The 57671-nt window shown below is 46.5% G+C and carries 51 protein-coding genes and 2 pseudogenes (1 of these 53 running past the window's edge); 20 read left to right on the top strand and 33 right to left on the bottom strand.

The features are described from left to right. The 4 genes from AC3A14_RS06640 to AC3A14_RS06625 all read right to left on the bottom strand — a co-directional run. Positions 1-209, bottom strand: partial view of a (2Fe-2S) ferredoxin domain-containing protein gene (locus AC3A14_RS06640; RefSeq protein WP_318732249.1) — the 5' end (the start) only. It extends 661 nt beyond the left edge of the window; the window shows 209 of its 870 coding nt (coding positions 1-209); the start codon lies at positions 207-209; its stop codon lies beyond the left edge, outside the window. Positions 210-222: 13 nt separating this feature from the next. Further along, complete coding sequence (locus tag AC3A14_RS06635) at positions 223-810, bottom strand: hypothetical protein (protein WP_318732250.1); 588 nt, start codon at positions 808-810, stop codon at positions 223-225. A 107-nt stretch (positions 811-917) separates the two neighbouring features. Further along, complete coding sequence (locus AC3A14_RS06630; RefSeq protein ID WP_318732251.1) at positions 918-1517, bottom strand: DUF1997 domain-containing protein; 600 nt, start codon at positions 1515-1517, stop codon at positions 918-920. 256 nt (positions 1518-1773) lie between these two features. Beyond that, positions 1774-4020, bottom strand: a complete 2247-nt coding sequence (locus tag AC3A14_RS06625) for a transglycosylase domain-containing protein (RefSeq protein WP_318732253.1) — start codon at positions 4018-4020, stop codon at positions 1774-1776. A 171-nt stretch (positions 4021-4191) separates the two neighbouring features. On the opposite strand from AC3A14_RS06625, the gene AC3A14_RS06620 reads away from it, so the two are divergent. After that, positions 4192-4623, top strand: a complete 432-nt coding sequence (locus AC3A14_RS06620) for a phosphate-starvation-inducible PsiE family protein (RefSeq protein WP_271937437.1) — start codon at positions 4192-4194, stop codon at positions 4621-4623. Between the two features lie 43 nt (positions 4624-4666). Here AC3A14_RS06620 and bicA read toward each other — a convergent pair whose 3' ends face one another. The 7 genes and pseudogenes from bicA to AC3A14_RS06585 all read right to left on the bottom strand — a co-directional run bounded on the left by bicA (position 4667) and on the right by AC3A14_RS06585 (position 10934). Continuing rightward, positions 4667-6358: a bicarbonate transporter BicA gene (bicA, locus tag AC3A14_RS06615; RefSeq protein ID WP_318732254.1), complete on the bottom strand. Its 1692-nt coding sequence runs from the start codon at positions 6356-6358 to the stop codon at positions 4667-4669. Between the two features lie 81 nt (positions 6359-6439). Beyond that, positions 6440-6916, bottom strand: a complete 477-nt coding sequence (gene lspA, locus AC3A14_RS06610; RefSeq protein ID WP_318732255.1) for a signal peptidase II — start codon at positions 6914-6916, stop codon at positions 6440-6442. Positions 6917-6941: 25 nt separating this feature from the next. Next, entirely contained in the window at positions 6942-7526 is a 585-nt protein-coding gene (locus AC3A14_RS06605) for a biotin transporter BioY (RefSeq protein WP_318732256.1), read from the bottom strand. 11 nt (positions 7527-7537) lie between these two features. Next, positions 7538-8530 (bottom strand): annotated as a pseudogene (gene bioB / locus AC3A14_RS06600) (biotin synthase BioB); the annotation flags it as partial. Between the two features lie 170 nt (positions 8531-8700). Next, positions 8701-9222, bottom strand: a complete 522-nt coding sequence (locus AC3A14_RS06595; RefSeq protein ID WP_318732259.1) for a hypothetical protein — start codon at positions 9220-9222, stop codon at positions 8701-8703. A 282-nt stretch (positions 9223-9504) separates the two neighbouring features. Beyond that, positions 9505-10371 (bottom strand): carbohydrate ABC transporter permease, encoded by an 867-nt coding sequence (locus AC3A14_RS06590; RefSeq protein WP_318732260.1) that lies wholly within the window; start codon positions 10369-10371, stop codon positions 9505-9507. A 2-nt stretch (positions 10372-10373) separates the two neighbouring features. Next, positions 10374-10934 carry a type III secretion system chaperone family protein gene (locus tag AC3A14_RS06585; protein WP_318732261.1) on the bottom strand — a complete coding sequence of 187 codons (561 nt, stop codon included), beginning with the start codon at positions 10932-10934 and terminating at the stop codon, positions 10374-10376. 71 nt (positions 10935-11005) lie between these two features. Between AC3A14_RS06585 and AC3A14_RS06580 the strand changes: the two genes are divergently transcribed. Then, complete coding sequence (locus tag AC3A14_RS06580; RefSeq protein WP_413039067.1) at positions 11006-11392, top strand: metal-sensing transcriptional repressor; 387 nt, start codon at positions 11006-11008, stop codon at positions 11390-11392. 87 nt (positions 11393-11479) lie between these two features. Here AC3A14_RS06580 and aroQ read toward each other — a convergent pair whose 3' ends face one another. The 3 genes from aroQ to AC3A14_RS06565 all read right to left on the bottom strand — a co-directional run bounded on the left by aroQ (position 11480) and on the right by AC3A14_RS06565 (position 13499). Beyond that, complete coding sequence (gene aroQ / locus AC3A14_RS06575) at positions 11480-11941, bottom strand: type II 3-dehydroquinate dehydratase (protein ID WP_318700968.1); 462 nt, start codon at positions 11939-11941, stop codon at positions 11480-11482. 29 nt (positions 11942-11970) lie between these two features. Continuing rightward, positions 11971-12108: a hypothetical protein gene (locus AC3A14_RS06570; RefSeq protein ID WP_271936943.1), complete on the bottom strand. Its 138-nt coding sequence runs from the start codon at positions 12106-12108 to the stop codon at positions 11971-11973. A 137-nt stretch (positions 12109-12245) separates the two neighbouring features. Beyond that, the gene (locus AC3A14_RS06565) at positions 12246-13499 is read right to left on the bottom strand and encodes a competence/damage-inducible protein A (protein WP_318732262.1); all 1254 of its coding nucleotides are present in this window, start codon (positions 13497-13499) and stop codon (positions 12246-12248) included. Between the two features lie 188 nt (positions 13500-13687). Between AC3A14_RS06565 and AC3A14_RS06560 the strand changes: the two are divergent. Continuing rightward, positions 13688-13903, top strand: a pseudogene (locus tag AC3A14_RS06560) (IS630 family transposase); the annotation flags it as partial. Positions 13904-14059: 156 nt separating this feature from the next. Then, positions 14060-14440, top strand: coding sequence for a hypothetical protein (locus AC3A14_RS06555; protein WP_318732263.1), 381 nt, complete (start codon positions 14060-14062; stop codon positions 14438-14440). 64 nt (positions 14441-14504) lie between these two features. Here AC3A14_RS06555 and AC3A14_RS06550 read toward each other — a convergent pair whose 3' ends face one another. From AC3A14_RS06550 to AC3A14_RS06535, 4 genes are all read right to left on the bottom strand, one after another. Next, on the bottom strand, positions 14505-15701 hold the full coding sequence (locus AC3A14_RS06550) for an argininosuccinate synthase (protein ID WP_318732264.1): 1197 nt from the start codon (positions 15699-15701) through the stop codon (positions 14505-14507). A gap of 292 nt (positions 15702-15993) precedes the next feature. Then, positions 15994-17715 carry an ABC transporter ATP-binding protein/permease gene (locus AC3A14_RS06545; protein WP_318732265.1) on the bottom strand — a complete coding sequence of 574 codons (1722 nt, stop codon included), beginning with the start codon at positions 17713-17715 and terminating at the stop codon, positions 15994-15996. Between the two features lie 115 nt (positions 17716-17830). Further along, positions 17831-20989, bottom strand: coding sequence for a COG1470 family protein (locus AC3A14_RS06540; RefSeq protein WP_318732266.1), 3159 nt, complete (start codon positions 20987-20989; stop codon positions 17831-17833). Between the two features lie 91 nt (positions 20990-21080). Further along, entirely contained in the window at positions 21081-23336 is a 2256-nt protein-coding gene (locus AC3A14_RS06535) for a hypothetical protein (protein WP_318732268.1), read from the bottom strand. Positions 23337-23544: 208 nt separating this feature from the next. Between AC3A14_RS06535 and AC3A14_RS06530 the strand changes: the two genes are divergently transcribed. Further along, a complete protein-coding gene (locus tag AC3A14_RS06530) occupies positions 23545-26730 on the top strand; it encodes a beta-propeller domain-containing protein (RefSeq protein WP_318732270.1) in 3186 nt (1061 codons plus the stop codon). A gap of 393 nt (positions 26731-27123) precedes the next feature. Here the strand turns inward: AC3A14_RS06530 and AC3A14_RS06525 are convergent, their stop codons facing one another. The 4 genes from AC3A14_RS06525 to AC3A14_RS06510 form a co-directional block, all read right to left on the bottom strand. Next, complete coding sequence (locus tag AC3A14_RS06525) at positions 27124-27330, bottom strand: glycogen debranching protein (RefSeq protein ID WP_271938173.1); 207 nt, start codon at positions 27328-27330, stop codon at positions 27124-27126. 85 nt (positions 27331-27415) lie between these two features. Then, entirely contained in the window at positions 27416-27913 is a 498-nt protein-coding gene (locus tag AC3A14_RS06520; RefSeq protein WP_318732271.1) for a GNAT family N-acetyltransferase, read from the bottom strand. Between the two features lie 133 nt (positions 27914-28046). Further along, positions 28047-28529, bottom strand: a complete 483-nt coding sequence (locus AC3A14_RS06515) for a GNAT family N-acetyltransferase (RefSeq protein WP_318732272.1) — start codon at positions 28527-28529, stop codon at positions 28047-28049. Positions 28530-28554: 25 nt separating this feature from the next. Next, a complete protein-coding gene (locus tag AC3A14_RS06510; protein ID WP_318732273.1) occupies positions 28555-29676 on the bottom strand; it encodes an RNA polymerase sigma factor, RpoD/SigA family in 1122 nt (373 codons plus the stop codon). A gap of 365 nt (positions 29677-30041) precedes the next feature. Between AC3A14_RS06510 and priA the strand changes: the two genes are divergently transcribed. Beyond that, a complete protein-coding gene (gene priA, locus AC3A14_RS06505) occupies positions 30042-32597 on the top strand; it encodes a primosomal protein N' (protein ID WP_318732274.1) in 2556 nt (851 codons plus the stop codon). 700 nt (positions 32598-33297) lie between these two features. Here the strand turns inward: priA and AC3A14_RS06500 are convergent. Continuing rightward, complete coding sequence (locus tag AC3A14_RS06500) at positions 33298-33510, bottom strand: hypothetical protein (RefSeq protein ID WP_318701139.1); 213 nt, start codon at positions 33508-33510, stop codon at positions 33298-33300. 3 nt (positions 33511-33513) lie between these two features. Continuing rightward, entirely contained in the window at positions 33514-34437 is a 924-nt protein-coding gene (locus AC3A14_RS06495) for an alpha/beta fold hydrolase (protein WP_487778943.1), read from the bottom strand. Between the two features lie 247 nt (positions 34438-34684). On the opposite strand from AC3A14_RS06495, the gene AC3A14_RS06490 reads away from it, so the two are divergent. Both AC3A14_RS06490 and AC3A14_RS06485 read left to right on the top strand, forming a co-directional pair. After that, positions 34685-36658 carry a PP2C family protein-serine/threonine phosphatase gene (locus tag AC3A14_RS06490; RefSeq protein ID WP_318733346.1) on the top strand — a complete coding sequence of 658 codons (1974 nt, stop codon included), beginning with the start codon at positions 34685-34687 and terminating at the stop codon, positions 36656-36658. A 156-nt stretch (positions 36659-36814) separates the two neighbouring features. Continuing rightward, positions 36815-38557, top strand: a complete 1743-nt coding sequence (locus AC3A14_RS06485) for a CHAT domain-containing protein (protein ID WP_318701144.1) — start codon at positions 36815-36817, stop codon at positions 38555-38557. Between the two features lie 103 nt (positions 38558-38660). Here the strand turns inward: AC3A14_RS06485 and obgE are convergent, their stop codons facing one another. Beyond that, positions 38661-39671: a GTPase ObgE gene (gene obgE / locus AC3A14_RS06480; protein ID WP_318701146.1), complete on the bottom strand. Its 1011-nt coding sequence runs from the start codon at positions 39669-39671 to the stop codon at positions 38661-38663. A gap of 138 nt (positions 39672-39809) precedes the next feature. Further along, complete coding sequence (locus tag AC3A14_RS06475; protein WP_318701147.1) at positions 39810-40253, bottom strand: peroxiredoxin; 444 nt, start codon at positions 40251-40253, stop codon at positions 39810-39812. 177 nt (positions 40254-40430) lie between these two features. On the opposite strand from AC3A14_RS06475, the gene AC3A14_RS06470 reads away from it, so the two are divergent. From AC3A14_RS06470 to AC3A14_RS06460, 3 genes are read left to right on the top strand one after another with little or no spacing between them, the layout of a single operon-like run. Beyond that, positions 40431-40844, top strand: coding sequence for an Npun_F0494 family protein (locus AC3A14_RS06470; RefSeq protein ID WP_318733347.1), 414 nt, complete (start codon positions 40431-40433; stop codon positions 40842-40844). 40 nt (positions 40845-40884) lie between these two features. Continuing rightward, positions 40885-42357, top strand: coding sequence for a cobyric acid synthase CobQ (gene cobQ, locus AC3A14_RS06465; protein WP_318733348.1), 1473 nt, complete (start codon positions 40885-40887; stop codon positions 42355-42357). 30 nt (positions 42358-42387) lie between these two features. Beyond that, positions 42388-42633, top strand: coding sequence for a 2Fe-2S iron-sulfur cluster-binding protein (locus tag AC3A14_RS06460; protein WP_318733349.1), 246 nt, complete (start codon positions 42388-42390; stop codon positions 42631-42633). 133 nt (positions 42634-42766) lie between these two features. Here AC3A14_RS06460 and AC3A14_RS06455 read toward each other — a convergent pair whose 3' ends face one another. Beyond that, the gene (locus AC3A14_RS06455; protein WP_318733350.1) at positions 42767-43783 is read right to left on the bottom strand and encodes a type I glyceraldehyde-3-phosphate dehydrogenase; all 1017 of its coding nucleotides are present in this window, start codon (positions 43781-43783) and stop codon (positions 42767-42769) included. Positions 43784-43941: 158 nt separating this feature from the next. On the opposite strand from AC3A14_RS06455, the gene AC3A14_RS06450 reads away from it, so the two are divergent. From AC3A14_RS06450 to AC3A14_RS06430, 5 genes are all read left to right on the top strand, one after another. Then, on the top strand, positions 43942-44064 hold the full coding sequence (locus AC3A14_RS06450) for a hypothetical protein (protein WP_318733351.1): 123 nt from the start codon (positions 43942-43944) through the stop codon (positions 44062-44064). A 388-nt stretch (positions 44065-44452) separates the two neighbouring features. After that, positions 44453-45910, top strand: a complete 1458-nt coding sequence (murC, locus tag AC3A14_RS06445; RefSeq protein WP_318733352.1) for a UDP-N-acetylmuramate--L-alanine ligase — start codon at positions 44453-44455, stop codon at positions 45908-45910. Positions 45911-45965: 55 nt separating this feature from the next. Beyond that, positions 45966-46952, top strand: coding sequence for a UDP-N-acetylmuramate dehydrogenase (gene murB / locus AC3A14_RS06440; RefSeq protein WP_318733353.1), 987 nt, complete (start codon positions 45966-45968; stop codon positions 46950-46952). A gap of 130 nt (positions 46953-47082) precedes the next feature. After that, positions 47083-47433, top strand: a complete 351-nt coding sequence (locus tag AC3A14_RS06435) for a YbaB/EbfC family nucleoid-associated protein (protein WP_318701158.1) — start codon at positions 47083-47085, stop codon at positions 47431-47433. Positions 47434-47527: 94 nt separating this feature from the next. Then, positions 47528-48010, top strand: coding sequence for a low molecular weight protein-tyrosine-phosphatase (locus AC3A14_RS06430; protein ID WP_318733354.1), 483 nt, complete (start codon positions 47528-47530; stop codon positions 48008-48010). Between the two features lie 45 nt (positions 48011-48055). Here the strand turns inward: AC3A14_RS06430 and AC3A14_RS06425 are convergent, their stop codons facing one another. From AC3A14_RS06425 to AC3A14_RS06410, 4 genes are all read right to left on the bottom strand, one after another. Continuing rightward, positions 48056-48709, bottom strand: coding sequence for a response regulator transcription factor (locus tag AC3A14_RS06425; protein ID WP_318733355.1), 654 nt, complete (start codon positions 48707-48709; stop codon positions 48056-48058). A gap of 76 nt (positions 48710-48785) precedes the next feature. Further along, positions 48786-49790 carry a M48 family metallopeptidase gene (locus AC3A14_RS06420; protein ID WP_318733356.1) on the bottom strand — a complete coding sequence of 335 codons (1005 nt, stop codon included), beginning with the start codon at positions 49788-49790 and terminating at the stop codon, positions 48786-48788. 194 nt (positions 49791-49984) lie between these two features. Next, positions 49985-51952 carry an ATP-binding protein gene (locus AC3A14_RS06415; protein ID WP_318733357.1) on the bottom strand — a complete coding sequence of 656 codons (1968 nt, stop codon included), beginning with the start codon at positions 51950-51952 and terminating at the stop codon, positions 49985-49987. Between the two features lie 118 nt (positions 51953-52070). Then, positions 52071-52421 (bottom strand): FliH/SctL family protein, encoded by a 351-nt coding sequence (locus AC3A14_RS06410; protein WP_318733358.1) that lies wholly within the window; start codon positions 52419-52421, stop codon positions 52071-52073. 354 nt (positions 52422-52775) lie between these two features. Between AC3A14_RS06410 and msrB the strand changes: the two genes are divergently transcribed. Continuing rightward, positions 52776-53186 carry a peptide-methionine (R)-S-oxide reductase MsrB gene (gene msrB, locus AC3A14_RS06405; protein WP_318733359.1) on the top strand — a complete coding sequence of 137 codons (411 nt, stop codon included), beginning with the start codon at positions 52776-52778 and terminating at the stop codon, positions 53184-53186. Between the two features lie 98 nt (positions 53187-53284). Here the strand turns inward: msrB and AC3A14_RS06400 are convergent, their stop codons facing one another. Next, complete coding sequence (locus AC3A14_RS06400; RefSeq protein ID WP_487778942.1) at positions 53285-54913, bottom strand: serine hydrolase; 1629 nt, start codon at positions 54911-54913, stop codon at positions 53285-53287. A gap of 171 nt (positions 54914-55084) precedes the next feature. Next, on the bottom strand, positions 55085-55837 hold the full coding sequence (locus tag AC3A14_RS06395; protein WP_318733361.1) for an RNA methyltransferase: 753 nt from the start codon (positions 55835-55837) through the stop codon (positions 55085-55087). Between the two features lie 64 nt (positions 55838-55901). Here AC3A14_RS06395 and AC3A14_RS06390 point away from each other — a divergent pair, with 64 nt between their 5' ends. From AC3A14_RS06390 to AC3A14_RS06380, 3 genes are all read left to right on the top strand, one after another. After that, the gene (locus AC3A14_RS06390) at positions 55902-56057 is read left to right on the top strand and encodes a DUF2256 domain-containing protein (protein WP_271937241.1); all 156 of its coding nucleotides are present in this window, start codon (positions 55902-55904) and stop codon (positions 56055-56057) included. Positions 56058-56202: 145 nt separating this feature from the next. Continuing rightward, on the top strand, positions 56203-57144 hold the full coding sequence (locus AC3A14_RS06385) for an isoaspartyl peptidase/L-asparaginase (protein ID WP_318733362.1): 942 nt from the start codon (positions 56203-56205) through the stop codon (positions 57142-57144). Between the two features lie 50 nt (positions 57145-57194). Further along, positions 57195-57620, top strand: a complete 426-nt coding sequence (locus tag AC3A14_RS06380) for an element excision factor XisH family protein (RefSeq protein ID WP_318733363.1) — start codon at positions 57195-57197, stop codon at positions 57618-57620. The last annotated feature ends 51 nt before the right edge of the window (positions 57621-57671 follow it).

Raw genomic sequence — 57671 nt, 5'->3', positions numbered from 1 at the left:
GCTTCGGTAAATTCGAGTTCTAAGACACTTCCTTCGACAACATGACCAATTTGCACGTCTTGCCAACGCTCTTGAAATAGGGTGTAGAGTAAAGGGCCGGTGATATCAATCGTGCAAGGAAAGTCTTCGTATTCGATCTGGTGTCCTCCATAGAGGGGTTCAATGGTGCGATGGTTCAGGGGAGTTACCCAAGGGGAAAAGTGTGTCATTTTTTTGAGCCGTTTATTGCGGATGAGTTTTGGATAAGGTAACATTTTGGGTACGCCAGAGTAAGAGGTTGTACCCAAGAGCGATCGCTCCTCCCCAAGTCATTTGTTTGACGAATAATCGCAAAACGATCGCCGAGTCAATGAAATGACCGTCACTGAGTAGAGGATAGGCCAATAAAATCAGACCTTGATACAGAACAAAACCACCAATAAGGGCAATCAAATTCCAGAGGAGATGACCAACCCAAGTATTCTGGCTAAAGGTCGGTTTTTGACTGGCAAAGAAGGCAACGCCGAGGGTTCCTATTCCCATAAGCGCCCCCCAGGTGAAGGCACTTCCAGAGAGGGGATACCCTCGGATGGCAAAGCCAATGAGTTGATTGATCGACCAAATCATCGCTGAAATGGCGATCGCCTTTCGCTTCTGTAACATTACTCCACTCATTGCAGCAAAAGCGACGAGAGGAACATGGGCATAAATGATATTGCTGGCGGTTCCGAGGGCCAAGAGAACACAAGGGGTAAGATAATGAAGAGAGAGAGCGCGCCAAGCCTGGCTAAAACTGGAGGGATGGGTCTGAGCTTCTGGATAACGTTTCATCTTTGAAGATGCCCCTAAGTGTTCATACCATTATCTTAGCCCTAAAGCGATCGACGTTTCCCGTTAATAATAGCTAATCAGCGATCCCTCTATTTTCATCAGGAGGACTAAGCCTGATGGGGATTAACTAAGGCTTCTAAGTTTGGAGCATTGGATGGCTGAGGCTTATCCAAGGATTGACTATTCTGTACCCAATGGCGATAATCCCACAGCAGTTGGTGCATCAAACGCTGTTTAATAGTTAAAAGGACACTTCTGAGTAATCCATTCCCCGTATTTTCAAGGATATAGGATGGGGTGAGATTCAAGGGGGGTGGCAGTTCTACTTGCACGACTAAGTTGGCTTTTCCATGAAGAGTTGTGCGATCGCCATATTGTTGGGGGCAAAGTTTACCTTTTAAGTCTAGACGAAACCGCTGATTAATATATTCAATACCTCGAATGTGACAATTGACCGATTGCAATTGTACATTTCCGCGAGCATCTGCCCAAACCTTTAGGTCTACTGTCGGTTGGAAGGTAAACATCATAAACGTCAAAGGACGCATTTTCAGCCGACAAATTTCGTCACTTAAGTGTTCAATTTGACTTTCAGCAGTCAAGGCATTAACGAGACGTTTGGGTTGCCGTAGATAATGCTGAATGGGAATCGGTTGGGGCGGAACATTGAGGTTAACCGATTGAGTGGCACTAAATTGGGTGGTCATGGATGGGTGATTAATGTGCTGATGTAAATTTATTTTACAAAATTATCACAATTCTAGTGGGGAGCCAGAACCGAGAAAACAACTCGCTACTCAATACAGAGCAATTTTAGAACTATAAATGCTGGATTTTAGTTGCACATATTATGCCTTGTCCTGTATGAAATATTTAGGCTTTATTATTAACTTTTATTAACTAAACTCAATAATTCTAACGATCGCCAATGACCGATCGCAATGAATAAGCCAGTCGAGTATGTCAATCCATCAAATCCCCCATATAATCCCCCCAAACCTGAGCCGCTTGAGCGCTACTGCCATAGGTCGGTGTATTATCATCATTTCCTAACCAAATCCCCGTCACCCAACTGCGACTAGGAATATAGCCAACAAACCACAGATCCACCCCATTATTGGTTGTTCCCGTTTTTCCTGCTTCTCCCCATCCCAAATACGCATTACCTCCAGTGCCCTGACTCACTACTCCTTGTAACAACGCAGTCATGGTTTTCGCGACTTCCGGTGAAAGTACGGAGTAATTCCCTTTTGGATCTTGGGCATAATCATAAATCACCCGACAGGTATCCATTTGATTGGGTACAGCACAATCACTGCTGTCCAGAATGCGGCGAATGGCATGGGGGCGATGGTATACTCCAGAATTGCCAAAAACGGCAAATGCGCCAGTCATTTCTAGGGGGGTGACTTCACTTTGACCCAGGATTAAACCGGGAACCGCCTTTAAGTCAGCATTGATACCCAACATCCGAGCCATACGCACCACATCATTTAAACCTGCGTCCTGAGCGATACGCAGAGCCACCGAATTTTCCGATTGGGCCATAGAAACGGCCATATCAATCGCCCCGCCACTGCGCTCGCAGCCCCGATAGGATTGACCTTGCCAAGTTAAAGGGGCACAGGAATAGGTTTTCCAAGGGGAAATGCCCTCTTCTAGAGCAGCAGCATAGGCAAATACTTTAAAGGTCGATCCAGGTTGACGATAGGCTTGCACGGCCCGATTAAATTGACTCTCGCGATAATTTTTACCGCCGGATAGGGCTAAAATTTCTCCGGTTTGACTATCGAGGGTGACTAGCGCGCCCTGGTCAAAATTAAAATTTTCTCCCGTGGTGGCGATCGCCTGTTCCAGATTTTGCTCGGCAATTTCTTGCATCTGCGGATCTAAACCGGTTTCAATAATAAAATTGCCCTCTCGCGCCAAACCCGTTCCTAATAATTCCTCCAATTCCATAAACACATAATCATGGAAATAGGGAGCAATGGAGCGATTAAACTGTTCTAGGGCCTTGGGGTTAACTTGAATGCGCGATCGCCTCGCTCGGTTCGCTTCCTCTACGGAAATCATCCCCAATTTTTCCATCCGATACAACACCCCATCCCGTTGACGAATCGCTGCCTGATAATCTCGAATCGGATTAAAACTATTGGGAGCCGGTAACATGCCCACTAAAGTTGCTGCTTCAGAAAGGGTGAGATCCCTCGCTGACTTACCCAAATAATACTGCGCCGCATCTTCAAAACCATAGTTTGCACCCCCAATAAAAATCCGATTTAGATAGGTGAGTAGCAAAGTATCCTTACTATAAAACGTCTCTAATTTCAGAGCCACAATCGCCTCCCGCAGTTTACGATCGGCCGTATCTGATGTGCCCACATACTCCCGAAATAAACTGCGAGCCAACTGTTGGGTAATGGTGCTTCCGCCTTGTTGAATTCCTCCTCCTCTCAAATTCGCCCGAATAGCCCGAAGTGTACCAATGGGATCGACCCCAAAATGCCAATAAAAGCGGCTATCTTCTGAAGCGATCAGAGCTTTAGCCAGATGGGGGGAAAACTCAGAAAGGCGAGGGAGTTCTAAGTGAGCTTGATTGGTGGGAGGCACGAGTGGGGTTTCATTATCCCGCGCATACACAATCACCGGTCCTTGAATATTGCGGGGCAAAGGAGAAATATTAACTTTTTGCCATTCCATTAAAATGGCGAGCGTCACCAAGGCGGTTAAACCGCCCAACCCATAGGCACTATAGCGCAGCACCTGAATCGGCCAAGGGGGGGGATTGGTATAGCGCAGGGTAACCGAAGCTTGTAATTCTGGGGGCCCCAGCGTCAGGAGAGCGCCATGATAAAGGCGCATTTCCGGTACTTTTCGCCGCCCCCGATAGATACCATTCGTTGCCCCCTCGTCTTTAATCGTAAACCCTTGTTTTGAGTCCCGAATCAAGGAACAATGGATCTGGCTCACGACCGGGTTCCGAATCACAATATCGCAGGATTTTGAAGAGCGTCCAATCAGAATGCGATCGCCCAATAGGGGATATTCCTTGGGTGCTTCTCCTTCCGTCTCCTCCACCATCAGTTTAGCCACCCGGGCCTTTGGTTTCAGGGCCAGTTGTGCAAGTTGAACTTTTGCTTGGATCGTTTGCGCGACTTGGGTAAGTGTACCCAGAAGGTTATTCGGAGGGCCAGGAGGTTGAGAACTCATAGGTTGCCTTAGTTAAATCAGTTCGGAGGAGATACGACTCTCTCTAATTTAACTGATGTTTCTCTCTAGCTAAAAGTTCTCGATTCTTTATACCTAGGGTCATCATCTCCTGCAATAACTCTGAGTCTACCCGTTAACAACTTTAAAACTGACTATCTTTAAGAGGAGAGTATGAATCGATTGATTAAAATTATGAAGAAGTTTTTAGAGACATTTGAACGTCTCATTGCCTTCTTTTTGTTGTTAATGCTGGTTTTTGTCGTTTTTTTAGGCACGATTGAATTAGGCTTCATCTTATTTGAGCAAATGCAAAACAAGCCTCATTTCTTATTGCTCAATATCCAAGAAATTCTAAAAATATTTGATTATTTTTTATTGATTATCATTGGCTTAGAACTGATTGAAGCTACTAAGGTCTATCTCGAAGAAGAAGTCATCCATGTGGAAATCATTTTCCTGGTGGCCATGGTGGCGATCGCCCGCAAAGTCATCATCCTCGATATCAGTAAGTTCCATCCCCTCGTTCTATTCGGTATTTCTTCCATCATCCTCGCTCTAACCATTGGGTTCTACTTTTTAATCAAGACCCTCAAGCCCAAATAAGGGGCTGGGGGCCCCTTGCCTTCCCCAGGATCGATAGGGAGCATTAAAGAGAAATGGTATTCGAGGCTTGTTTTTGCCGAACTATGTGTAAACCTTCCTTCAGGGCGGTTAGGCGATCGCCCATCCAGCGATCGCCGGAAATTAAGCCAGCAATACCGAGCTTTTCTAAACGACGTTTCACCTTTCCGGTTGCCCCAACCACAATTACATCTCGTCCATCATCGATCGCCTCTTGGATCGCATTTTCGATCGCCAAAGAAGAAGTAACACCAAGAATCGGCACTTCACTCAAATCGACAATCAACACATCATAACTCCCAATCGCACCATGTTCTCTGGAAATCGCTTTCGCTACCCCAAAAATCATCGGCCCGCTCAAATGGAACAGCAAAACCCGACCATTAGCCGCATCTAAAATTCCCTTTTCTTCCTGACTCATTACGATTTGATCGTCGGCATCAGTAATCGCTTTGACAGACTGAGATTGCAGTTCATCCAGACGTTCAATGGTTAAAATATTGGCGATGAAAACGCCCACCGCTACCGCCACCATTAAATCCACGAACACCGTCAGAAGAACCACACTATAAACAATTCCAGCAGCCTTCCAAGAAATTGTATGAACCCGTTTCAGGAATCCCCAATCAATAATATCAATCCCCACTTTTAAGACGATTCCAGCTAAAACAGCCAGGGGAATTCCTGAAGTTAACGGGGCGGCCCATAACACCACAATTAATAAGGCTAAAGCGCGACTAATTCCCGCTAAAGCAGTGCGTCCTCCAGCTTGAATACTGACTACAGTGGCGGTCGTTGCCCCAGAACCCGCAATGCCCCCACACAAACCGGTAATTAAATTGGCAACCCCTTGACCGATTAATTCCTTATTCGATTTATGTTCAGTCCGAGTCAAACTATCCGATACTAAACAGGTTAAGAGGCAATCAATGGAACCGACCATGCCTAAAACCATCGCATTCACAAACATTAACCGCAAAGTGCCTGGGGTAAATGTCGGCATGTGCAGTTCTGGTAAACCGGGAGTGATTTCTCCAATAGTGGCGATCGTGCGGATATCAATATCTCTAAAAAACATCAAAGAGATACCCGTTCCAATCACCAAAGCCACCAGTTGAGGCGGCATAAGTTTTTTCAGTTGTGTGGGATAAAAGAACAAAATTCCTAAAGTAATCCACCCTAAAAAGGTTTCCCAGGGACTGATATTAGAAATTAAATCCGGGAATGCTTTAATTACCCCAAGTACCCCACCAGGGGGGGTTTGTTGCCCGATAAACGGAGCAATTTGCAGAAAAATCAGAATCACACCAATTCCGGTCATAAAACCCGAAATGACGTTATAGGGAAGCATTGTAATATACTTTCCCAGTCGCAGGACACCGAAGATAATTTGAAAAACTCCTGCCATCATCACCACGGTAAAAGCCATGGCCAGACCAGTTTCTGGGCTATCTGGATTTTTGGCCATTAATTCGGCAATTACTGCTGTCACAATAACCGTCATCGGGCCGGTAGGCTCGGAGATCAGGCTGGGAGTACCGCCAAACAAAGCGGTGAAAAATCCGATTAAGATCGCCCCCCATAACCCCGCAGAAGCGCCAGCACCCGAGGCAATTCCAAAAGCGAGGGCCATCGGTAAGGCAACGACGGCGGCAGTTAGCCCCCCGAAAATATCCCCTTTGAGGTTTCGGAAGTGGATGGTATTGGTAATTTGCATCAAACGTTTTCCTTTATCAAAAGCTGCATCAATTGCTATAGAACTTACACCATCACCATACCGGAAGATTGGCTCTGGGTATTAAGCCTTTTTCTTGGTTCTCATTTCCGGATAAATTGTAGCGATTAACAAACAAATAATACCGATATTAATGGCGACATCCGCTAAATTAAAGACTGGAAAGCGAATCAATCGAAAATCGAGAAAATCCACCACATACCCAGCCACAAACCGGTCAATGCCATTGCCTAAAGCACCCCCTAAAATAAAGCCATAACCCGCCTGCTCCCAGCGAGTCATTTTTGGCCCATACAATGCCAAACCCATGAGAGCCAAACTCACCCCCAAGGATAGCCAACGCAACCATTCTCCATTTTCACTAAATAAGCTAAAGGCAGCGCCATAATTGCGCACGTAGGTCAAATGGAAAACACCGGGTATGAGCGGCCAACTCTCATGTAATTCAAAATTCTGGATCGTCCAAAACTTAGCTAGGTGATCCAATATTAAACTAATTAACGCCAATATCCAAAATAAGGGATTTTTCTTGAATTTCATCGAGCAAGTTAGCTGTATTATTCATTTAATAAAACATCAAATGGCGCAAGAGGTAAGCAATGACTGTTGCTGCACAAGCAACCACCAGTTGTCCGGGAAGGGGAAACAGAGAATATTGTATAATTGTATTTAAGAGCTGTTGGCTGCTTTCTGGAGTCCAAGAAAATAGCTCAGTCAAACTTAAATATAAGATACCTGTCAGATGAATACTGACTAATCCCCCCAGGCAACTCAGGGCTAAAAATTCCAGGCGTGGAGGAAAGCGAAACGCCAAAATACCACAAATCCAGGCTCCAGGAATGAATCCGAGCAAATAGCCAAAGGAGGGTTCTTGGAGATAGCCTAATCCTCCTCCTTGGGAAAATACGGGAAACCAGGTTAAGCCCATGATTAAATAACCGATTTGAGATAAAACTCCGGCTTTTTTACCTCCCATGCACCCCACTAATAAAACGCCTCCAATCTGATAGGTTACACCTAGGGAATGGAGGGATAAAAGATGGTCTCGAAAAGACCACATGGGGGAGGCAATAAAGGCTTCTAAAAAGGTTCCCCCAATGGTAAGAAGCAGGCCAATGAACGCCCACAACAGTTCATTTAAACGAATCACATTGCTGGATTTCAATGCCCTCCAGGAATGGGGGCTTCTCCCCCTTCAAGTCCTAAAGAAGCGAGCATTTGATGGTCGGCTTCTGGAGGTTGTCCTAGGGTGGTGAGATAGTGACCAATGAGCATGGCGTTAATGCCAGCTTGCAGTCCTAGGGCTTGCAGTTCTCCCATGACAGTTTCCCGTCCACCGGCATAGCGGATGATTTGTTCGGGTAGGATGAGGCGGAAAATGGCGATCGCCTTCAGAGCTTCGTAGGGATCGAGTTGGGAACGTTCCCCTAAGGGCGTTCCTTCCCGGGGATTAAGTAGATTTAAGGGCACAGATTCTACGTCTAATTCCCGGAGGGAGAGGGCTAAATTGACCCGATCTTCCCAGCTTTCCCCCATGCCTAAAATACCGCCAGCACAGGCTTGAATGCCAACGGCTTTGAGGTTTTTGATCGTTTCCACGCGATCGCGCCATTGGTGGGTACTGACGATGGAGGGGAAAAAGTCCTCAGAGGCTTCTAGGTTATGGTTATAGCGAGTGACTCCGGCCTCTTTTAAGGCTTGAGCTTGTTCTGGGGTGACTTCGCCGAGGGCACAACAGGGCTTAATCTCAGTTTGGTCAATAATTTGACGAACGGTTTCTAAAACCTGTTCAAATTCTTGGGATTGGGAAGAGCTATATTTTGGCCCCCGTCCCTGACTGACTAGACAGAACCGTTTAGCGCCTGCGGCTGCGGCTGCTTTGGCTTGGGCTAAAATTTCTTCTGTGGATTTGAGTCCGTAAATGGGGGAATCTTTGCCTGGATGGTGAGCAGACTGGGCACAAAAGCCACAATTTTCCGAGCAACTGCCCGATTTAACGTTGCCGATACTGCACAAATCTACGACATTACCACAGCATTCTTGACGCACGCGATCGGCTGCGGCACAAAGTAAGAGGATGTTGTCCTGACCTTGAATTTGCGTCAGTTCCAGAGCTTCTGCTTGGGTGAGCCGTTTTCCGTTAATAATCCGATCGCTGAGGCGATCGAGCCATACCGCTAATGAGGATTCATTAGGGAGAGTAGCGGGGTTATGGGATCGCCCTAACCCCTGAGATGAATTTGATAATGGTGCTTGAACCACGTCCAGCCCCTGTACTTAAGTAATAGTAATGCAATTGAATTGTATCACTACACTTGGCCCCACTAAAATCTCAACCCAATTCCCCCTTGCAGAGAAACTGCCGTTTCTCCTGTGTTTCGATAGGCATCAAAGGCAATGACTGCATTACCAAAAATCACCGCATTACTCGATGGAATCATGTAATCAATTCCTGGTTGTAGGGCAAAGCCGTTTTGATTCCCTAAGGGTGAAACATTATTCCCATTGGCAAAGGAATAGCCTGCACCAATATAGGCATCGGTTTGCCAGTTGAGAGGGAAATCATAGGATACAGTGGGAACGACTGCCGCCGATCCGCCCAAAATAAACCCTTGTACCCGCATGGAGAGGGGAATTTCTAGGAATTTGTAGCGCACAGCAATAACTCCTGCAATTTGCCGGTTAGCATTCCCCCCTTCAACCAAACCAACAGCAGGCCCAACACCGATATAACTGCCATAGGCGGCTTGCGCTTGGGCGGGTTGGGGATTAAAACTGAGCGTTCCGAGGGCAGTTCCGAGGGCGATCGCTCCTACGCTTAGGATCTTTTGTAAATAATGCTTCATAATCTACACTCCTCAATTCAACGGTAGGTGAACCCATTGATGCTTTCTGAGTTTAACGTAATTTTTGTTCAATTGAGATACTCCCATGGCTCTTTTCAATCCACCACCTATCCCTCTTTTGTCACTCTGCCGAAAGAGGGCTAGAATAAGTAGGGAAAGTAAAGAGCTGAACAGTAGAGTAGACCATGGATGGAGAGTTAGCACTTCGGAAACATGTAGCTCGCTCTGCCAAAGCAACGATTCTGTTGGTAGATGAATAGGGATATCATAACAAAACTGAGTTCATGATGAGATTTTTTTTAACCTTAAATTCACAATAGACAATCCCATAATCACTAAAAACAAGACTAGCCCAATTGTACAAGCATAACTCATTTCCAACCTCTGAAAAGCTTGTTCATAAACATAATAAACCAAAGTTTTAGAGCTATTTCTCGGCCCTCCCTGGGTCATGATATACACTTCTTCAAAAACTTTAGTGGCAGAAATAGCGGAGATAACGGCGACTAAAAACAAATAGGGTTTCATCAACGGTAGGGTAAGATCCCAATGCTTGATGATGCCATCTGAACCATCAATAGCAGCAGCTTCGTAGAGTTCCTGGGGAATACTTTGTAGACCTGCTAAATAGATAACCATATAATAGCCCAGTCCTTTCCAAATGGTGACGACCATGACGCTATAAATGGCCCATTGGGGACTGGTTAACCAGGGAATCGTGGGTAGATTAAAAAAACTTAAGGCTTGGTTAAATAAGCCATTTTCTGCATAGAGCCATCGCCAGGCAATTCCGGCGACGACCATAGAAATAATTACGGGGGTATAGAAGGCGGCTCTAAATCCACTGATACCCTTGATTTTTTGATTGACTAAAATGGCCAATCCTAGGGGAAGGATAACCAGTAAAGGGACAACACAGAGCAGATAAAGGAGAGTATTTCTGAGAGTTTGCCAAAAGATGCGATCGCTCCCTAATCGCTGGAAGTTTTTTAACCCCATCCATTGAGTTTGTTGACCGATCAAATCATAGTTAAATAGGCTTAAGTAAATGGCTTGTAAAGCGGGCCAAAATACGGTTAAGCTTAAAATTAGTAGGGCAGGCAGCAAAAACAAATAGGGAGTTAATCTCTTCGGGCGTGTTGCATCCATGGTTATACCTCTGGCCAGAGTCGCTCGAGTTGCTTTTTCCAAGCAGCTAGAACTTGCTCCCGTTCTTGGGCATTTTCCGATAATTCTCCCATCATACCTTCTTCATAAAATCGATGCAGTGTTTGCAGGGTACTTTCTCGGGTTTGTCCTTGGGCTTTGGAGGCTTCTACAATCATCCGTAATTGTCGTTCTAATTGGGATTGGAAATAAGGAGTTAAACCTTCTTCTTGCAAGCGGGTTAACCGGCCAATTGCCTCAGCAAAGGGTTCTGGTTTTAATCCCTCTAGCTGATGGCGATAAACCACCCATATCACCCCTTGATGGATAGCATAACGAGTTTCTTGGGTGAATTCAAAATTGGACTCTAATAGGTCTTCAAAAAAGGGTTTAGCTTCTTCAACTGGAGCCATTGGTGCTAACCCCATGACCCAAGATTCATCGTCGGAGAGCAGTACTAATAATCGCAAATTTTCCCGATTTATTTTCCACGAACCTGGACTTACCTCAGTAATCTGGTCCCCAAATAACTCGTCTAATACTTTATTAATATCTTCAGGAGTCATAAACTCAAATGTGTTCTACAATTAATATCATGCTCCAAGTTATCACGGCTGGCAATATTGACCTTTATCCCATGACCCACTTCCCATCTCCTAATCCTTCTGAGTCTTTACCCCATCATCACCATCCCCATGAACCCCATACCCTACATCCCCATGTTCATAGTGAAGAATCCTTGAGGCAAATTGTCAATCAACTCTCGCGAATTGAGGGTCACGTCCGAGGGATTAAAGGGATGGTACAACAAAGTACCCCCTGTCCTGATGTGTTGATCCAACTGGCTGCAGTACGGGGAGCAATTGATCGAGTTTCTCGGATTATTTTAGATGAACATTTAACTGAATGTATTGGCCGAGCTGCTCGTGAGGGAAATATTGAAGACGAACTGGATCAGCTTAAGGCTGCTCTCGACCGATTTTTGCCCTTGGCTAAGAAGAAGCAAAAGCCTAAGAAAGCTTGATGAACAAAGAGCTAAAAGCTATTAACCCATAGCTTTTAGCTGAAGTTGATATCTTTATCAAGCTGAAGGCAAGGTGATGCCTAAACCTCACGATAAGGATGGGGTTTGAGACCCAAAGTTTTGATGAGAGACTAGGGCTTTTAACCCTAAACGGTAGCTTTCTGGACCGAAACCGCTAATTTGCCCAACAACCACTGGTGCTAAATAGGAGTGGTGGCGGAAGGGTTCGCGACGGTAAATGTTGCTGAGGTGAACCTCGACGGTAGGAATAGAAACGGCAGCGATCGCATCTCGCAGAGCTACACTGGTATGAGTATAAGCTCCCGCATTGATTACAATGCCTTGATAGCGGTCTACTGCCTGATGGATGGCATCGACTAACTCTCCCTCATGATTGGATTGAAGGGTGGTTACCTCCACTTGAAGGGTTTTGCCATCCTCTTTCAATTGTTGATTAATCTCGGCTAGAGTGGTCGCACCATAAATTCCTGGTTCTCGCAGCCCCAATAAATTGAGGTTAGGGCCGTGCAATACCAAAACGTTCAACAAGTTTTAATATCCTCAGTTGATAGAACAGTTTATCGCCTAGATTCGCGGTCATTAACGGGAATTGGAATCGGCTCTGGTTCAGGTTGGATATCTGGCCCTAAGAGGGCTTCAATCAGTTTACGAGCCAATTCTTTGATTTTTTCCCAGATTTCGTCGATATAGTCCATTCAGTATGAAGCTCCTTTTGCTGAACTCTAACCCAGTACATTCAAACTGGGTTAGTCAATCAAAGGCTTAATCCTTTCTTTGATCATAACGAATGATCGCAGATCGGCAACCTTTGTTGTCATGAGTTTTCAAAAGTTTAAGATTTATGCAAGTGTTTCCGCAGCCGATCTAAGGCCCAAGATTGGCTGAAATCCCGTAGGGTAGAGCGATCTAGTATACTGGCTAACTGCTGGCGATAATGGGTCACTTCTCCATTGGGTGAGGCTAATCCGATGTAAACTAAGCCGACGGGTTTTTCTGCGGTGCCTCCACCGGGGCCAGCAATGCCTGTAATACTGAGGGCCCAATCGGTGTTTAATTTCTGTTGAATACCTGTGGCCATTTGTTCAGCGATGCGATCGCTCACTGCACCATATGCTCCTAAATCGTCCGGATTGACCCCTAATAAGCCGATCTTGACCTGATTATCATAGGCGATGACTCCCCCCCTAAAGTAGGCAGAACTCCCCGGTACAGCCGTAATTGCTGCCCCTAAGCCGCCCCCAGTACAAGATTCGGCGACGGCTAAGGTTTGTCCAGACTCTAACAATAACTGGCCAACTACTTCTGCTAAGGTTTGGTCATCCACGCCAAAGCAATACTCTCCTGCTATGGCTCGAATATGGCTTTCTACGGGATTAATCAGCTCTTGTGCTTCTGGTTGAGATGTGGCACAAGTGGAAATCCGCAGCTTCACCAACCCTTTGCCCGCATAGGGCGCTACTGTCGGGTTTTTATATTCAAAGACTTCGGGTATTTTGTCCACTAAAGCCGATTCCCCAATGCCCCAAAACTTGAGGGTACGGCTATAAATCATAGTTTCGCCCCATCCCTGTTGTTTGAGATACGGAACGGCTGTTTCTTTCCACATGCGATGCATTTCACTGGGCACTCCAGGAAACGTCATGAGGGTTAAATGAGGATGCGGATGCCAGATAATTCCCGGAGCTGTTCCACTGGGATTAGGCAAAATCATGGCTCCTTCTGGGGTGAGCGCCTGTTTGCGGTTGCTGGGGTTCATAGTGCGTCCCCGTTGGGCATATTTGGCTTCAATGTCAGCGATGACTTCCGGGCGCTCAATTAAGTGAGTTTCAAAGAAGGAGGCAATGGTTTCACAGGTGAGGTCATCGGGCGTGGGTCCGAGTCCTCCGGTAAAGAGTATAATTTCTGACTGTCGATCGAGGGCGGTGGCGATCGCATTTTTCAGCCGCTCTACATTATCGCCCACGACCGTTTGATAGTAATGGGGAATCCCCAACTTTGCCAATTCTTGAGCTAAAAACTGAGCATTACGATTGAGAATATCTCCCAGGAGTAACTCTGTGCCCACACAAATAATTTCGGCTGTCATACACGCACTATAGGTTAGATACGGATTAATTTTATAGCGCTTCGCACGGTAATGGGTAATGGGTGCGTTAGAGTGTAGGTTGGGTCAATACTTAGTCCAACCCAATGAAAATGAATGGATCGAAAAAAAAGAAATGAATGAGAGAAAAAATCAAAAGGAACACCACTTGAACGTTCAATCTACCTTTTATATTTTGGGAGGGAGCATCTTATCACCCAGTCCAAATAATGAAAGACTTTTTAGGTACACAAAATGATCGATTAGAGCCAGAAGAATTGAAAATCACCTGTGAACAATGTGCTCCCTACGCACCGGAAGAAAATTCGGTTGTAGCAATTTAGTTTCAATTAAAAAGTTTGTTAATAATATTTTACTGTTTTGGTAAAAACTTTAAGATTATCCATATCAGGATTTTTGTAAAGAATTGTAAATAAAATTCAATCAATCTTGTCCTAGATGCCAACAAAACTTAAAATTCTTCATGAAGTTTATGCTCTATAGATAGCCCCAATCCCTATCTACTCGATCAACCCTTAGAACTCTTAGGAGTATTTTTAACTATGGCATTTCTAAAAAATTTACTTGGTGGCAAAAAAGATAACTTTCAAGTTCAGTTTGATGAGACTCCAAAAACGGAGGCTCCACCGGTAGCTACTCCTGCCCCGGCGACTGAAGCACCTGCCCCGGCTGCTGAAGTTCCTGCACCAGCGCCGAAGAAAACCAAAACTTCCATCAAGGCAAAACAGAAAGCAGTGAAACAGGAAGCCCCTCCTGCACCAACTCCTGCACCAAAAGCAGTTGCTCCAGCAAAACCGGCTCAACCTGTTGTCGAAGGAGGGTTTGCAACCAAATACATGAATACAGGGACAAGCATGAGTCGCCGTCGTCCTGGAGCCAATATGAAAAGCTTTTTAGATATGGCTCGGACAGCGAAAAAATAGGAATAGGAAATAGGGAATAGGGAACAGACCATCTTTAGTGTCCCCCTATCCCCCATTTCTCACTCTAGGTTTGCTGAGACCACAACCGAGTGGGGAGTCCCCAAATATAGATGAAGCCTTCAGCCGCTTTATGGTCAAATACGTCTTCTTCACCGTACGTAGCCCAGTCTAGACTATAGAGGCTCTTGTCAGATTTGCGGCCGACGACCGTGGCTGAACCTTTGAACAGTTTGACTCGTACTGTACCAGTGACTCGCTCTTGAGTATTGGCGATAAAGCCATCTAACGCTCCCTTCAGAGGAGAGAACCAGAGTCCGTTATACACTAATTGACTGTAGGTTTGCTCAATTCCCCGCTTATATTGGGTCACATCAGCAGTGAGGGTTAAGCTTTCTAAATCCCGGTGTGCTTGGATGAGGACTAAGAGAGCTGGGGTTTCATAAATTTCCCTGGATTTAATCCCCACGAGACGGTTTTCAATCATATCAATGCGACCGATACCATGGTTTCCGGTTATTTGATTGAATTGGGTAACTAAAGCCACTGGATCGATCGCCTGACCATTAAGGGAAACGGGTAGACCTTTTTCAAACCCAATCTCAATATATTCCGGTTCATTGGGCGTATCGGCGATCGCTTTGGTCATCTGATAAACTTCTTCTGGAGGCTCTGCATAGGGGTCTTCCAGAACGCCAGCTTCGATCGCCATTCCTAATAAGTTACGATCAATACTATAGGGAGATTTCTTTGTCACGGGCGCAGGAATGCCGTATTTTTCCCCGTATTCAATGGTTTGTTCGCGGGAAAAGCCCCATTCCCGTGCAGGAGCCAGGATTTTCAGACTGGGGTTGAGTGCGCCAATCGCAACGTCAAAGCGCACTTGGTCATTCCCTTTACCAGTACATCCGTGGGCAATCGCATCTGCCCCATATTCCTGAGCTGCTTCCACCAACAGTTTGGCAATCAACGGCCGGGCTAAAGCCGTCGATAAAGGATAGCGATTTTCATACAACGCATTGGCTTGAATAGCGGGAAACCCATACTCTTTCACAAAGGTTTCCGTCACATCAGCCACCAAGGATACACTGGCTCCAGAATCAAGCGCTTTCTTGCGGATGGGTTCCAACTCATCCCCCTGACCGAGATCCGCCGCCAACGTAATCACTTCTTCCACTCCCCATTCATTCATCAGGTAGGGAATACAAACGGAGGTATCTACACCTCCAGAATAGGCTAAGACAACTTTTTTGGCACGACCCATAGGTTTATTTACCCTAAAAACATTAATCGGCTCTTTCAATTAAAAATTAAAAATTAACAATTAACAATTAAAAATTGATTACGAGTTATGGAGTGGGCAAGCCTATCAGGGTCAATGCTCAAGGCTCTCGGTGTAGCTTAACGACTCTCCGGGCTATTATAGCGCTGGGTACTATAGTGTTTACAACTATTGGAAAGCGGCATGGATAGCTTGTTCGAGATCTTTCATTATAGCCAGGAGCAATCCCATCCTCCGATCTTACTCCCTATTGCCTAGCGCAAAGCATTGTCCCCTAATCTTTGAACTGGTAATCCTGTACTGAACGGAGTCGCCAAGTCTCATCATTCATGACTTCCAAAACTTGGTGATGATAATGTAACAAAGTGGGGCGGTGTCCCACACTGATATAAGTGGTCGATAGAGCTTCTAAATGTTTGTAGAGAATTTGCTCATTGTGGATATCTAGAGCGCTCGTGGCTTCATCCAACATAGCATACCGGGGTTGAGTCAGTAACAAACGGGCAAAAGCTAGGCGCTGTTGTTCTCCCATAGACAAAATGGAATGCCAGTCTTCAATCCGATCTAAATTATCCAATTTTTCAGCCAGGTTAGGTAGGTTAACCTGGTTGAGTACTTGATAAATTTGGCGATCGGGAATATTCAGATCGGTGCGCGGATATAAGAGTTGCTCGCGAAGAGAACCTAAAATCAGATAAGGACGTTGGGGTAAAAATAGAATTTCTTCTAAGGGTGGGCGGTAAATTATACCGGTTCCAGAATCCCACAAACCCGCAATTGCTCGTAAAATAGAACTCTTGCCACAACCGCTTACACCGACAATTAAGAGTCCTTGGCTGCTAGGGACTTGCAAAGATAAGTCTTTCACTAAAGTTCTTTGATAATTAGGAGTTTGCAAAGTAATCTGTTTGAAGCTCAGTTGCGATTCCTCAATCATCGTAATTCTCGGAGTTTGGTCGAGGACTTGTTCCCTTTTCTCTTCTAGCGCTTTGGCAAAACTTTCTAAACGTTCAATTCCTGCCATGAAATCAGTCAGATACTCAAACCTTCTGATGATAACATTCAAGGAATTAAATACTCTTCTAAAAGCTCCTAATGCTTTTTGTAAGTCACCGACTTCTATACCGGGTTCTCCTCTTAAAATTCTCGGGCCAATAAACAAGGCAGGTAAAACCCAGGTAAGATAATCATATAAATTTTGAAAGATGTCTAAATTCCTTTCCCAATTGATAACTTGATTGTAAACATCTAGAGCCTTATTAAAAATTCCTTTTAACTGTTCGTATTCTCGTTCAAACCCATTATAAAATGCAATTGATTCACAATTTTCCTTAACTCTGACCAGACTAAATCGAAAATCAGCCTCTCTTTTTAGGAATTCTTTTTTGATGGGGATTAAAATACTGCCAAATCCAAAAACGGTAATCAATAAGCCGCCAACAGAATAGATGCTGATGACAATAACCAACAACTTGGAAACATTCCAAAGCAAGAGAATAAATCCAAACAAATTAAGAAACGATCGGGTGAACTGTCTAAACACAGTGACAGACCGATGACAAAAATCCTTGATATCTTCAGCAATGCGTTGATCCGGATTATCAATTTCTGCGTTGAAAACATTGAGTCGATAAAAGTTCATATCTGCAAAATACTTTTGCAGATAGATATGCGTTAAGGATTTTCTAGAATGCCAACGAATTTTGTCTTCTAAATATCTCCAAATAGCCATAATTACTGCCAATGAAACAGAGAAAATCATATAATAAAATACAGATTTCCAAAATCTTGGAACATCCAAATTAACTAAGGATGTCATTAAATTTCCTTGCTGTTTCAGTTGATTCACTGCCATAAAGGAATCTAGACTGAGAAAAATCAGCATGAATATAACTAAGCTATATCCTTCCCATCGTTCTGGAGATTCCCACCAATATAATTTACCGACTATCCAAAAGCTTTCAAACGCAGTAAATCTAGCCCTGATCCATTCCATATGAGTCCTACACTATAGCTCTAGATTTTTGGATTATAGCCTTTTTTGTGGACGGTTCTAGTAAAGGGTAAAACTGATTTTTTCTGGTTTATTCCCGATTTCTTATTCCCTCGTCTTAATCAAACTGTGGGGGTAAATCAGCAGGAGATAAACCATCCGGTTCTGCGGGTAGGGGGCGATCGCCAGGAGGAGATGGAGAAGTCTCAGAAGGGGGCGGAAGTACGGTTTCAATCACTAATGTGCGTTGCAATTGTTTCCCAGTTCCTCCAGTGACCGTTAAGGTGAGGGTTTCTTGTCCCGGTTGAGGACTAATGGGATAGGCAAGAGTGCCGCTTAAGGCTACAGTACCAGGGGATGGAAGTAATTCGACACGGGTATCGGGGCCACCCATTACGGTCCAAGTTAAATTAAGTGGATCGGGTCTGGTTTCCGGTTGCAAAGTAACCACGACTCGCAGGGGTGCAGTTTCTCCATTCACAGTAAAGTTGGTAATGGCTAGGGGATAAGTACGCGGTAAGATTTGAATCACTTCTGTTTGTTGTCTGTCGTTGACCTCTGATGGATTTTGTTTACTGAAGATACTGACTTCAAAGATATATTCTCCCCCTTGACGGGCAGAAGTGGGGACATTTTGACAAACCAAACGTCCAGCTAGGATGCAATAGGGTTGTAGGACATCAGGGATGCCGCTATCAAAGCGATAACGGCGGGCTGGAACCCGGGCAATTCCGCTCGTATCCCGACCGATGATTTGCACCTCTTGCAGTTGCTCGGCGTTTTCGATTTCCCAGGAGAGTAAAATTTCTTCTCCTTGCTCTTCGCTGTAGGTAGGTTGCCCAGGTTGCAGTTGTAGGATTTGAGGTGAAGGAGGAGGAAGAGGAGGCGGAGGGGGAACTAGGGCAATAGTGGCGGTGGTTTCGGTTTGAGTAATTTCTCCGGTTCCGCGTTTGGGAATTACACCTAATTGAAATTGATAATTTCCACCTTGGGAGAGGGGGATCGTGACATTCCGACAGCGGAGTTGATTGAGCTGATCGAAGACATCACAAATGGATTTTAGGGGTTCGGGGAGTCCTTGATGGAAGGAAAAACGCATTTCTGGCATGGCAACAAAGCCTTCAGCCGATCGCCCCTTTAAAACTAAGGCTTCGATTTGATCGGAATTGGAGATCGCCCAATTCAACTGAATTTGTTCCTCTTTTGCCACTTCATACCGGGGCTGAGTGGGCTGAAATTCGATAATTTTCGGCGGTTCCGGTGCTTTGATTTCAATCACATCGGCGATCGCACTTTGGGGTTCTCCTTCAATGCGCGGATCGGGTATAACAGTCAGTTCAAAGATATAATTGCCAAACTCGTCTACAGTGACGGGAACACCCGCACAAACCAAGATCTGATTGTCGAAACTACAATATTTGCGCCAATCATCCGGTAGTCCAGATTGCAGATCGGTGCGCTGTTCCTCGCTATTGACGACTCCATCCGGGTTACGAGCGATCCAACCCAATTGGGCGATCGCACTAGGATTACTGATTTGCCAACTGAGTTCGATGATTTTGGTAAGATTTCCAGTTGTAGGGGCCGGTTCGCGGAGAGTTGGATTGGAAGACGATAAGGTGGGTGAACCCGCCCTTACAGGATCTTGTTGGGCTAATGTTGCTTTAAATTCGAGGATTTCGGGTAGAGGAATGGGAGAGATCGCGATCCGGTTCGTTTTAGCAATAATCGGGGAAACTCGCGATCGCTTAGGAGTCACCTTTAACTCAAAAATATAATCCCCTGGTTCGCGGGCATCCGTGCGAATATTTCCACAGACTAACCTGCGCCAAGAGCGCGTACAGAATTCTTGCAAACTTTCCGGTAATCCCCGGCTCAGATCGTAGGAAACGGGAATACTGGTAACATTACCGTTGGGCGATCGGCCTAAAATCTGCAAACCTCGAATTTGTCGAGGATGGCGAATTTCCCAATTTAGGTAAATAAAATCATCATTAGCAGCCGAATAGGACGGGGAAACCGAGTTAAATGCTTCAATCCTGGGGGGAGCAGGCGGTTTGAAAAACAGCCACCACAGGGCAAAAATCAATAACCCCAATAACCCCAACCCCGCTAAAATCCCTAACAACAATTGCCACCAAGGGCGAGCTTGCCACAGGAAAGTCCCCTCAATCCGATCGGTGGGTAAGGGCAGTTGATAATCATCCGTCAGTTCCACATAAAAATTGAGGGTTCTTCCCTCACCGAATAAGGGTCTACGCCACCAGGGGCCGGGTTTTGCATCTAAATCAACTTGCCATTGCTCTCCCCGATCCAATTTCAGGCGATCGGGATTTAACTGATACACACAAATTGGGCGTTCTTGGTCTTCTCGTACCGTAAGTCGTAATTGTCGTAGAGTATTCCCCTCATTCTGTAGACGTAATTGAAATAGGGCTGCTTCCCGACGGACTTTACCAACTAACGTCCGCAAATCCATTCGCAGATCATACCGAGGCAAAACCTCGATATAGACCACATCCAATAAAATCAAATCTGGGTTATTTTCCCCGGTTAATCGCAGAGTCGGTAAATAACGGCCAGCTTTCGTATTCACAGGAAAGCGAAACTCTAGGGTAACCTCTCCTTTCGCTCCTGGGTTGAGGGCCAGATTATCAGGAATAATCACCAAACCCAACTCATTAATCCCTTCTGGATAATGGACTTCCCACCAGAGTTCTGGTAAATCGGTACAAGTGAGGCGAAAGCGATCGACCCGGTTAGAGCGATTATGCACCAAAACCGTCACTATCAGGGATTGACCCAGTTGTAGAGGGGCAGGTTTTTCGGGGGTGGTAACCGGAGTGAGGGCAAATGTAGGATCGTTGGACTGAACTGCCTCTTGAATGGGAGGAAGAACTTGTAGCGTTGCTTGGTGACGGATGGGGGTTTCTTCGGGATAATGCTTGGGTGCATCAATCACCAGTAAGTAAGTATAGTGACCGGGAATCGCTTCTACAGGGATGGGGAAGGAAAACACCACCTCGCTGCTGCTTCCCGAGCTGAGGGCAAACCGTTCATAGGGGTTCAGACACCAGGATTTGAGTGCTCCGGAAGAATCATCAATAAACAGATCGATAATCGCCCCTTGGAATCCTTGATTACCAATGGTGACGCGCAATTCAAAGGTTTCCCCAGCCGAAATGACACTATCGCCTGATGGGTTGGTAATCACGCTCAGGGATTGATTTCCATCAGAGCGCTGGTCATTGGTCATGGGTAATTGGTAATTGGTCATCTCCGTGTCTCCGTGTCCCCGCGTCTCCGTGTCCCCCGATCTGCGCTCCCTTCGACTCTGCTCAGGAAGCGTGCCCCCATCCCCCCAACTGTTAATTCCTAATCGAGTTCATCAGGTATAGTCTAACTTTGCCATCATCGCCTCCAGTGACGATTTGCACTAGAGAACCGGTTGGGTCTTTTCGAGAGGGGATTAGGGATAAGTCTACGGTATTGAGGGAGTTAGAGTGGTTGGCGATCGCTTTTCCTTTAAGATATTTGGTTAAGCGCTCTCCCGTATCTCTTAGGGGCCATAATATCAGTGACCCATCATCTCCAACACTGACGAGGTATCCTCCATCGGCGCTGAAGGCGATAGAGCGCACGGCTTCACCATTATGACTATTGTCCCAGCGATCGAGCCGTTCACAAGTCGGATTGATTCCTGCTCCTAAACCCGGTTCTAGACAAGGGCGTAAATTCCAAATACTAATACTGCCTTGATTATCAGCAACGGCTAAGAGAAAGGGACGCTTTTCAGCAGTCGCAAGACTGGTGATGTAGTTATCTTGACCGGTTGCCGTGTCTGGATCGGAAATATCTAGAGTTTGGGTTGAGTTCGTTTCAGTGTTCCAGAGGATGAGTTGATTATACCGACCAGCAACAGCTAGGGTTTTTGCACCTTGGCCAACAAACGCCAGATCGGAAACGGCAAATTCAAAGGTTTTCGTTAATTCGGGTTCGTTAACGTTTTGTATCTCCTCAAAGTCTGGGCCAACATACCATTTAGCAACTAATCCACTGCCATGACCGCTGAACAAATAGCGGGAGTCGGGGGTAAATTCGAGATCCATGACTCGGTCGTCTTTTTGATAAACCAGCGATCGCACGGGAACGTCTTCATAGGATAATAAATCCCACAGTTGAATTTCCCCATTTTCTAAACCCATTACCATTTGATTGTTATCAACCGGGCGATATTTGACGGTGCGAACGGCTTTATCTGCCTGGGCGCGAACGTCGATAAATTCTAATTTCTGGCCTTCAATGACCCAGTCTCTGACCTGTTGATCGATGCCACCACTTAATAGGCGATCGCCTAATCCATTCAGTTGTACGGTCATGACCGAGCCTTTGTGATGAATATAATAATACTGTCCATAAGTAAACCACCAGAACACCCAAGCCAAGCCGACCATCAATAGTCCCTGTAACCATCGAGGAATAATGGGAAAGACTCTGAGAATCAGGGTTTGTTGGCGATCGGTTAAAGGGACACGGTTGGGTGTCGGAACCTTAGGTGTTAGGGCAGGTTCGCCAAGATCTTGAGGGGAAGAGGGCAAGATTCGTGAAACGGCTCCTACCGGCACAGCCCTAGCTTCAATGGGAATCGGGCGCTCCTGAACCCATCCCAACCACGGCCGTTTTGTTTCTACCCTTAAGTCAAAGGTTTGGGTTTCTGTTGGGTTCAGGGTGTGTTCTAGGGGCGATAATTCAAGTTGCAGTTGGTTTCGGGCGTTGGGTTTTTCTTCTAGGGGTAAATCAATAGTAGTTTGATAGCGTTGATTACTCTGATTGAGAAGTTGTAAGGGATACATTACAGGATTAGATGTCCAGGAGGGTAACCAACGGCGTTTTTGAGGAAGGGTTTGCTCGAGTTGAGGAATTTCAAAGCGAATTTCACCTTGAAGAAAAATTTCAATGACAGCTTGCAGTTGGGTGGGAGGGCCATCTGGATGGGTAATTTTAAGGTTAGCTAAATAGTTGATTCCAGCGATCGCCTCTTCAACATCAGGCACAGGACAGATTAAACTGCGATCGCTCCATTGTCCTGGGGGCAAGCTTACGGGTGTAGGAGAGGGATTTAACCAGGAATAGGAGCTAGAGACCGCCATTAGGGCGGTAATCTCTTTATGACCGGGATTATAGAGCCGGACCGGTATTTCTAAATCGCTGTTGGGATAGCCTTTGAGCGTAGAGTTAGGCAATTCAGCCTTGAGTTCCAGTTCACCGATACCCTTTTCCACCCGCAAGCGTAGGATATGTCGTTCTTCAGTTCCCAGTTCCAGGGAAAAAATGCGGATGGTAAGATTCACCAAGCCCACGAACCCTGAAATTGGGGTTCTGTAAATTTCCACGATAAACCGGGTAAGGTCTCCAGGCGGTTTCTTCGTGCTAACTTCCGGCGATAGGGTGTACCAACTGCGCTCAGAGTTGGGATCGACTCCAGCGGCTAGGATCTCTAGCTGAAAACTGGCAAAGCGATCGCCCTCGTTAAGAACCTTCACCTCAAACTGAGCCACCCCATAACCCGGTTGAAAGGTTAGCTCTTTGGTGGATAGCTCCGTACCCATCAGTTTTTCAACCATGCTCCTACCCTTACCGTCCGATCTGCACTGGAGCCATCATAGCAATAGAGCGCTTTGGGTCATCAATGGAAGCCATCGCGATCGCCCACAGGACTAGGAGTTTCTGGAATTTCCTGATGTAGAGTGCCTTCGGAAATGCTGTAGAATGATACACTAGCCAATTTCCTAGTTACCCTGTAACTAGAGTTATAGATTAAGTTGAGAAGGGATGAAAAGTACAGGTATCATCCAGTTCACTGAGCAGTTAGTAAATACTTTCCAAAAACTGCCTCCCCACTTTTTACCCCGTCCCCAGGAGATGCAAGAGTTGAAGCAGCTCTTGTGGAGCAGCCGCATCCTAGTTGTGCAGGGGAAGGGAGGCATGGGTAAAACCGTTTTGGCAATAGCGATCGCGCAAGATGAGGAAGTGCGGCGCAAGTTTGTAGATGGAGTGGTGTGCTTGCCCGTGGGGATAGCAACGAAACCCATCGAACTCTATCAACAATTGGCACAAGCCTTAGAAGGGTCTAAGATTTATCAAGAAACAGAAGTTCAGTGGAAAGCTCATCTGTCAAAGCTATTACAGGATAAGTCCTGTTTGTTGATCCTCGATGAGGTTAAGCAGCAGCCTGAAGTAGAGCGGTGGCACAAGCTATTGGGAAAAAACTGCCAGATATTGCTCACCACCAGGGAGAGTCATTTAGTGGATGGGTTAGGAGCCAAAGGTTATCTCGTAGAGAAGTGGGATGATGACCCGTCCTTGCAGTTGTTGGCGAAGTGGGCAAACGTGGACAAGGAACAGTTGCCCGAAGAAGCGAGTGCGATCGTGCAAGAATGCAGACAGTTACCTTTAGCCCTAGCCTTAGCTGGAGGGCAAGTGGGAGATGGAACCCTTTGGAAGTCTGTGTTGAGGGCACTGCAAGATCAAGACGAAGAAGGTTTCGATCCTGCCGACACCACTGCCACCATACAGAAATGTATAGCGGTAAGTCTCCAGAACTTGGAGCAGGAAAAACAAGACGCTTATCTAGAGTTAGGCATATTCCCACCACATACGAAAATATCCGAAGCAGCGCTGGTGAAGTTGTGGGGACGCAAAGGACACAAAGAAGAATCTCAACTACAGCAGCAGTTAACCCAGTTGGAAAAAAGGGCACTCGTATTTGCAGAAGGAGAGTCCCCCCACAGATGGGTGTGGCTCCATGACATGCAACAGAACTATCTCCAGGAAAAGCTTCAAGATAAAGCCAAAGTACATCGGGAGTTTTTAGCCAGTTATGCCAAAGGGCGGTTTCCCTGGAAAGGGGCACAGGTGGAAGGGGAAACCTATTTGTATCAGCACGCAGCCTATCACTTCCAGAAAGCAGAGGAAGAAGAAGCCTTCGCCCAGTTGTTAGGAGATTTTGATTGGTTGTGGCCAAAGCTAGAAGCAACAGATATTCAGGCGCTCTTGCTCGACTTTGATCGAGTTCAAGACAAAGATCGATTTCTCCGTCGTTTGCAGAAAGCGTTACGCCTGAGCGCCCAGGTGCTAACTCAGGATAAGCAACAGTTCGCCAGTCAGTTGTGGGGACGGTTGCTCAACCTGAAGCAGATGAAAAAGCATGAGTATCAATACTTTTGGCAAAAGATACCCATCCTAGGGCGCTACTTACCCCACCATCGGGGTAGAGGAAAAGTAGAGCAGCTTTTACAGCAAGCCAAAGACCGACAGACCCATACCTGGTTTCGTCCCCTCGCCCCCTGCCTGGACTCCAGCGACGGGGCCCTACTGTGTACGCTCAGGGGTCATCAGTCCTGGGTGAATACAGTTGCCGTGACGCGAGATGGGCAACTGGCGGTGTCGGGTTCATCAGATAAGACCCTGAAGGTCTGGGACTTGGAGACGAAGGAGGAGACCCTGACGCTTACGGGTCATCGTTCCTTGATACAGGCTGTAGCGGTAACGCGAGATGGGCAGAGAGCCGTGTCGGGTTCATCGGATAAGACTCTGAAGGTATGGGACTTAGAGACAGGGGAGGCACTGCTTACTCTGATGGGTCATGATTCCATGGTCAAAGCGGTAGCCGTGACTCCAGATGGACAACGAGCGGTATCGGGTTCATCGGATAATACGCTAAAGGTGTGGGACTTGAAGACGGGAAATAAACTGCTGACACTTACGGGCCATTCTGGCTCGGTACAAGCGGTAGCCGTAACCCCGGATGGACAGCGGGCGGTGTCGGGTTCGATGGATAAGATGCTGAAAGTGTGGGACTTGAAGACGGGAGAACAGAGGCTTACGCTTAAGGGTCACGATCACTGGGTCAATGCTGTAGCCGTGACTCCAGATGGGCGGCGAGTGGTATCGAGTTCAATGGATAAGACGCTGAAAGTGTGGGACTTGAAGACGGGGGAAGAAGAGCTTACTCTGACGGATCATCAGGACTGGGTGCAAGCCTTAGCCGTGACCCCAGACGGGAAACAGGCGGTTTCAGCCGCCGATAATAACACGTTACAGGTGTGGGATTTAGCAACGGGCGAGGAGAAACTGACGCTCAGGGGTCATCGGGACTCGATACAAGCTGTAGCCGTGACTCTAGATGGTCAACAAGCTGTGTCCGCTGCTATGGATAATACGTTGAAGGTGTGGAACTTGGAGACGGGGGAGGAACTGCATACCTTGACGGATGATGGAGGTTATCAGGACTGGGTGCGAGCCTTAGCGGTGACCCAAGATAGGCAGATAGCCGTGTTTGCTACGATAGATAACGCCCTCAAGATATGGGACTTGAAGAGGGAACAAGAGCGATATACCCTGACCGGTCATCAGGACTCGGTACAAGCTATAGCGGTGACCTCAGATGGAAAGCGAGCTGTTTCTAGTTCTATGGATAAGACGCTAAAGGTGTGGAACTTGGAGATGGGGGAGGAACTGCATACCCTGACCGGTCATCATCACTCGATACCTGCTGTAGCCATCACTCCAGATGGTCGCCGAGCTGTTTCTGCTTCCATGGATAGCACCCTGAAGGTGTGGGACTTGGCAACTGGGGAAGAATTGCGTACCTTGACCGGTCATAGTCACTGGATACAAGCGGTAGCGGTAACCCCGGATGGGCAATGTGCAGTTTCGGTCTTAGATCGTACGACTTTGAAGGTGTGGGACTTGGTAACCGGGGAGGAGAGGCTGACAGTTACAGTTCATCAGGACTGGGTACGAGCGGTAGCGGTGACCTCGGATGGACGGCGAGTGGTTTCTGGTTCTGTAGATAAAACTTTGAAGGTGTGGGACTTGGCAACCGGGGAGGTGTTAGGGACGTTTGTGGCGGAGGCGGCTATCTTGCGCTGTGCTATTGCACCGGATGGCTGTACGGTGGTGGCAGGGGATAGGGTGGGACGAGTGTATCAATTGTTGATTAACAATAGCCTATAAAAAAGGGAGTGAAACCCTGATTCTTTCGTTGGCGATCGCGGGCTGTCACTCTTGGAAATTCGTCAAAATTTCCAAGAGTGACAGAAGAGGAATAGCAGAGAAAGGCAGAGTAGGACCTGTTCTATAGCTAGAGTCCCTATTGCCTCTTGCCTGTTGCCTATTACCTCAAACCATAACCTATCCCTCTTCTGTCACTTTCTGAGATCGCGATTGCTCTATCCCCTATAGAGAGACATTTACCTTTCTGACTAGATTTTTGAGTTTCTGTTAGGAAAACCATCGCGATCCTCTTTGATGTTATTCTTCCTGAACATGCTATACCTTTAATGTCAGTCTCTTGAATTGATGACATGCCCTAGGTGCCTATTGCCTCTTCCGCCATCCCGACAAATTTTAATTCAACTTCAGCGCACTTGCAGGCACTTCTTCCCACGAGGAAACGGTATGCATTCGAGCGCTCCATCCGGCTTGTTTTTGGTCTTCTGTGAGGTTGTTGTTGAAGGAGTCATGACACTCTTGTGCTTGTTTTTGATCGCAACAAGCAATGCAAGCATAGATCATGCCAGAAGGATCGATTTGTTCGTTGACCCAAATAGTCATAGGGCAATACTCCTAATTGTTGTTTGAAGGAACAGGGAATAGGGAATGTTCCAAGTTTCCCTTAGTTTGCTATAGATTTTGGATGTTAACCAGCTAAATTGGTAAGGGCTGAACCGGTGACGCGGCAAATTCGCCAGTCAGGAAGGACTTGAGCGCCCATACGTTCGTAGAAAGCGATCGCTGGTTCATTCCAGTCCAATACTGCCCAATCAAAGCGCCCACAACCGCGATCTAGGGCAATTTTGGCCAAAGTTCTCAACAGAGCCGATCCAATCCCTTTACGGCGATATTCAGGTCGGACAAAAATATCTTCGAGATAGAGACCGGGTTGGGTGAGAAAGGTAGAATAGTTATGGAAAAAGAGAGCAAACCCCACCGATTTTCCTTCCCATTGGGCCATTAAGGCTTCTACATAGTGTTGATCGAACAAGTGTTTTTCCAGATCGGTGGCGCACCCGATGACTTGATGGGATAATTTTTCATATTTGGCTAAAGCGCCAATTAGCTCGAATAGAATGGGTACATCGTCGCGGGTTGCGAGTCGGATCTGGAGTTTCAGGCGATCGCCTTGATCGAGGTTCATGGTTGCATTCAATGCCAATGTTCAGGTTTTAGGGTATAGGATTTTTCATCAGTTGAGCTATACCTTAAGGAAATCATACTTCTTTTCTGATACTTATACTTCATCTCTAGAGAGTTCTGTGGATTTTATCAGCTCAATCCGTAAACGCTGAACCAGCTATCCGATAAAGGCGACAGTTGCTCAGGGTTTGAGCGCCTATGGATTCGTAAAAGGCGATCGCCGATTGATTTAAGTCCAGAGCTGCCCACTCCAGATGCTCATAACCACGCTCTAGGGCAATTTCACCTAAAGATTGTAACAGGGCACGACCAATCCCTTTACGGCGAAATTGAAGCAACACGAACAGGTTTTCGAGGTGGAGTCCAGGTTGGGTGCGAAAGGTAGAATAACTTGGGAAAAATAGAGCAAATCCCGCCGTTTTTCCGTCCCACTGGGCAATTAAGGCTTCTGCATAGCAGCGATCGAACAGGTGTTTTTCCAGATCGGTGGCGCACCCAATGACTTGATTGGATGATTGTTCGTATTCAGCTAAAGCACTAATCAAATCGAACAGAACGGGTACATCATCGCGGGTTGCGAGTCGGATCTGGGGCTTCGGGCGATCGCCTGGATTCATAGTTGCATAGAAGGCGGATTTTGGTTTAGCGCAGCCAAGCCTTTAACCGTTGAGCGACTTGAGGACGACGCAGTTTCCGCATCGCTTTAGTTTGAATTTGCCGTACTCGTTCGCGGGAGAGATTAAACAAATGGCTGACCTCTTCTAGAGTATAGGGTTTTCCCGTACTTAACCCATACCTTAAGGAAATAATATCTTTTTCCCGTTCGGTGAGGACATCGCTGAGAACCGATAGGATTTCCTGACGCATCATGGTTTCGCTCAGGAGGGTTTCTGGGGACTGGGTTCCTTGATCTTCAAGTAAATCGAGTAATTCCGTATCTTGATCTTCTCCAAATCGATGATTTAGAGAGAGCGATCGCCTGCGTACCTGATGTAAATATCGCAATTGAGGAATCGAAATTTCCAATGCTTCGGCTAATTCACCTTCGCTGGGGCTACGTTCGAGTTCTTGACGCAATTGCTGTTGCATCACTCGCATTTTATTCAGCTTTTCCACCACATGAATAGGCAATCTTACCGTGCGTCCATGGTTTGCCAACGTCCGGGTGATCCCTTGGCGAATCCACCAGTAGGCATAGGTTGAAAACTTATAGCCTTTTTCGGGATCAAACTTTTCGGCAGCTCGATTTAATCCCAATGCTCCTTCTTGAATGAGGTCTAGAAAGGGGACTCCTCGATTCACATATCGTTTGGCAATTGACACAACTAATCTCAGATTAGATCGCACTATTTTTTGCTTGGCAATTTGGCTATATTTGAGCTTGGTTTTAATTTCAGATGCCGGTAAGTCACTCGTCCGAGCTAGATCCGTAATCGTTGGAGTTTTTCCCGTCTTTGCTAGAAGTTTTTCTTGCATTTTTTGCAGTTCTATTCCCTCTTGAACTTGTCGAGATAAGATAACTTCTTCTTCTGCACTCAGGAGGGGATAACGTGCCATTTCTTTCAGGAATAGTCCAACGGTATCTTCATTAATAAAAGCAATTGAATCTACCCAATTTCCTGTCGATAATGAGTTGGCAGACTGTTCAGGGTCTGATGGGGATAAGCTAAGGGCGTTTAACACAGAGCCTTTTGCCTCTGTGTTCGCCTGGGGATTATCGTATTCCCGATCGATCAATCCGTTATTTTCTGGTCTGTTCAACATAGGAAATGACAAAATGAGTTGCACTTTAAAGAATTCAGGATCTGTAGTGTGAGGAGTGGCGATGTAGGTGATAACTTTTCAGCTAAAGCCAAGGGAATTTGAGCTGAACAGCATAAGGTTGTCCCTAGTGTAGTAGCATAATTTAAGGTTGGCAATCCATCGGTGAGTAAACGATACAAAAGTTATTGTTGTGTGTTTTTTTCTCAAGTTTCTGTGGAGTACGATACACTCTGAACGTGAAGAGGAGAAATCATAATCTTTTTGATAGAATTAGACCAGTCTCAAGCCAAGGGGGAGGCAAGAGGCACGACTAGCAATAGGCATGGGATACCCCAGAATGAAAGTAGTTCGCCATCTAAAACGTTATGATCAGTAAACTCGATCGCCTGCAACCACCCATTACGAGTTGCCGAGTGGCTGCCTCGAAGAATCCGTTTTATATCCAGACTTCCTCTTCCTCTCGGCAGTGCTGGGTGGAGGTTTTGCTAGATGTGGATCGGCAAGAATTAGAGGAAGAGGAGCCAAAGCTCTATACCTATGCGATTGGCTCCAACTTGAGGGTGCAGCTAGGGGATATTTTGATCGTACCTTGTCGTTCTCAGCAGGTGGGGGCGATCGCCATTCGTTTGCTGTCTGCACCTCCAGCCAATTTACCCCCAGAAAAGATCAAGTCGGTTCATGAGGTTATTAGTTCGGGATTTTTTCCCCCCAGTTATTGGCAACTCCTCAACCAAGTGGCCCATTATTACCATACGCCCTTAATCCGAGTAATTCGTATGGCCCTACCTCCAGGGTTATTGGCCAAATCCCAACGTCGCATCCGCTTAACGGAGTCCATTCCCAAAGAGGCACAAGTATTTCTGGATTTCTCAGCCAAAGAACTGCTGAATGTCCTCTCTAGTAGAAAAACAGGGGATTCTTCTTGGCCCAAGCTGAAAAAACAGGTATACCAGGCTGATCGCGCACTGAAAGATTTGTTAAAACGGGGATGGGTGGAAAGCTACCTGGAACCACCCCAACCACCTCGCCCGAAGCGCCAACAGGTGGTAACTCTAGTCAAATCGACTTTACCGGAACCGGAAGAATTAACTTCTCAACAACAGGAAATTTTAAACGTTCTCGCTCGTCAGGGAGGGGAAATGTTGGTCACTGAACTGGTGCAACAAGGCCAAACTTCTTCAGGCGCGATCAAAACTTTAGAGAAAAAGCAGTGGGTGACGATCTCACAACAGGAACAGTTACGCTACGATACGGGCCCCATGCCCGATCGCGATACACCTAAACCGCTGACTCCCGCGCAAGCTCAAGCCTTAGCAGCCATTCAGGGACGTTCGCGCCAGCGATGCGGAGCATTATCGGATTATCATCCCTTTCTGCTCCATGGGATTACCGGATCGGGGAAAACGGAAGTCTATCTTCAGGCGATCGCCCCCATTCTAGAGCAAGGACAATCTATCCTGGTACTAGTCCCAGAAATTGGCCTCACCCCCCAACTGACGGATCGCTTTCGGGCCCGGTTTGGAGAAAAAATCCGCGTTTACCACAGTGCCCTATCCGATGGCGAACGTTACGATACCTGGCGGCAGATGCTCCAGGGAACCCCTCAAATCGTCATTGGAACCCGATCCGCCGTTTTTGCCCCTTTGCCCAGTCTGGGCTTAATTATCTTGGATGAGGAACACGATACCAGTTTCAAACAAAGCCAACCTGCTCCTACCTACCACACTCGTCAGGTGGCTCAATGGCGGGCCCAACTGGAAAATTGCCCCCTGATTTTGGGTAGCGCTACCCCATCGATGGAAACCTGGTTTAGCAGCGGGCCGGGCAAATCCTGCACGCGGCTCAGTTTACCAGAACGGGTGGGAAACCGGCCGCTTCCTCCTATTTCCATTGTGGATCTACGTCGAGAACTGAAACAGGGAAATCGATCTATTTTTAGCCGTAGCTTACAAGATCAGTTAAGGCGTTTAGGCGATCTCCAGCAACAAGGCATTCTCTTTATTCCGCGTCGCGGCCATAGTACGTTTGTCTCCTGTCGCAGTTGTGGACATGTTCTCGAATGTCCCCATTGTGACGTTTCCCTCTCCTACCACTACACCCACGAGGGAGCTACAGAACGGTTGCGTTGTCATTATTGCAACTTTTCCCAGGTTCAACCCTCCCACTGTCCCGAATGTCAATCGCCCTACCTGAAACACTTTGGCACCGGAACCCAACGGGTGACCCATGAGTTAGCCAAGCTCTTTCCAGAGCTGCGGGTGATTCGGTTTGACAGCGATACTACCCGCACCAAAAACGCCCATCGCACCCTACTGACTCGATTTGTGCAAGGAGAAGCCGATTTATTGGTGGGAACCCAGATGTTAACCAAAGGATTGGATATTCCAGGGGTGACCCTGGTGGGAGTGGTGGCTGCTGATGGCTTATTGCATCAGGGAGACTATCGCGCTGGAGAGGAAGCCGTACAAATTTTAACCCAAGTTGCCGGTCGGGCCGGTCGTGGGGATGACCCCGGCCAGGTGATTATTCAGACTTACTCGCCAGACCATCGTGCCATTCAAGCTGTGCAACAAAATGCTTATGCAACTTTTATGCAACAGGAATTACAGGAGCGAGAAGCTTACCATTATCCGCCCTATTCTTCCTTAGTACTGTTTCGCTTCAGTGGCTTGGATCTCATGGAGGTGCAAACTGCTGCGGATCGGGTGGCGGACGTTTTAGAATCAAGAGCAGGAGGTTATCAGGTCTTGGGGCCTGCCCCCGCGCGGGTGATGCGGGTCTCTGATGCCTATCGTTGGCAGATTTTGCTCAAATTTCCTCCAACAGAAGAAATAAATCTACCGTCTTTAGCTGAATTGCGATCGCTCCATTCCAAGAGAGTCAGTTTCAGCTTAGATATTGACCCCCTCAATTTTGGATAGTTGACCCAGTATCGGTGACCAGGGATTCGAACCGTAGACCCCAAAGTGAGCTGACGCTATCCGAATGACTACAGCTCTTGCCAAATCTGCCTTGTAGAACCTTGAAAAGAAAATAGGCAGATGTTTAAAACACACATAAAACAGGTATGGAATCTAGTGAACGAATATTTTCACTCGAACCAGATTGACCCATCTCAGTTGGTTGACTATGAACTGGTGAGGTGATCCCTCAAAGCTTGCCAGAAGTCAACCCCTAAGGGTGTCTCTATCAGCAAGCAAGGTAACCAGCGATATCTCCGGTTTAAAACTACCACCAAACCAGTAACAGCCAACAACTCTTGCAATGAAGACTCTACTCGCGATGGTTGTGTCAATGCCTCAAGGAGTGACAACAGGCTTGAATGTAAGGCAGAGCTTTGCTTTGAGCATTTCAAATGGCAAAAAAATTCAGTCATTTTTTGGGTAAGAAACCCTCTAAGGTTGAGGCAGGGTTATGCGATCGCAACATTTCATCGAATGGGTTCCTTCATACTTAGTCCTTTTATGTGCTTATCTCAATAGTTATTTTGGTAGCTGCCCGTAGTCAAGTGAACTGCTTTGTCAACATTATTTGTGGATTAATTGCCTATTGTCATCAATCCAAAAAAGCCTCGAATTCATTTAGAGTAGGCTTTACCGCCTTCTGCACTAATTTGTGAACTCAATTTTTACTCACTGAAAATCTGGCGGATACTTGTCTAATTGAATACTTTTCTACTAGATGCGCTTTGACTATTTTCTCTCGTAAATCTAGGCTGTATGCTTTCATTAGCTCCTCCATAGCCTCTTTTTCTTCAGGGTATACCATTACAGCGCTTTGCGCTGTATATTCCTGTGCTATTGCTATGTTTTGACATTTTTCTGAGTTATTCACTCTTTAGTTTAACGGGTCACCCTTCTCTAATACCCAATCAAGGATGAGGGGATTGACCAATTCTGGAGCTTCATCTTGGGGACAATGACCGACTCCTTCCAGGGGAATAAAGTGTTTAACGGCTGCAAATTCAGCTAATTTGCGTCCCTGCTCAATAGGTTCCCAGGGGTCTTCAGTTCCCCACAGCATGAGTGCTGGAGAAGGGAGACTTTCTAACAAATCTTCCGGTAAGGGGCCTTGGGAATAGCGGGTAAAGGCGATAAAGACATCTGCTGCACCCGGATCGAGGGCTGGAGCCATGAGTAAATCGACCAATTCAGGGGTAACCGCTTCCGATCGCCCATAAGCTTCTTGTAAAATCTGTCGTACAACCTTGGGTTTAGCAATTTGGGCAAAGAACCAATGACCGATCGCTCGAATCCCCAAAAACCGTTGTACCCAGGGCGCACCATAGCGCTTATAAAACGGTAAACTCTCTCGGCGGCGATCGTGGAGTAACCTTAAAGAACAATTGAGTAAAACGACAGAGTTTACCCAATCTGGAGCATCAACTGCCGCTTGCATCACAGCAATACAACCGATCGAATTACCTACTAATACTGTTGGCTCACCAATTACCTCTTGACAAAACTGGATAATTTGCTCGCTCCAGGTTTTAAATCTATACTCAACCTCCACCCCTGGAGTCGGTTTGGCCGAACCCCCAAAGCCAATTAAATCCAGGGCATAACAGCGACAACCTTGACCGAGAACTGGGAGATTTTTCCGCCAATGATCCACCGATCCCCCAAATCCATGAATCAGTAACACTGTTGGCCCCATTTGACCCATTTTCTGATAGCGGATGGGAAATCCGCGCCAGTTCCAGAACAGATATTCCGTAGGATCAGCCGGATCATTGGCCCTTTGAGTCGCAGAAATAGTCATATAATTTGGGAAAAGCCTGCAAGATCGTATGGGCAGAATATAAGTCAAACCCACGGTTCTTGTCAGCTATTTCCCTAAACATGAATCACGAAGGGTGCGTTCACTAAACTAGAATTATATCTATTTCGGCTTGCTTATCAGGTAGTGTTTATATCTATCACTCTAGCCGAGCAGCCGTCTGCTATGCTCTGAACTCCAGTTGTGGAGCAATACACTGCCTTTCCATCTACAGGCGCGAGGATTTCCTATGCCAACCGAAACCGCATTCCTTAACTGTCCCAATCCCAGTTGTCAGAGAGCCAATTCAGAAGATCTTCAAGATTGCCACAATTGCGGCACTCGGTTAGTCAAGCGGTATCTGTGGGCAACTTCTCCCGATCTGCGACCTTTGGGCAATGCCTTGGACTTTCTAGAAGTGGGGCAACGAATGGGCGATCGCTATCTCTACAAAGGTAATCACATTTTCCTCGATCTGAAACCGGGGGTTCCCCCCCATATCCCCTCAGAAATCTCGACATCCCTACAAACCTATCTCAAACTATTTCCCTATCGACTCCATCTCCCCCAACCCTACGAACTCTTAACCCTAAAATCCACTTTACCCCCCGTGCTATTGCTCGAAGGAGCGCCGATTAACCCATCCCTTTTAGACCAAGCCCCTTTGAACCCCCCCCTGATGCCAACACTCAAAGACCAATGGGCCAAAGCTTCTCCCATGCGTCAACTGCATTGGTTATGGCAAATTGCCCATCTGTGGCAACCGTTAAAAGTGTTGGGCGTGGCAAATTCCCTACTCGATCATCACTTCTTGAGAGTTGAAGGACCAGTGGTACGGATTCGAGAATTGCGGGCCGATCCCTCATCTTCAGTTGAGTTATCCCAGTTAGGGCAAATGTGGTTACTGTTAGCGAAACAGGCTAACCCTCTGATTAATCGCTTTTTACAACATTTAGCTCAAGGGTTGACTGAAGGACAAATCTTCGCCATGGATCGGGCGATCTCCGAACTCGATCGGGCCTTACACTATTGTCGTCAGTCCCAGACTACCCACTTTAGCCTATGTACCGCCAGTGATAAGGGCCCCAGTCGCTCCCATAATGAAGATGCTTGTTACCCCCTGCAAACCTCCCCAGGTCAAAGCATTTCGTCATTTCAGGGGTCTGACCCTCTCTGTGCGATTGTCTGTGATGGTATTGGTGGTCATGCTGGAGGAGAAGTGGCTTCTCAACAGGCGATCGAAAGTATTTTGGCCTCTTTGAATTGGGATAAGCTTTCTGCTGCCAAGAGTCCCCTAGAGCGGGTCGATCGGATCGTCGATCTTCTGGATCGGCTGATTCGTCATGCGAATACAGTGATTAGCGATCGCAATGACCAAGAGCATCGTCACGAACGACAGCGCATGGGAACAACTCTCGTCATGGCAGTTGTTCCCCCTCCTGTGGAGCCAGCCCATGAACTCTATATTGCCCATGTGGGAGATTCCCGGATCTATTGGATCACCCAGCATGGATGTCATCAGGTAACTTTAGATGATGATTTAGCTTCTCGTGAAGTGCGCCTAGGCTATACCTTATATCGTGGCGCTCTCCAACATCGGGCCGCTGGTGCCCTGGTGCAAGCCTTGGGAATGAGTGAGTCTAGTCTCCTTCATCCTACTGTGGGGCGATTAATTCTAGATGAGGATGGCATTGTGTTGCTTTGCTCTGATGGACTCAGTGATGGCGATCGCGTCGAACATCATTGGCAAAGTAAACTGTTACCCATTTTGGAGGGTAAATTAGATTTGGCCACCGCCACGGCTGAATTAGTCGAATTAGCCAATACCCTCAATGGCCATGATAATGTCACCATCGGCCTGATCCATTATCAAGTCAAACCCCAGAATGCGACCTTGAAGCCCTTAACTAGATTATTTAATCCCGTTATTCCGGGCGATCGCCCCGCCAAAGAATCAGCCCAGAACTCAATGAAAACCCAATTGGTCACAGTTGGCGCTCCAGAAGGCCAAAAGGACTTGAAGTCTAGTCCAGACTCTTTGCCCCAAACGGTTTCTATTTCTCGATTATTAGTGGGGATTGTCAGTTTAATGACAATTTTATTGGTTTTAGGGGGAGCGATATTATATCTGTTTGAACCATCTTGGAGGCGATCGCCAACCCTTCAAAACTCTCCTGCTATACCCGTCCAACCGTCCCCCTCTCCCAGTCCCATAAACCCGTAAAATTATGGGTAATGGGTCATCAGTAATCTCCGTGTCTCCATCTCCCCGTGTCTCCATCTCCCCGTCTCCCCATCCCCCAATCCCCCCATCTGTCCAAGCAATTCGATAAACTAGAAGAAAGGGGATACACTCAACCCGTAATATCAAGGCTCTTAAATGTCTTCAATTGACTGCCCTTGTCTCAGTATTGCCATTACCCGGTTGGTTGCTTGTTCGCCACCTGATGGCAGTGATAAACCTCATTCTCCAGATAGAAACCAATCCGCCCATTTTGCCATTTGGGTAATTCGGGCTTCCTATCCCGGAGGATATACTCATCATGACCGTATTTGGCCCTATACTCTCAGCCTCACGTGGGAAGGATGGCAGGATTTATTTAAAATTCCCTCCCAACCCTCCTATTCTCTCTCCATTCCGGCTGTAGAGTCTAATCCAACAGAATTCGAGACTTTACCCTTTTCTTTAGAGGAAAAAGGGTCTTATAGTAGTCGGTTAATGCAACAATTGGGGATTAGTTTGTGGCAATGGGTCTTTGATGGCCCCATTCAAAGTTGTTTATCCCAAAGTCAAGGTATTGCCTTAGGACAGAATAAACCCTTACGAGTGCGCCTCGATATCCGGGACCCCGATCTAATTCCTTTACCTTGGGAAATTATGCAATCTCAAGCGGGAAAACAGGCCATTTCCGTTTCTCCTACCCTGTTATTTAGTCGTACCACCAGTGATGTCGATCCTCTTCCTCCCCAACGAACCGATCAGGAACTAAATATTTTATTGGTCTTTGGCGCAACCGTTGGTCAGGGTACTTGCGGTTCTGAAGGGCTTGAGGGTACACCCAGCGATCTGCAACTGGAAGCAGAAGCGGAGACCTTAGCTCGAATTCTGGAAAATTGTACCGATCCCCATCAAACCCTACCCAGCTTACTGACTTCATCGGTTCCCTGTAAAGTGGATACCTTGATCCAACCGACTCCTGCACAGTTAATTGCGGCTTTGGAAACGAAGACCTACAATATCGTGTTTTATGGGGGCCATGGTGTCCCGGCTCCGGATGGGGGACTGTTTTATTTACAGCCAGAAACCACCCTGAGTGGCCGGGAATTTGCCAATGTGTTGGTTCGAGGACAGGTGACGTTGGCAGTTTTGAATACTTGTTGGAGTGCGAAGGGAGATACGGAAGCAGATGACCCTAAAGATGGAGACTCCCATCGTCCCCTGCCTCGTAGTAGTTTCGCGGAAGTACTACTACATCATGGGATACCAGCAGTTTTAGGAATGCGAGAGGCGATCGCCGATCGAGAAGCGCTCAGTTTCATTGAAGCCTTTGCTGAAGCCCTATCCAAGCGTTTCTCGATCGATGAAGCTACGGCTATAGCTCGGCAACGCTTAATTACACTCTATAAGTATAATCAACCCTCCTGGACACTTCCGGTGTTATATATGCATCCAGATTTTGATGGACAGTTATTAGTGCCTGCTCCGGAAGGAATTACCGAATTACCAGATACAGCAGTCAATTTGCATCAACAAACCCGCACGATTGCCTCCTTACGTTCAGTAGAAGAAACAACACAGGTTTGGCAGATTCATGGCGGACTTATGCGAGTGGGAAGACGGGAAGAGAATGATATTGTCATTAGCGAACGCTGGGTATCTCAGCGGCACGCGGAAATTATTCGCCGGGAACCGTTAGAGTCGAATCAGGGACAACCCACCTATTGGTTACGGGATTTTTCCCGCTTTGGAACCTTGGTATTACGAGCAGGGAATTGGCAAAAAATTCACCAGCAAGAAATTCCCCTAAAATCAGGGGAAAAAATTAAGTTTGGTAGTTCCCAAGGACAAATGTTGGAGTTTGTGATTGAGGAATTGATGATGAACTACTCACACTCTAAATAACGTCAGTTTTGGATAAGCTGAAACCCTTCTTCTCTCGTTGGCGGCAATCCCCATTCTTTCGTCAAATCAATCGTAAAATGCCCTCAACCAAACTGATGTTCATTTATTCCAGGGGATGGGTTTGCTGTTCGAGAATCTGCCAAATCCTTTGTAAGATCTCTTGGGTGCCAGTTTGGGTGGCAGCAGATAGAAGGAATACGGGGGAGTCAGTAAATTCTTGGAGAGCATGGGCGATCGCCTCCCAATCTTCGCTTTGATCCACCGCATCCATCTTATTCAAGCCAATTACTTGTGGGCGATTTTCCAATCCTTTCCCATAAGCCACTAACTCTTGTTGAATCGTATTATAGACCGCAAAAATATCCGGTTCTGTACTATCAATTAGGTGCAATAAAACCCGCGTCCGTTCAATATGTCGCAGGAAATCATGACCCAAACCAATCCCTTCTGCTGCGCCTTCAATTAACCCCGGAATATCAGCAAATACGGTTCCATCTCCCGTCGGTTTGCGTACAACTCCCAAATTAGGAATTAACGTCGTAAACGGATAATTAGCAATTTTTGGTTGCGCGGCTGAAACAACTGAAATAAAGGTCGATTTTCCTGCATTCGGCAAACCAATAATGCCCACATCTGCTAAGAGTTTCAACTCAAAACGAAACCGTCCCTCTTCACCCTCTAAACCCGGAAGTGCATAATCAGGGGCACGATTGCGATTACTCAAGAAATGCTGATTCCCTAATCCTCCTTTTCCCCCTTGGGCGATCGCTAATGTTTGTTCATTTTCCACTAAATCCCCAATCCATTTCCCCGTTTTTGCATCTGTAATTACGGTTCCACAAGGAACTTCTAAAAACAAATCTTCTCCATTAGCTCCCGTGCGATTATTGGGGCCACCGCGCTTACCATTTTCGGCTCGAAATAAATGTTTGTAGCGAAAATCTAACAAAGTTTGCAACCGCTCGGTTGCTCTGACAATAATCGATCCCCCTTTGCCTCCATTTCCACCAGAAGGCCCCCCCGCAGGTACATATTTCTCCCGACGGAAGGCGACTAAACCATCTCCACCATCTCCAGCTTTTACTTGTACTTCAACTTGATCGATAAACTGCATACTTGAGGAGATTAATTAAGGGTTATTGAGACCATAGAGGAGTGTGAGCATTTTCCTCGTTTCACCTCTTATTGTTGAGCTTTAGCCCTCTGGATATTTTAGTGCTAAAGCTCAACAACAAGGGGAAAATCAAGAGAATTAAAGACCCAATTCAGCTAAAATATCTTGGGCATGGGTGGCAGTTTTGAGGTTAGCACCTTCAAAAACTTTGATAATTTTTCTCGAACCATCAATCACATAGGTCACACGCTTAGAATAACTGCCCCCTTCAACATCATAAGCTTTAGTCAGTGCGCCATCTGTATCTGCCAAGAGGGGAAAGTTTAAACCATACTTTTCGGTAAACTTCTGGTGAGAGGCTTCATCATCCATGCTCACCCCTAAGACCACAATTTCTTTGCCTTGATATTCTCCATAAGCTTCTTTAAAGCTTTGAGCTTCTTTGGTACATCCGGGAGTATCATCCTTGGGATAGAAATAGAGAACCACGGTTTTTCCAGAAAAATCAGAGAGGGAAACCGAATTACCATTCGTATCTTTGGCGGTAAATGCTGGGGCAGTTGTGCCGACAGATAGAGACATAGAGATTGTTTTGGGTTAACTTAAGAACGACTTTTGTAATTTTACAATACCTTGCTGCAAGTTTTGAGACGGAGCTGGCGATCGCCTCTTCCCTAATCTGCCAAATCTCCATGCTAGATTAGAATAAGCGATCGTGAGTTTTGACTTGTCCTTCCTGCTCGACCCTTTGTTATCCTTATGTCATTGGTTCACTCTTCTCCCTCACCAGTTCCTCAACAAGATAGCCCAACCTGGATGCGAGCCGATCTCGCCCTACGCTGTTCTCCATTTCAACTACAATTGTTTACTGACCTCAAAATTCGCAGTATTCCCCTAGCGGAGATCGCCACTCAAGCCGGATTGACAGCCCACTATACCCGCGCTACCCTCACCGAAATCGCTGCTGAAGATGCCCTCCTCTGGCTCATTCAAGTCGGTATTTTACGCCGAGAAGTAGACGGACAAGGAATTACCGATCGCTTTCGCCTCACGCCTTTAGGTCGTCAACTGATTGAATACTGGGAGACGCAAACCGGAACGATTCCGAGTGCCTCGATCGGCGATCGCCTCTACAACCGTCTGCATCAACTAATTCCCTGGTTTCTCCGATAACCCTCACGAATCCTTAACCATTCAATACATTGAATCTTCTATGAAAGCAATTATGGTAGTGGGCACAACCTCCCACGCAGGAAAATCCATGTTATGTACAGCCCTGTGTCGGATTTTAACGCGGCAAGGTTGGCACTTAGCCCCCTTTAAGGGACAGAATATGGCCTTAAATGCCTATGTTACCCCCACTGGGGGAGAAATTGGCTATGCCCAAGCCGTACAAGCTTGGGCGGCTGGGGTTCCCCCTCAAGTCGCCATGAATCCCATCTTACTGAAGCCCCAAGGTAACATGACCTCCCAAGTGATCTTGCTCGGAGAAGCCGTGGGGCAAGTGAGCGCCGAAAATTACTATAAAGATTATTTCGATCGGGGATGGGAAGCCATTACTGAATCCCTAGAACAGTTATCCTATGAGTTTGATTTAGTTATCTGTGAAGGGGCTGGATCTCCAGCAGAAATTAATCTCAAACATCGAGATTTAACCAACATGCGGGTAGCCAAACATTTAAACGCCTCTACAATTTTGGTCGTCGATATCGATCGCGGTGGTGCCTTTGCCCATGTTGTGGGAACCCTGGAATTACTCGAACCCGAAGAGCGCACTTTAATTAAGGGAATTGTCATCAATAAATTTCGCGGTCAGCGCTCCCTTTTGCAATCGGGAGTTGAATGGTTAGAAAACTATACAGGAATTCCAGTTTTAGGAGTGATTCCTTGGTTAGATATGGCCTTTCCGGCAGAAGATTCCCTTAGTTTACTCGAACGAGATGGGGGAAAATCCAAAGGGTCAGCCGATCTAACAATCGCCGTGCTGCGCTTACCCCATATTGCCAATTTTACCGATTTTGATCCCCTCGATTTAGAAGCCAGTGTGCAGATCAAATATGTGAGTCTCCATGAGTCCTTGGGATATCCAGATGCAGTGATTATTCCGGGTTCTAAAACAACAATCTCTGATTTGATGGCGTTGCGCAAAAGTGGTATGGCCCAAAAGTTACAGGATTATGCCGCTAGTGGTGGAACCCTATTGGGCATTTGTGGTGGTTTCCAAATGCTAGGTAAAATGATTGCCGATCCGGAAGGCTTTGAAGGGGAAGAAGGTCGGTATCCAGGTTTGGATTTATTGCCTATTCAAACCGTGCTTTTAGGCAAAAAAGTCGCCCGCCAGCGATCCGTAACTTCCCACTATCCTGAAGAAGGATTACCCATTACTGGATTTGAAATTCATCAAGGACGCACGAGTGTACTCTCTGATGACGGTTACTATTATTTGTTTGACGATCAATCCTTGGGGATGGTCGATCGGAATCAAGGCATTTGGGGAACCTATTTACATGGCATTTTTGATAATGGCCCCTGGCGAAGGATGTGGTTGAATCGGTTGCGCAAGCAGCGAGGTTTGTTAGCATTGCCTACAGGGGTTCCCAATTATCGGGAACAGCGAGAATTCGTGTTAGATATTCTCAGCGATCGAGTGGCCGAATATTTGAATATTCGGCCGCTTCTTTCATAATTTGTCCGGTTTACAGTTGAGGAGAAAATAATGGGTAAGGCGATCGCCGTTCGATTTTTGCCCGATGAGGTTACCGTTAAAGCTGAAGTGGGAGAACCCTTGTTAGAAGTGGCTCGACGGGCTGGGGTGACCATTCCCACAGGGTGTTTAATGGGGTCTTGTCATGCTTGCGAAGTGGAGATTTTAGGTGGTCCTAATCTCTGTGCTTGTATTAGTGGCGTTCCCGCAGGAAGAGATAAAATCACCGTCAATCTTGAGAGCGATCCACTCTGGTAATATCGTGGATTCGATGAACAATGAGACGGGTTATAGTGGCAGGTTTCAAACCCGCCACTACAATAGACCAATCATGATTGTATCAATCTTAATCTATTGCCTTTGAGCTAGTACAATCCGATTCTCTAGCGCTCTAGGCTTGCCAATTCTTCGCTACCACTTCAGCTAAATCTACAACTCGCTGAGAATAGCCCCACTCATTGTCATACCAAGCAATTACTTTCACCATATCGCCATCCATGACCATGGTTAAGCTGGCATCCACAATAGAAGACGCATCATGACCGCGATAATCACAAGAGACTAAAGGTAGATCGCTATATTCGAGAATGCCTTTCAGGGGGCCTTCAGCCGCTTCTTGAAGGGCTTCATTCACCTCTTCTACAAAGGTCTTTTTCTCCACTTGAACCACTAAATCTACAACAGATACATTGGGAGTGGGAACCCGCATAGCAATTCCATTGAGCTTTCCTTTTAATTCAGGAATGACCAGAGCTACCGCTTTAGCTGCTCCAGTAGAGGTGGGAACAATATTCAGAGCAGCAGCTCTAGCGCGACGCACATCCCGGTGAGAGGCATCTAGCAGGCGTTGGTCACCGGTATAACTATGGGTGGTGGTCATGGTTCCCTTGATAATGCTAAATTTCTCATGGAGAACCTTGGCAAACGGAGCTAAACAGTTGGTGGTACAACTAGCATTACTCACAACTTTATAGTCTTCATGCCGATATTGTGAATCGTTAACTCCCACGACAAAAGTTCCGATATGTCCTCCTTTTCCGGGAGCCGTAATCAGAACTTTTTTCGCACCCGCTTGTAAATGCTTAGATGCTCCTTCTTCTGTCACAAATACACCTGTGGATTCAATAATTAAATCCACTCCCCATTCTGCCCAGGGTAAATTTAGGGGGTTGCGATCGGAAACACATTTGACTGTTTTTCCATTGACCGTTAGGGAATTTTCGTCCGCCGATATATCTGCATCAAACGTGCCCAACATGGAGTCATATTTGAGCAAATGGGCGTTGGTTCTCGGATCGGAAGTATCATTAATCCCCACAACTTCCAAGTTACTGTTTTCTCTGCCTGCCCAGCACCGCATGAAGTTCCGTCCAATCCGACCAAAACCGTTAATTGCTACTCTAATCACTTCGTCTTGCCCTCTATTTCTTCAACCAAGTATTTTAAGCGAATTGCTGAATGTTTATTTTGACGTTAAACCGACAGGAACAAGGCCTATCAAGTTCGATTGCTCTACAGAATTTGCTTTCATTTTCCTTAATCAGGAGATCCTGATTTGGGATCATAATGGACATTTTTTTCCGGATTGACCCCCGAAACTCAGTAGAAAACACTACTCAACTTTGGGGGGATCGCTGGCGATCGCCACCCACTGATGAAGGAAATCTACTTAAGCGATCCCAGACTTAAGTCCAATGGAGCCTTGCTAACCTGAGCCAGCTTCTGGTATTGATCCTCTACTCTAGAAAACCTTCCAGAATCGAGTGAGCTTCCTGAGCATAAGGAAGCCTGTTCGATCTGAAGATACCATAAAAGGGCACCGAGTTCTTGAGAAGATGAGGTTTAATTTCCGGAACTTGATGAACTGCTAGAGAAAAACAAGATAAAAAATTATGATTGTATCACAAAAGTCATGAAAACCGAAATGAGTCTATCTTTTGTAGAGAAATCAACCCGGTATGAGAAACCCAAGGTCATTCTCAAGAACTGATTGGAGATTTTGTGGCATAGTATTGCCATGAAAGCAAATGCTGAAATATGATATCGCGTGTTATTGGTGTGGTGTGTGAGGAAAAAAATGCTAAGTTCGATAGACTTTGGCGGCAAACCGTTCCATTTTATAGGAATAGGGGGGATTGGAATGTCAGCTTTAGCGTATATACTAGCTAAACGGAACCTACCCGTGTCGGGTTCAGACATCCGCTTATCCCATATTACCGAAAGGTTGCAGGAAATAGGAACTCAGATTTTTGGCTCTCAAGAAGGCAAAAATTTGGAGATCTATCATTCCGTGACCGATCGCTCCCCAGAGCAAGGAAAAGCGATCTCCACAGCTCTAAAAGAGAGAAATTCAAGCGACAACAGGAACGGCCACTTACCCCAAGTCATTTGCTCAACTGCCATCAATACCAATAACGCAGAATATAAAGCAGCCCTAGAATTGGGCTGTCCCATCTTTCATCGCTCTGATGTTCTTGCCGCCCTCATCCAAGACTATCGCAGTGTAGCCGTTGCCGGAACCCATGGTAAAACCACCACCAGTAGTTTAATCGGTTATCTCTTACTTCAAGCCGCGTTAGATCCCACTATTATCATTGGCGGAGAAGTGAAGGCCTGGGAAGGCAATGCACGATTTGGCCAAGGAGAATTTTTAGTCGCTGAAGCGGATGAATCCGATGGTTCTCTGGTTAAAATTGCAGCAGAAATTGGAGTAGTTACCAATATAGAATTGGATCACCCAGATCATTACCAAAGTCTCGATCAGGTCATTGAAACCTTTGAAAGATTCAAGAAACAGTGTAAAACATTAGTGGGATGCATCGATTGTCCAATTGTGCGCGATCGCATCCATCCAACCATTAGCTATAGCTTAAATTTAGAGTCAGGGGCAGCGTACAGCGTCGATCAAATTATCTATACCTCTCAAGGAACCCAGGCGAGGGTATGGGAGCGAGGTCAGTTGTTAGGGGAGATTGAAATTCCCCTATTGGGCCAGCACAATCTTAGCAACGCACTGGCGGCGATCGCCGTAGCTCGCTATTTAGGAATCCCATTTTCCACCCTTCAGGAGGCCCTGTCCTCTTTTGAAGGAGCCAAACGGCGATTTGAATACCGAGGAGAATTTAAGGGCAGTATGCTCATTGATGACTATGCTCACCATCCGAGTGAAATTCAAGCCACTTTAGCCGCAGCTAGTCTAAGAGCCAAAGACCAACGCGTCATCGCTATCTTCCAACCCCACCGTTACAGTCGAACCCAAATGTTTCTGACTGAATTTGCCCAATCCTTCGGACAAGCCAATCAAGTGGTGGTAACAGATGTCTATAGTGCGGGTGAAGCCAATTCAGACTGCTTCCAGGGTGAAACCGTAGCCCAGGTTATCAGTGAATATCACGATCGAGTCTCCTATCAACCCACCCTCAAAGACGTTGAAAACTATTTGGTCGCCCACTTACAACCTGGAGATTATGCTGTTTTTCTTGGAGCAGGGAACTTAAACCAAATTATTCCCAAGCTCATCACTCATCCAGCGTAAGCCTTCACCTTCTCCTTACTTCCTCCACCTGCCCATACACCATTGATGAAAACCAATGACAATTTCCTACGATCCCCCTAAACTCAAAAGTGCTTGTGGCCTTACTCAGATTTCTCCTGAAGGCATGAAACTTAAACCGACAGAGGTTGTGATTGCTCAACCGAGTATAATTCAAAGCCATGTGTCCCTAGCTGGGTTAACCTCATTTCGAGTGGGGGGACCAGCTCAATGGTATGTAGCCCCTCAATCAGAATCAGAATTATTGACGAGTTTAGCTTGGGCGAAAAGCAAATCCCTACCTGTAACTACCATTGGGGCAGGATCAAACCTATTAATCAGTGATGATGGATTACCTGGACTGGTTATCGGGACTCGCAACCTACGGAATATTGAGTATGATGACCAAAATGCCCAAGTCAGGGTAGATGCGGGAGTGTCCTTAGCCTATCTAGCCAGGCAAGTGGCTCGTCGAGGGTGGTCTGGACTCGAATGGGCGATCGGGATTCCGGGAACGGTTGGTGGCGCGGTGGTGATGAATGCTGGGGCCCACAAAAGCTGTATGGCTGATATCCTCACGGATATTCAAGTGATCTCTGGTAATGGAGTTCACCAAACCTTGATGAAAGCTGACCTGGAATATAGTTACCGTAGCTCTATCCTACAAGGATCAAACTACACCGTGACTCAGGCTCGATTTCAACTCAAGCCCACCCACGATCCCCAAGCCATCATCACAACCACCAATACCCATCTCCATCAACGTCACGCCACCCAACCCTATCACCTACCCAGTTGTGGTAGTGTATTCCGCAATCCTGAACCCCAAAAAGCAGCTCGACTGATTGAACAAGCTGGGTTGAAGGGCTATAAAATTGGAGATGCACAGGTTTCTGAACTCCATGCCAACTTTATCCTCAACTGTGGCCGGGCAACAGCCAGTGATATTTATCAGTTGATTCACTATGTTCAGGAACAAGTAGATCGGCGATGGTCGATCCGATTGAAACCCGAAGTGAAAATTGTAGGAAATTTTAACCAGTAATGGAAAGCCCCCAGGCGTTTAGGTTCTAACTCGGCCAAACTCAAGTTTTTTCAGTCAGTTTTGGTTATGCCTGAGCCAACTGTGGGTAGAATAGCGTAGGAAAGCAGAACAACCACCATTAGAGTAATCAATTATGTCAAAAGGACAGGGATTTGGCTTCGGTTTAGGAAAAATGAAAGAGCTGACCGAAGCATTCAAGAAAGCTCAACAGGTTCAAGAGGGCGCAAAGCAACTCCAAGAAGAGCTAGAGCAACTCGAAGTTGAGGGTGAAGCGGGCGGTGGACTCGTCAAAGTTGTCATGAATGGCAACCAAAATCCCCAGAGCGTAACCATTGCCCCTGAAGTTTTGGGAGAAGGGGCGGATGTGGTCTCCGACTTGGTTACCGCAGCGATGAAAGATGCTTACAATAAGTCTACAACGACCATGAAAGAAAGGATGGAAGCTTTGACGGAAGGTTTAAATCTGCCGGGCATGGGATAATTTTCCATTAGGGGTTGATGGCTCTGGGATCTTTGAGGGAACAGATCGCCATAACCCCCTTTTGTCGTCACTCGATAGAACTGCTGTAAAGAGAATGCCGTATAAGCTGTTGTTTGTTTGTCTAGGCAATATTTGTCGATCGCCTTCTGCTGAGAATATCATGAATCATTTGATCGCCCAACAAGGTTTAGAAGCGCAAATCGTTTGTGATTCGGCTGGCACAAGTGCCTATCATATTGGCAGCTCTCCAGACCGAAGAATGGCAGCCGCAGCAGCGGAACAAGGCATTGAGCTTAAGGGAAGAGCGCGTCAGTTCAAGAAGGAAGACTTTGAAGAATTTGACTCGATCCTGGCAATGGACAAGGATAACTATCGTAATATTCTGTACTTAGACCAGGGCGATCGCTACAAAGATAAAGTGCGTTTAATGTGTGAGTTCTGCACTCGTCACCCCAATATTTCCGAGGTTCCAGACCCCTATTATGGCGGTCCAGAAGGGTTTAATCAAGTCATTGATTTGCTTATGGATGCTTGTGAGGGATTGTTATCTGAATCAATAATTAAAAATTATGGGTAATCCGTAATCTCCCTGTCTGGAGTGTCTCCCCATCCTCGGCACTCCCTACTCAATCAACCGGTGTTGCATGGCATAGTGAACCAATTCTGCTCGGTTATTGGTTAAGGTTTTGCGCAATAAGCTACTCACATATTTTTCAATCGTTCGTGGACTCAGATGTAAACTCTGGCCAATTTGTACATTCGATAAGCCACTGGTGAGTAAATGCAACACATCCCATTCTCGTTCTGTCAGAGCCAGATCGGAAGAGGTAACCTTTTGGAACGCTGGTTCTGGAGGAGAAGGAAGTTCTAGATTAGGGGCTTTAGACGTTGCCTGCATCATTAACGAATAGCGTTCGATTAAATTCCGCACCACTGCCCCCAACTCTTCGAGTTCAAAGGGTTTGGGTAAATAAACATCACATCCTAACTGATAGCCGCGAATGCGGTCTTCCATGGCAGTGCGAGCCGTCAAGAAAACTACAGGCAAAAGACGAAATTCAGGCTTTTTACGGATTTGTCGCACTAATTCATAGCCATCCATCAAGGGCATGGCAATATCTGTGACGATTAAATAGGGATGATATTGTTCAACCTGTTGCAGGGCTTCTTTTCCATGTGCCGCTAGGATCACCGAATAGCCCCCCTGTTCTAAATAGTCTTGAATGGCGAGGCGTGTTCCCAAATCATCTTCAACAACCAGAATCACCAGTGACATGGCAATTCAATCGGCAATCGGCAATCGGCAATTGGCAATCGTTTACGGGTGCTAGACTTGAGCATTTAAGAAAGTCCTAACCGCCTTGACGGTTGCTAGAGTTACTCTGTTTTTGGGTTTTGAGTCGCTCAATTTCTTGTTGTAACTCTTCAAGTTGATGACGTAGCTCTTCAGCTTCAGTTTGGCTAGACTGGGGTTCTTCCGAGTCTACATTGACAGATCCTTCAGCAGTTTTTTGGCGATAATTCCCTTGACGAATCTGGGCATACTCTGGAGAATCATACCAGGCTTGCAGATAGTGGAGCCGGTCAACGGGGAAGGGATGACTTAAGAAGGTTCCCTGACCCCCATTGTACAGAAGAAATTTATAAACTTGATTGAGATTATCGCGATCGAGGTCTTGATAGCTTTGAGATTGGCGAATAAATTCTTGTAGGTTAACTTCATGGCCATATTTACTCGAGCCGCCTGCCATTTTCATCATGGTATTCATGACCAGGGGTAAGTCGTCAGTCACTAATAGAGCCGCACGATCTGAGGATAATTCAGCTTTGCGTCGCCATTCATAAAAGGCATAGAGCAGACCGATACTAATGACGACATTGCTTAAGCCAAAGGTCATTTTACCGATTTCCTCGGCTACACTCATCACCCAAATGGCCATCTGAATTAAAATGGTATGGCCGCACTTAATATGACCGAGTTCGTGAGCAAGGACAGTTTTAATCTCCCCTTCAGTCATCAAATCCAATAAACCTGTATTAATCACAATAAACGGATTATCCTGGCCTAAAGCATAACTATTGACTTGGGCATTTTGAGAGACAAATAGACCCGGTTCAGGGGAAACATCCAGATCGCGAACCGCTTCCCGAAACAGTTGGTAAATGGTCGAATATTGGCGCGGCCCGACTTGGACGTAGTTACCCATTGAGTAAATATACTGTGGACGTTCGGAAAGAAATTCTACAAACTTACGAGCGAGTAAATCAAATCCGGGGAAACTGCGTAAGGTTTGTTCAGCTTCCCAGTCTAGGGGATGACGGAAGGCTTCGCTAGAGATTCCGGTGTACGTGGGCATAGGAGTCGATCGGGATTAGTGAGTGCAAAAAATGAGAGATCTTGAATGAATCGCGGCTGAAAAGACTGCATGTAGGCATGAACTGCTATTACGACTCTCGCCGAGATAAAACGCCCCTACAGATGTTCTAAATCTACACCGAGCGACTTGGGATAACTCTCTTGTATGATGCCATTTCTTGGCTGGGGTTGCTCTTAACTCGATTTAAACCAACCTCTGGTTTCGGAACTGGTGAGCAATGCACCTAATTTAATATATTCGGTTTGGGTGGCGCTGAAAATATGTTCCATGCGTACGGGTTCGTCTGCATCGGCAGCGAGGACTGCGGCATTGAGGGCAATGCTGCGAATGTTGCCTCCGGTGACGTTGAGTTGGGCGAGGCGTTCGTAGTTTAAGCCGTCTGTGGGCGTTTTTTGGGGAAAGACTCGCCGCCAGATTTCGGCTCGTGCTTCTTTGTTGGGAAAGGGGAAGTTGAGAACAAAGGGAATGCGGCGTAAAAAGGCTTGATCGATGGAGTCTTTGAGGTTAGTGGTGAGGATGGCGAGTCCTTGATAGGCTTCCATCCGTTGCAGGAGATAACTGACTTCGATGTTGGCGTAGCGATCGCGGCTATCCTTAACTTCGGTACGTTTACCAAACAATGCATCCGCCTCATCAAAGAGTAAAATGGTTCCGCCCACTTCCGCTGCATCAAAAATTTGCTGTAAATTCTTTTCGGTTTCACCGATATATTTACTCGTAACTGCACTGATATCAATGCGAAAGATATCCAATTCCAACTCATAGCCCAACACCTCCGCCGCCATGGTTTTCCCAGTTCCACTCCCCCCAGCAAATAAGGCGCTCAAGCCCAAACCGCGACTATTTTTAGCTCGAAAGCCCCATTCTTCTTGTACCTTCACCCGTTGGCGCAAATGGGCAGCCATTTCTTGTAACATCGATTGTAGACCCTCCGGTAACACGAGATCTTCCCAAGAGGCTTTGGGGTGAATATACTGCGCGACTTCTTCTAAACGAGGTCGTGCTTGCAGCCGACAAATATTCCATAAGGCTTGACTGAGGCGATCGGGTTCCGTGGGGGCGCTGTGCAAAATCTGTTGGGTAGCCGCTTGAATGGTATTCACATTGACATAAAATTGACCGGCCAAGCGCTCTAATTGACCATTCAATTGGGGAGCCAGATCCCCTAGATGTTGTTGCCAAAGGTGTTTGCGTTCGTCATAGGTGAGGGGGGGGATGGGATAGGTAATTAGGGTGCGTCGTTGACTGGAATAGCGGTCTTGAGAGCCAATAATTAAGGGGGTTTTAATTGATTCTATACAATGCTTGAGCGCCTGATAGCGGGCTGGATTGTCTGAAGAAAAATCATAGGCATCAATGAGTAAAATACGCTCTCCTAACAAGCTCTCCCGTTCCCAAAGGAGTTGTAACCGATCCAGCTCTCTGATTTCTGAGGGTAAACTCTGGACGGATAGCACTTGTAAGTCAAAATTGGCTTGTTCGGCGATCGCCCCAGCAATTTGATAAAGAGTTTGGATATCTGAACCACACAGTTGCCATACAGGAAGGTCTAATCTCCTGTCGTGATTGATCCAAGAACTGAGGATTTCTTCAACAATAGCGTTATGGGAATCTGCTAAAACCATTCTCTGAGAATTGAACCCGGATCTAACTATCCCTTGCAAAGCGGGATCGATGGGTTGTTCTCCCAGAAGATAGCAGAGAATACGAGGGTCTAGTTTGAGCGACGCTTGGGTGAGAGTAACATGGGAGTCTAGAGTAATGAGTTGCCAACCGAGCAAAGGGCGATCGGGGGAGACCACATTTAAGTTTGAGTCGGGTAAAGCAGCCAAAGCTAACATTAAGCTGGGAGAATTAAGAAGAGCATTTCCCCGGATTTCTGCACAGATTTGACCGATAGCAGAATTCAGTTCGCATCCCGCACATAAGAGTAAAATATCTAGCTCAAAATTAGAGAGGCCAAAGTGATTTTGTAGAGAATCCAGACTAGAATTTATGGGCCACATTACCGGTTCTAGTAAGAGGGAGTGTTGGTGTTTTTGGAAATATTCTAGAATCGTTTGAATGCGTTCGAGTCCTTCCATTAAGACCTGTCGGTTGTGGTGATACCAGGTTGAGTTGGAAGGTAACACAGAGGTCATAGGAAATTGGAGAATGGGGACACGCAGATGGGGAGGAGGAGAAAGATGGGAGAGCGTTGACATTCAATTATTGACTATCAACTCTCAAGCGTCAACTGTCCCCTCACTCCTTGACTCCCTAGCGTATGGGATCGCCATATTGATAGCCTTCTTCGTAGCCTTTAACATAGCCTTCTGCCCACCCTTGGATCAGGGGGCGAGGATTAGAATTCATCAACATTTGATAATTATTTTGGTTCGGTTGATTGGCTTTTCTGGCAGCTAAACCGGCTTCAAATCCTTCATTGAAGCCTTCATTAAAGCCTTCATAGTATTCAGCCGTTTTGGGGGTAGTATCAATCATTTCCAGTCGAGCGCGGATGGTTTGTGGAGAAAATTGGCGTTCTGAGGGAAGGGTTTGAGCCTTGAGAGGCAGGCAGGTGGTTAAACTGAACAATAGAGTGGTGATGGATAGAAGTTGGCGTTGCATAACCCTGATGCTCCGGTCTGAGTTGATATCTCTACTCTCGCCTAATTGCGTATTCAATGGGGTTCAGACCGTGCCACTTTTAACGCAGGTTCAAGCCAACCGGAGGTAAAAGGTTCTGTAAAGACGAGTTGAGGCGATCGCTCTCAGGACAGTTGACCAACTGGTCTTGCCGATTATCTATTGCTTAAGTGTGTGCTTAAGTGTGCCATAGACTCTTCGATGAATTGGGCGATCGCTCTATCTTTAAAGTCGGCTCCATAATTGGCGAATGGGGTGCGATCGGGTAATCCTCACCTAGTGCAATCGAGCAAAAGTGATTAGGATCAAAATGGAATCTTAACCCTATTATCCTGTATGGTGAAGCCAGTGGAAAAAATTTCTAAATCTGAAGCCGAATGGATGGCCCAATTGAGTCCTGAGCAATTTAAGGTCACCCGCAAAAAGGGTACAGAACCGGCGTTTACCGGTGCTTACCATGATAACAAAAAACCGGGAACCTACCAATGCATCTGTTGCGGGACAGAATTGTTTACCTCAGAGACTAAATATGATTCGGGTACGGGTTGGCCTAGTTTTTGGGCCCCTAGTCAGGAAGAACATATTGCCACCAAAGCTGATTGGAGCTTGTTCATGAAGCGTACTGAAGTTCTCTGTGCTGCTTGTGATGCCCATCTTGGCCATGTCTTCCCGGATGGCCCTGCACCGACTGGGTTACGCTATTGTATGAATTCAGCAGCTTTGAACTTTATTCCTCAAGAAGATTAGGTATTTAGAGGGGCGAAAGATTTTTTGCCCCTACATTGTGTGATTCCCAGCTATAGCGCTTCGCCCTAGGGAATAGGCAATATAGCACCACCGGAAGATTACCGATAGCGCCGAGCAGTGGCTTCGGGGAACTCAACGGGGAGTTCTTCTAATGAGCCAGGGGTTACGCTGGGAGTTACGGGGGGCGCTTGCATGTGTTCGTAGGCTAGGTGGGAAATGTCACCAATCAGATTGGCTGCACCATAATCGTTATGGGGGCGTTCGACTAAAACGGCGGCAATGTACCGTTTGCCGCTGGGTAGATCGATGAGACCAACATCGCCTAAGAGTTTACCAATGTCGCCGGTTTTATGGGCGATTGTGGCTCCTGCTCCTAAGCCTTGTTCGAGGAGAACGCTGGTTTCGGTTTGGCGCATAATATCAATCATGCGATCGCGGGATTTCAAAGACACGACATCCCCCTGATGTATCATCGCCATCACCTGGGCCAACTCACGGGGTGATGTGGTATTTTTACCGTCTAAATCCGGTAACCAATCCCGCAGAACTGTTTGCTGAAGTCCCCAACGGCTAAAGCTCTGATTAACCTGTACCATCCCTCCTAAGCGCTCAATAATGATATTGGTAGCAGTGTTATCACTAATAGTCATCATCCAAGTTGCCACTTCTAGCGCTGTATATTCACTGCCTACGGGATCGTATTGCAAACTCCCCGATCCTCCAGCACGATGGGCTTCTTTGAGGGTTAAGGTTTCATCGAGTCGAATGCTACCGGCATCTACAGCTTGAAAGAAGGCTAATAAAATGGGGAGTTTAATGGTACTTGCAGACGAAAAAGCCATGGTCCCCTGCATATCAACATAACCGGCCGTATCTAAATCTAAAACAAATACTCCGGGTTTAAACTCAGGGCTTTGACTGGCTAAGGCTTGAATCTGATTTTTGAGCGCTGTCAACTCCATTTCTAAATGGAGTGCTTGGGGATTCGTTGGTGAGAGATATTGGCGAGAAAGATTTTCCCGCAATAAGGCATCTGTGGTATCACTCACATCGGCATTGGTATTTTCCGTATGATTCAAGAAGGTGTCGTTAGAGGCTAACTTCAGTCCCCAAAACGTCATACTTTCGGGATCGGAGGCTGAGAGCAGAGTTCCCGCGATCGCACAGATCCCCACCCCCAAAATTAAAAATCGCGTTGCATACATCAAAGGCGAGACTGGAGTGGGTTTTGGGCGGTTGAAGGTGCGATTCCGACGGTTGCGGTGCGATCGCACCCTATCCTTCTTACCTTGCTCTGCCTTGATCCCACTCAAACTTTTGGGATCGGACGAACGCTGACGAGAAAGAGTCTTGGGGATCTGGGCTGAAGAGGCTTCTCCCTTTCTCAGGGGCGATTTCCGTTGCGGTTTCTGGGAACCCCAACGCACAGGGGAGATTAAGGGATCGCTCTCGACTTTCAAGGGAGGAATCGGTTGTGCAGCATGGGATTGTGGCGATCGCCCTGTTTCCCTCGAACGCTTCACTGGGGCAGTAGAATCACGCTTTCCTCCGGGTAAAATTTTATCTAATACCGATAACAGTACCTGTTGCAGTGGCGATCGCCGCCTCCGTTTCAACGTCGGTTTTCCTTGCTTTGGCAAAGACATTCTCCCTTGATACCGACTCGATCCCTGTTTTGGTAAATGAGTTTTCCCTTGACCAGATCCGAGACGTTGAGTGCGGTCCACTCCCTTTCTTGCTCTTGATTTCGCCATCAACGACTCCTTATCACACGGATCATAACTGTAAATGAACCCACCAAAGTATCCATTAGATTGTTACAGACTTTACTGATTCAGACCTCGAATCGAGTGGGTTAGTTTCGCCTCCGATCGCAAGATTTCTGTGCTTTGATTATTCTACGATGAACCCTTGGATGGGGAAGTGTTGGAGATCGCCCATTGTACCTGAGAGAGTATTCCCCGGAGCATCGCCACGTCTGCTTCTGTCGGATAAGCACGATTATAAAACCGTTTCAGTTTTTCCATCCGTCGATTAGCGGTATGGGGATACAAATAACCAATCTCCAATAACAGAGATTCTAAGTGATCGTAATAGGCTTCTAGAACCTGCCGTGAGGCAAGATCGGACGCGCTAGAATTAACCTCTTCTGTCTGCGTTTCCAGGGTACACCGATACAGTTCATAGCAGCAAATGGCGACTGATTGAGCTAAATTCAGAGAAGGATAGACGGGATGAGAGGGAATTTGCACAAAACGTTGTGCTAAATTCAGCTCTTCATTCGTTAACCCCCGGTCTTCTCGGCCAAATATGAGGGCGCTTTCACCACTGAGAAGCCAAGGAACTAAGGTATTGGGGGTTTCCAGTGCTGTTGGTAAACTTATGGTGCGTCCCATCGTCGCTGCCACTTTTTGACAATTCTGCAAGGCTTCCGGTAGAGAATCCACCACCTGGGCAGAACTCAAGATTTCCTGAGCATGAACTGCCATTTGTTTGGCTTCTGGACTCTGAAGATCGCATTGAGGATTAACTAACACCAATTGACTTAAGCCCATATTTTTCATGATACGGGCGCTCGCTCCCACATTTAAGGGGCCAGATGGCTCGACTAAAACAATTTTAATCGCTGATAGATTGGGGCGATCGTTCATCCGTTAATACACAAGGCTAAGTTATCCCTACAATGAATAAAAAAAACTTTACTGTCAACTTACCATGGCTCGCCAACGATTAAAATCCGATCTGCCAACCAAAATCTGCCCAGTTTGTCATCGCCCCTTTACTTGGCGCAAGAAATGGGCTAAATGTTGGGATGAGGTCAAATACTGTTCCGAACGCTGTCGCCGCGATCGCCAGAGTGTTAAGCGGTAGAGTGGGGAATGGGGAAATGCTCCAGACGCGGAGACACACAGAAGCGGGGACGCACAAAATTCAAGAACTCTGATGTTATTCCCCCTATTCCCCCATGCCCCTATCTCCCCATCCCTCTATCTCCCTATACTATCTTCATTGACTTATGACTCATTCCACTCACCAACCCAAACTGATCGTTCATGGAGGTGCAGGCAGTTCCCTACACGGAAAAGGAGGCATTGAAGCCGTCCGTCAATCCCTTTATGAAATTCTCAAACAAATTTATGCCACTTTAGAAGCAGGCACGCCTGCCTTAGAAGCCGTGATTCAAGGTTGTCGTCTGCTCGAAGACGATCCCCGTTACAATGCTGGAACGGGTTCTGTCTTGCAATCAGATGGTCAAATTCGCATGAGTGCCTCCCTGATGGAGGGAGAAACGCAAACCTTTAGCGGTGTAATCAACGTTTCGCGGGTCAAAAATCCCGTTGATTTAGCTAAAGTTCTGCAAGACAAAAGCGATCGCATTCTCTCCGATGTTGGAGCCATGGAATTGGTGCGAGAATTACAACTCCCCATTCATAATCCCTTAACGGATTTGCGCTTAAATGAATGGTTACAAGACCGTCAAGATAACTTTAGCCGTAGTATGGCGAATGTACTAGCTAGTCCTGCTCCAGGAACCGGAACAATTGGTGTGGTTGCCCTCGATAACCAAGGAAAAATTGCCGCTGGAACCTCCACAGGTGGGAAAGGATTTGAATATATTGGGCGTGTTAGTGATTCCGCCATGCCTGCCGGAAATTATGCTACCTCTGATGCTGGAATTAGCTGTACAGGTATTGGCGAAGATATCATCAATGAATGTATTGCCGCTCGCATTGTAGTGCGCGTCACTGATGGACTGTCCTTAGCGGCTGCTTTTGAAAAAACTATGACCGAATCTAAAGCCAATCAACGGGATTTAGGTGCGATCGGTATTGATAAAACCGGTCAAATTGCCTGGGGAAAAACATCAGAAATTCTCCTGGCTGCCTACCACACGGGCGAACAATTGGGGGATACCCTGGAATGGACTTCATCCGATGAAGTGAGCGGCTCCATTTAGGGCAAACCACTCTAAAATAGAGGAAGCTCCAAGAATAAGGCAAAATTGCTATGGCTAGAGATGTTTTTCACTCTGTGGTAAAAGATGCCTTAGTTGCTCAAGGGTGGCTGATTACCCACGATCCATTTCCTCTGGATTATGGAGAGGTAAAAATGCCAATTGACTTGGGTGCTAAACGCCTCTTGGCGGCTGAACGAGAGAGCGAGAAAATTACTGTAGAGGAGAAGAGTTTCATTAACCCCTCTGCAATTTCTGAATTTCACACAGCCGTCCAACATCTCAATTATCGACGCGCTCTGAGAGTACAAAACCCCTCACGTACCCTAGATTTGGCAGTCCCCCATCAAATCTATGATAATTTTTTTCGTCTCAGATTTATTGAGGAAGGAGTCCAGGAATATCAGACTCGTTGGAGCGTTGAGTTGTGCTTGAATTGTGTGTCAATTTTGACGAAATGGGAAGGATTCAGCTCTTGACATCCACCCCTGCCTAAAGGCGAGGGGATTCCTAAACCTCACGTTAGCGAA

Source organism: Roseofilum sp. (assembly GCF_982964205.1).
Note: the sequence above shows the minus strand (reverse complement) of the source record. Positions and strands in the feature narration are given on the sequence as shown.

What these genes read in the sequence shown, in the direction of transcription:
- AC3A14_RS06635 (WP_318732250.1), bottom strand. Translation starts at nt 810, where the DNA reads ATGAAACGTTATCCAGAAGCTCAGACCCATCCCTCCAGTTTTAGCCAG.
- AC3A14_RS06630 (WP_318732251.1), bottom strand. Translation starts at nt 1,517, where the DNA reads ATGACCACCCAATTTAGTGCCACTCAATCGGTTAACCTCAATGTTCCG.
- AC3A14_RS06625 (WP_318732253.1), bottom strand. Translation starts at nt 4,020, where the DNA reads ATGAGTTCTCAACCTCCTGGCCCTCCGAATAACCTTCTGGGTACACTT.
- AC3A14_RS06620 (WP_271937437.1), top strand. Translation starts at nt 4,192, where the DNA reads ATGAATCGATTGATTAAAATTATGAAGAAGTTTTTAGAGACATTTGAA.
- bicA (WP_318732254.1), bottom strand. Translation starts at nt 6,358, where the DNA reads ATGCAAATTACCAATACCATCCACTTCCGAAACCTCAAAGGGGATATT.
- lspA (WP_318732255.1), bottom strand. Translation starts at nt 6,916, where the DNA reads ATGAAATTCAAGAAAAATCCCTTATTTTGGATATTGGCGTTAATTAGT.
- AC3A14_RS06595 (WP_318732259.1), bottom strand. Translation starts at nt 9,222, where the DNA reads ATGAAGCATTATTTACAAAAGATCCTAAGCGTAGGAGCGATCGCCCTC.
- AC3A14_RS06590 (WP_318732260.1), bottom strand. Translation starts at nt 10,371, where the DNA reads ATGGATGCAACACGCCCGAAGAGATTAACTCCCTATTTGTTTTTGCTG.
- AC3A14_RS06585 (WP_318732261.1), bottom strand. Translation starts at nt 10,934, where the DNA reads ATGACTCCTGAAGATATTAATAAAGTATTAGACGAGTTATTTGGGGAC.
- AC3A14_RS06580 (WP_413039067.1), top strand. Translation starts at nt 11,006, where the DNA reads ATGACCCACTTCCCATCTCCTAATCCTTCTGAGTCTTTACCCCATCAT.
- AC3A14_RS06570 (WP_271936943.1), bottom strand. Translation starts at nt 12,108, where the DNA reads ATGGACTATATCGACGAAATCTGGGAAAAAATCAAAGAATTGGCTCGT.
- AC3A14_RS06565 (WP_318732262.1), bottom strand. Translation starts at nt 13,499, where the DNA reads ATGACAGCCGAAATTATTTGTGTGGGCACAGAGTTACTCCTGGGAGAT.
- AC3A14_RS06555 (WP_318732263.1), top strand. Translation starts at nt 14,060, where the DNA reads ATGGCATTTCTAAAAAATTTACTTGGTGGCAAAAAAGATAACTTTCAA.
- AC3A14_RS06550 (WP_318732264.1), bottom strand. Translation starts at nt 15,701, where the DNA reads ATGGGTCGTGCCAAAAAAGTTGTCTTAGCCTATTCTGGAGGTGTAGAT.
- AC3A14_RS06545 (WP_318732265.1), bottom strand. Translation starts at nt 17,715, where the DNA reads ATGGAATGGATCAGGGCTAGATTTACTGCGTTTGAAAGCTTTTGGATA.
- AC3A14_RS06540 (WP_318732266.1), bottom strand. Translation starts at nt 20,989, where the DNA reads ATGACCAATTACCAATTACCCATGACCAATGACCAGCGCTCTGATGGA.
- AC3A14_RS06535 (WP_318732268.1), bottom strand. Translation starts at nt 23,336, where the DNA reads ATGGTTGAAAAACTGATGGGTACGGAGCTATCCACCAAAGAGCTAACC.
- AC3A14_RS06530 (WP_318732270.1), top strand. Translation starts at nt 23,545, where the DNA reads ATGAAAAGTACAGGTATCATCCAGTTCACTGAGCAGTTAGTAAATACT.
- AC3A14_RS06525 (WP_271938173.1), bottom strand. Translation starts at nt 27,330, where the DNA reads ATGACTATTTGGGTCAACGAACAAATCGATCCTTCTGGCATGATCTAT.
- AC3A14_RS06520 (WP_318732271.1), bottom strand. Translation starts at nt 27,913, where the DNA reads ATGAACCTCGATCAAGGCGATCGCCTGAAACTCCAGATCCGACTCGCA.
- AC3A14_RS06515 (WP_318732272.1), bottom strand. Translation starts at nt 28,529, where the DNA reads ATGAATCCAGGCGATCGCCCGAAGCCCCAGATCCGACTCGCAACCCGC.
- AC3A14_RS06510 (WP_318732273.1), bottom strand. Translation starts at nt 29,676, where the DNA reads ATGTTGAACAGACCAGAAAATAACGGATTGATCGATCGGGAATACGAT.
- priA (WP_318732274.1), top strand. Translation starts at nt 30,042, where the DNA reads ATGATCAGTAAACTCGATCGCCTGCAACCACCCATTACGAGTTGCCGA.
- AC3A14_RS06495 (WP_487778943.1), bottom strand. Translation starts at nt 34,437, where the DNA reads ATGACTATTTCTGCGACTCAAAGGGCCAATGATCCGGCTGATCCTACG.
- AC3A14_RS06490 (WP_318733346.1), top strand. Translation starts at nt 34,685, where the DNA reads ATGCCAACCGAAACCGCATTCCTTAACTGTCCCAATCCCAGTTGTCAG.
- AC3A14_RS06485 (WP_318701144.1), top strand. Translation starts at nt 36,815, where the DNA reads ATGTCTTCAATTGACTGCCCTTGTCTCAGTATTGCCATTACCCGGTTG.
- obgE (WP_318701146.1), bottom strand. Translation starts at nt 39,671, where the DNA reads ATGCAGTTTATCGATCAAGTTGAAGTACAAGTAAAAGCTGGAGATGGT.
- AC3A14_RS06475 (WP_318701147.1), bottom strand. Translation starts at nt 40,253, where the DNA reads ATGTCTCTATCTGTCGGCACAACTGCCCCAGCATTTACCGCCAAAGAT.
- AC3A14_RS06470 (WP_318733347.1), top strand. Translation starts at nt 40,431, where the DNA reads ATGTCATTGGTTCACTCTTCTCCCTCACCAGTTCCTCAACAAGATAGC.
- cobQ (WP_318733348.1), top strand. Translation starts at nt 40,885, where the DNA reads ATGAAAGCAATTATGGTAGTGGGCACAACCTCCCACGCAGGAAAATCC.
- AC3A14_RS06460 (WP_318733349.1), top strand. Translation starts at nt 42,388, where the DNA reads ATGGGTAAGGCGATCGCCGTTCGATTTTTGCCCGATGAGGTTACCGTT.
- AC3A14_RS06450 (WP_318733351.1), top strand. Translation starts at nt 43,942, where the DNA reads ATGGACATTTTTTTCCGGATTGACCCCCGAAACTCAGTAGAAAACACT.
- murC (WP_318733352.1), top strand. Translation starts at nt 44,453, where the DNA reads ATGCTAAGTTCGATAGACTTTGGCGGCAAACCGTTCCATTTTATAGGA.
- murB (WP_318733353.1), top strand. Translation starts at nt 45,966, where the DNA reads ATGACAATTTCCTACGATCCCCCTAAACTCAAAAGTGCTTGTGGCCTT.
- AC3A14_RS06430 (WP_318733354.1), top strand. Translation starts at nt 47,528, where the DNA reads ATGCCGTATAAGCTGTTGTTTGTTTGTCTAGGCAATATTTGTCGATCG.
- AC3A14_RS06425 (WP_318733355.1), bottom strand. Translation starts at nt 48,709, where the DNA reads ATGTCACTGGTGATTCTGGTTGTTGAAGATGATTTGGGAACACGCCTC.
- AC3A14_RS06420 (WP_318733356.1), bottom strand. Translation starts at nt 49,790, where the DNA reads ATGCCCACGTACACCGGAATCTCTAGCGAAGCCTTCCGTCATCCCCTA.
- AC3A14_RS06415 (WP_318733357.1), bottom strand. Translation starts at nt 51,952, where the DNA reads ATGACCTCTGTGTTACCTTCCAACTCAACCTGGTATCACCACAACCGA.
- AC3A14_RS06410 (WP_318733358.1), bottom strand. Translation starts at nt 52,421, where the DNA reads ATGCAACGCCAACTTCTATCCATCACCACTCTATTGTTCAGTTTAACC.
- msrB (WP_318733359.1), top strand. Translation starts at nt 52,776, where the DNA reads ATGGTGAAGCCAGTGGAAAAAATTTCTAAATCTGAAGCCGAATGGATG.
- AC3A14_RS06395 (WP_318733361.1), bottom strand. Translation starts at nt 55,837, where the DNA reads ATGAACGATCGCCCCAATCTATCAGCGATTAAAATTGTTTTAGTCGAG.
- AC3A14_RS06390 (WP_271937241.1), top strand. Translation starts at nt 55,902, where the DNA reads ATGGCTCGCCAACGATTAAAATCCGATCTGCCAACCAAAATCTGCCCA.
- AC3A14_RS06385 (WP_318733362.1), top strand. Translation starts at nt 56,203, where the DNA reads ATGACTCATTCCACTCACCAACCCAAACTGATCGTTCATGGAGGTGCA.
- AC3A14_RS06380 (WP_318733363.1), top strand. Translation starts at nt 57,195, where the DNA reads ATGGCTAGAGATGTTTTTCACTCTGTGGTAAAAGATGCCTTAGTTGCT.